The 56,492-nt window shown below is 63.6% G+C and carries 52 protein-coding genes, 8 tRNA genes and 1 pseudogene (2 of these 61 only partly in view); 26 read left to right on the top strand and 35 right to left on the bottom strand.

Features of this window, described 5'->3' with window-relative positions:
- The 9 genes from ACFOEV_RS13900 to tkt form a co-directional block, all read left to right on the top strand.
- Positions 1-277, top strand: the final stretch of a protein-coding gene (locus tag ACFOEV_RS13900; RefSeq protein ID WP_386774909.1) for an SDR family oxidoreductase. It extends 452 nt beyond the left edge of the window; the window shows 277 of its 729 coding nt (coding positions 453-729); its start codon lies beyond the left edge, outside the window; its stop codon occupies positions 275-277.
- A gap of 271 nt (positions 278-548) precedes the next feature.
- Positions 549-1,487, top strand: a complete 939-nt coding sequence (locus tag ACFOEV_RS13895) for an ABC transporter substrate-binding protein (RefSeq protein WP_386774907.1) — start codon at positions 549-551, stop codon at positions 1,485-1,487.
- Between the two features lie 53 nt (positions 1,488-1,540).
- Positions 1,541-3,043, top strand: a complete 1,503-nt coding sequence (locus ACFOEV_RS13890; protein WP_386774905.1) for a sugar ABC transporter ATP-binding protein — start codon at positions 1,541-1,543, stop codon at positions 3,041-3,043.
- Positions 3,040-4,020, top strand: coding sequence for an ABC transporter permease (locus ACFOEV_RS13885; RefSeq protein ID WP_386774903.1), 981 nt, complete (start codon positions 3,040-3,042; stop codon positions 4,018-4,020). Before ACFOEV_RS13890 ends, ACFOEV_RS13885 begins: the two co-directional genes overlap by 4 nt.
- A 47-nt stretch (positions 4,021-4,067) precedes the next feature.
- Positions 4,068-5,609, top strand: a complete 1,542-nt coding sequence (locus ACFOEV_RS13880) for an FGGY-family carbohydrate kinase (RefSeq protein WP_386774901.1) — start codon at positions 4,068-4,070, stop codon at positions 5,607-5,609.
- 9 nt (positions 5,610-5,618) lie between these two features.
- Complete coding sequence (locus tag ACFOEV_RS13875; RefSeq protein ID WP_386774899.1) at positions 5,619-6,350, top strand: SDR family oxidoreductase; 732 nt, start codon at positions 5,619-5,621, stop codon at positions 6,348-6,350.
- 38 nt (positions 6,351-6,388) lie between these two features.
- Positions 6,389-7,867, top strand: a complete 1,479-nt coding sequence (gene xylB / locus ACFOEV_RS13870; protein ID WP_386774897.1) for a xylulokinase — start codon at positions 6,389-6,391, stop codon at positions 7,865-7,867.
- 33 nt (positions 7,868-7,900) lie between these two features.
- Entirely contained in the window at positions 7,901-8,860 is a 960-nt protein-coding gene (tal, locus tag ACFOEV_RS13865; RefSeq protein WP_386774895.1) for a transaldolase, read from the top strand.
- 47 nt (positions 8,861-8,907) lie between these two features.
- On the top strand, positions 8,908-10,932 hold the full coding sequence (tkt, locus tag ACFOEV_RS13860; RefSeq protein WP_386774893.1) for a transketolase: 2,025 nt from the start codon (positions 8,908-8,910) through the stop codon (positions 10,930-10,932).
- Positions 10,933-10,956: 24 nt separating this feature from the next.
- Here tkt and ACFOEV_RS13855 read toward each other — a convergent pair whose 3' ends face one another.
- The 4 genes from ACFOEV_RS13855 to phaR form a co-directional block, all read right to left on the bottom strand.
- A complete protein-coding gene (locus ACFOEV_RS13855) occupies positions 10,957-11,955 on the bottom strand; it encodes a LacI family DNA-binding transcriptional regulator (RefSeq protein WP_386774891.1) in 999 nt (332 codons plus the stop codon).
- Positions 11,956-11,981: 26 nt separating this feature from the next.
- On the bottom strand, positions 11,982-12,854 hold the full coding sequence (locus ACFOEV_RS13850; protein ID WP_386774889.1) for a phosphoribulokinase: 873 nt from the start codon (positions 12,852-12,854) through the stop codon (positions 11,982-11,984).
- A 59-nt stretch (positions 12,855-12,913) separates the two neighbouring features.
- Positions 12,914-14,200: a phosphoribosylamine--glycine ligase gene (gene purD, locus ACFOEV_RS13845; RefSeq protein ID WP_386774887.1), complete on the bottom strand. Its 1,287-nt coding sequence runs from the start codon at positions 14,198-14,200 to the stop codon at positions 12,914-12,916.
- 84 nt (positions 14,201-14,284) lie between these two features.
- Positions 14,285-14,734, bottom strand: coding sequence for a polyhydroxyalkanoate synthesis repressor PhaR (gene phaR / locus ACFOEV_RS13840; RefSeq protein WP_386774885.1), 450 nt, complete (start codon positions 14,732-14,734; stop codon positions 14,285-14,287).
- A gap of 80 nt (positions 14,735-14,814) precedes the next feature.
- Between phaR and ACFOEV_RS13835 the strand changes: the two genes are divergently transcribed.
- Entirely contained in the window at positions 14,815-15,528 is a 714-nt protein-coding gene (locus ACFOEV_RS13835; protein WP_386774883.1) for a 16S rRNA (uracil(1498)-N(3))-methyltransferase, read from the top strand.
- On the opposite strand, the gene ACFOEV_RS13830 is transcribed toward ACFOEV_RS13835, so the two are convergent.
- Positions 15,514-16,806: a lytic murein transglycosylase gene (locus ACFOEV_RS13830; RefSeq protein ID WP_386774881.1), complete on the bottom strand. Its 1,293-nt coding sequence runs from the start codon at positions 16,804-16,806 to the stop codon at positions 15,514-15,516. The two genes, ACFOEV_RS13835 and ACFOEV_RS13830, sit on opposite strands and share 15 nt — an antisense overlap.
- A gap of 500 nt (positions 16,807-17,306) precedes the next feature.
- Here ACFOEV_RS13830 and ACFOEV_RS13825 point away from each other — a divergent pair, with 500 nt between their 5' ends.
- Genes ACFOEV_RS13825 through ACFOEV_RS13800 form a run of 6 tightly spaced genes read left to right on the top strand, consistent with a single transcriptional unit; the run spans position 17,307 to position 23,253 of the window.
- Entirely contained in the window at positions 17,307-20,222 is a 2,916-nt protein-coding gene (locus ACFOEV_RS13825; protein ID WP_386774879.1) for a monovalent cation/H+ antiporter subunit A, read from the top strand.
- Positions 20,222-20,569: a Na+/H+ antiporter subunit C gene (locus ACFOEV_RS13820; protein WP_386774877.1), complete on the top strand. Its 348-nt coding sequence runs from the start codon at positions 20,222-20,224 to the stop codon at positions 20,567-20,569. The genes ACFOEV_RS13825 and ACFOEV_RS13820 overlap by 1 nt, the downstream gene beginning before the upstream one ends.
- Positions 20,566-22,083, top strand: a complete 1,518-nt coding sequence (locus ACFOEV_RS13815; RefSeq protein WP_386774875.1) for a monovalent cation/H+ antiporter subunit D — start codon at positions 20,566-20,568, stop codon at positions 22,081-22,083. The genes ACFOEV_RS13820 and ACFOEV_RS13815 overlap by 4 nt, the downstream gene beginning before the upstream one ends.
- Positions 22,080-22,577, top strand: a complete 498-nt coding sequence (locus ACFOEV_RS13810) for a Na+/H+ antiporter subunit E (protein WP_386774873.1) — start codon at positions 22,080-22,082, stop codon at positions 22,575-22,577. Before ACFOEV_RS13815 ends, ACFOEV_RS13810 begins: the two co-directional genes overlap by 4 nt.
- On the top strand, positions 22,571-22,840 hold the full coding sequence (locus ACFOEV_RS13805; protein ID WP_386774871.1) for a K+/H+ antiporter subunit F: 270 nt from the start codon (positions 22,571-22,573) through the stop codon (positions 22,838-22,840). The genes ACFOEV_RS13810 and ACFOEV_RS13805 overlap by 7 nt, the downstream gene beginning before the upstream one ends.
- A 20-nt stretch (positions 22,841-22,860) precedes the next feature.
- On the top strand, positions 22,861-23,253 hold the full coding sequence (locus tag ACFOEV_RS13800) for a Na+/H+ antiporter subunit G (RefSeq protein WP_386774869.1): 393 nt from the start codon (positions 22,861-22,863) through the stop codon (positions 23,251-23,253).
- 150 nt (positions 23,254-23,403) lie between these two features.
- On the opposite strand, the gene hemH is transcribed toward ACFOEV_RS13800, so the two are convergent.
- The 16 genes from hemH to rnr all read right to left on the bottom strand — a co-directional run bounded on the left by hemH (position 23,404) and on the right by rnr (position 38,616).
- Positions 23,404-24,393: a ferrochelatase gene (gene hemH, locus ACFOEV_RS13795; protein ID WP_386774867.1), complete on the bottom strand. Its 990-nt coding sequence runs from the start codon at positions 24,391-24,393 to the stop codon at positions 23,404-23,406.
- A gap of 179 nt (positions 24,394-24,572) precedes the next feature.
- Positions 24,573-24,875 carry a DUF6482 family protein gene (locus ACFOEV_RS13790; RefSeq protein WP_386774865.1) on the bottom strand — a complete coding sequence of 101 codons (303 nt, stop codon included), beginning with the start codon at positions 24,873-24,875 and terminating at the stop codon, positions 24,573-24,575.
- Positions 24,876-25,013: 138 nt separating this feature from the next.
- Positions 25,014-25,301, bottom strand: coding sequence for a hypothetical protein (locus ACFOEV_RS13785; RefSeq protein ID WP_386774864.1), 288 nt, complete (start codon positions 25,299-25,301; stop codon positions 25,014-25,016).
- Between the two features lie 93 nt (positions 25,302-25,394).
- Complete coding sequence (gene dnaB, locus ACFOEV_RS13780; protein ID WP_386774862.1) at positions 25,395-26,783, bottom strand: replicative DNA helicase; 1,389 nt, start codon at positions 26,781-26,783, stop codon at positions 25,395-25,397.
- Positions 26,784-26,979: 196 nt separating this feature from the next.
- Positions 26,980-28,473: a carbohydrate porin gene (locus ACFOEV_RS13775; protein WP_386774860.1), complete on the bottom strand. Its 1,494-nt coding sequence runs from the start codon at positions 28,471-28,473 to the stop codon at positions 26,980-26,982.
- 249 nt (positions 28,474-28,722) lie between these two features.
- Positions 28,723-29,601 carry an SMP-30/gluconolactonase/LRE family protein gene (locus tag ACFOEV_RS13770; RefSeq protein WP_386774858.1) on the bottom strand — a complete coding sequence of 293 codons (879 nt, stop codon included), beginning with the start codon at positions 29,599-29,601 and terminating at the stop codon, positions 28,723-28,725.
- Complete coding sequence (locus tag ACFOEV_RS13765) at positions 29,598-30,209, bottom strand: 2-dehydro-3-deoxy-6-phosphogalactonate aldolase (protein ID WP_386774856.1); 612 nt, start codon at positions 30,207-30,209, stop codon at positions 29,598-29,600. The genes ACFOEV_RS13770 and ACFOEV_RS13765 overlap by 4 nt, the downstream gene beginning before the upstream one ends.
- A gap of 11 nt (positions 30,210-30,220) precedes the next feature.
- The gene (locus ACFOEV_RS13760) at positions 30,221-31,186 is read right to left on the bottom strand and encodes a 2-dehydro-3-deoxygalactonokinase (protein ID WP_386774854.1); all 966 of its coding nucleotides are present in this window, start codon (positions 31,184-31,186) and stop codon (positions 30,221-30,223) included.
- Positions 31,187-31,197: 11 nt separating this feature from the next.
- Positions 31,198-32,346: a galactonate dehydratase gene (gene dgoD / locus ACFOEV_RS13755; RefSeq protein ID WP_386774852.1), complete on the bottom strand. Its 1,149-nt coding sequence runs from the start codon at positions 32,344-32,346 to the stop codon at positions 31,198-31,200.
- Positions 32,346-33,143 carry a FadR/GntR family transcriptional regulator gene (locus ACFOEV_RS13750; RefSeq protein WP_386774850.1) on the bottom strand — a complete coding sequence of 266 codons (798 nt, stop codon included), beginning with the start codon at positions 33,141-33,143 and terminating at the stop codon, positions 32,346-32,348. Before ACFOEV_RS13750 ends, dgoD begins: the two co-directional genes overlap by 1 nt.
- A 134-nt stretch (positions 33,144-33,277) precedes the next feature.
- Positions 33,278-33,724, bottom strand: a complete 447-nt coding sequence (gene rplI, locus ACFOEV_RS13745; protein ID WP_386774848.1) for a 50S ribosomal protein L9 — start codon at positions 33,722-33,724, stop codon at positions 33,278-33,280.
- Positions 33,725-33,739: 15 nt separating this feature from the next.
- Entirely contained in the window at positions 33,740-34,591 is an 852-nt protein-coding gene (locus ACFOEV_RS13740; protein ID WP_386775135.1) for a hypothetical protein, read from the bottom strand.
- A 12-nt stretch (positions 34,592-34,603) separates the two neighbouring features.
- Complete coding sequence (gene rpsR / locus ACFOEV_RS13735) at positions 34,604-34,831, bottom strand: 30S ribosomal protein S18 (protein ID WP_016415881.1); 228 nt, start codon at positions 34,829-34,831, stop codon at positions 34,604-34,606.
- Between the two features lie 24 nt (positions 34,832-34,855).
- A complete protein-coding gene (gene rpsF / locus ACFOEV_RS13730; protein ID WP_386774845.1) occupies positions 34,856-35,245 on the bottom strand; it encodes a 30S ribosomal protein S6 in 390 nt (129 codons plus the stop codon).
- Between the two features lie 129 nt (positions 35,246-35,374).
- Entirely contained in the window at positions 35,375-36,172 is a 798-nt protein-coding gene (gene rlmB, locus ACFOEV_RS13725) for a 23S rRNA (guanosine(2251)-2'-O)-methyltransferase RlmB (RefSeq protein ID WP_386774843.1), read from the bottom strand.
- 2 nt (positions 36,173-36,174) lie between these two features.
- Entirely contained in the window at positions 36,175-38,616 is a 2,442-nt protein-coding gene (rnr, locus tag ACFOEV_RS13720; RefSeq protein WP_386774841.1) for a ribonuclease R, read from the bottom strand.
- A gap of 223 nt (positions 38,617-38,839) precedes the next feature.
- On the opposite strand from rnr, the gene ACFOEV_RS13715 reads away from it, so the two are divergent.
- The 3 genes from ACFOEV_RS13715 to ACFOEV_RS13705 all read left to right on the top strand — a co-directional run bounded on the left by ACFOEV_RS13715 (position 38,840) and on the right by ACFOEV_RS13705 (position 39,210).
- A tRNA-Leu gene (locus tag ACFOEV_RS13715) sits at positions 38,840-38,926 on the top strand.
- 75 nt (positions 38,927-39,001) lie between these two features.
- Positions 39,002-39,088: transfer RNA gene (locus tag ACFOEV_RS13710), tRNA-Leu, on the top strand.
- Between the two features lie 35 nt (positions 39,089-39,123).
- Positions 39,124-39,210, top strand: a tRNA-Leu gene (locus ACFOEV_RS13705).
- Between the two features lie 116 nt (positions 39,211-39,326).
- Here the strand turns inward: ACFOEV_RS13705 and ACFOEV_RS13700 are convergent.
- From ACFOEV_RS13700 to ACFOEV_RS13690, 3 genes are all read right to left on the bottom strand, one after another.
- Entirely contained in the window at positions 39,327-40,184 is an 858-nt protein-coding gene (locus tag ACFOEV_RS13700) for a DNA/RNA non-specific endonuclease (protein ID WP_386774839.1), read from the bottom strand.
- A gap of 88 nt (positions 40,185-40,272) precedes the next feature.
- Positions 40,273-40,548, bottom strand: a complete 276-nt coding sequence (locus ACFOEV_RS13695) for an Lrp/AsnC family transcriptional regulator (protein ID WP_386774837.1) — start codon at positions 40,546-40,548, stop codon at positions 40,273-40,275.
- Between the two features lie 118 nt (positions 40,549-40,666).
- Positions 40,667-41,134: a methylated-DNA--[protein]-cysteine S-methyltransferase gene (locus tag ACFOEV_RS13690; RefSeq protein ID WP_386774835.1), complete on the bottom strand. Its 468-nt coding sequence runs from the start codon at positions 41,132-41,134 to the stop codon at positions 40,667-40,669.
- Between the two features lie 328 nt (positions 41,135-41,462).
- On the opposite strand from ACFOEV_RS13690, the gene ACFOEV_RS13685 reads away from it, so the two are divergent.
- Complete coding sequence (locus ACFOEV_RS13685; protein ID WP_386774833.1) at positions 41,463-41,780, top strand: high-potential iron-sulfur protein; 318 nt, start codon at positions 41,463-41,465, stop codon at positions 41,778-41,780.
- Positions 41,781-41,850: 70 nt separating this feature from the next.
- Here the strand turns inward: ACFOEV_RS13685 and ACFOEV_RS13680 are convergent, their stop codons facing one another.
- The 11 genes and pseudogenes from ACFOEV_RS13680 to ACFOEV_RS13630 all read right to left on the bottom strand — a co-directional run bounded on the left by ACFOEV_RS13680 (position 41,851) and on the right by ACFOEV_RS13630 (position 51,444).
- A complete protein-coding gene (locus ACFOEV_RS13680) occupies positions 41,851-43,401 on the bottom strand; it encodes a SpoVR family protein (protein ID WP_386774831.1) in 1,551 nt (516 codons plus the stop codon).
- Between the two features lie 24 nt (positions 43,402-43,425).
- Positions 43,426-44,709, bottom strand: coding sequence for a YeaH/YhbH family protein (locus ACFOEV_RS13675; protein WP_386774829.1), 1,284 nt, complete (start codon positions 44,707-44,709; stop codon positions 43,426-43,428).
- 38 nt (positions 44,710-44,747) lie between these two features.
- A complete protein-coding gene (locus tag ACFOEV_RS13670; protein ID WP_386774827.1) occupies positions 44,748-46,670 on the bottom strand; it encodes a PrkA family serine protein kinase in 1,923 nt (640 codons plus the stop codon).
- 251 nt (positions 46,671-46,921) lie between these two features.
- Positions 46,922-47,682: pseudogene (locus ACFOEV_RS13665) on the bottom strand (threonine aldolase family protein); the annotation flags it as partial.
- 83 nt (positions 47,683-47,765) lie between these two features.
- Positions 47,766-49,823: an FAD-dependent oxidoreductase gene (locus tag ACFOEV_RS13660; RefSeq protein WP_386774825.1), complete on the bottom strand. Its 2,058-nt coding sequence runs from the start codon at positions 49,821-49,823 to the stop codon at positions 47,766-47,768.
- 203 nt (positions 49,824-50,026) lie between these two features.
- Positions 50,027-50,103 (bottom strand) — tRNA-Asp (locus ACFOEV_RS13655).
- Between the two features lie 3 nt (positions 50,104-50,106).
- Positions 50,107-50,183 (bottom strand) — tRNA-Val (locus ACFOEV_RS13650).
- Between the two features lie 57 nt (positions 50,184-50,240).
- Positions 50,241-50,317 (bottom strand) — tRNA-Asp (locus ACFOEV_RS13645).
- Positions 50,318-50,400: 83 nt separating this feature from the next.
- Positions 50,401-50,477, bottom strand: a tRNA-Asp gene (locus ACFOEV_RS13640).
- Between the two features lie 38 nt (positions 50,478-50,515).
- Positions 50,516-50,591, bottom strand: a tRNA-Val gene (locus tag ACFOEV_RS13635).
- Positions 50,592-50,721: 130 nt separating this feature from the next.
- Complete coding sequence (locus tag ACFOEV_RS13630; RefSeq protein ID WP_386774823.1) at positions 50,722-51,444, bottom strand: alpha/beta family hydrolase; 723 nt, start codon at positions 51,442-51,444, stop codon at positions 50,722-50,724.
- A gap of 174 nt (positions 51,445-51,618) precedes the next feature.
- On the opposite strand from ACFOEV_RS13630, the gene ccoN reads away from it, so the two are divergent.
- From ccoN to ACFOEV_RS13600, 6 genes are all read left to right on the top strand, one after another.
- Complete coding sequence (ccoN, locus tag ACFOEV_RS13625; protein ID WP_386774821.1) at positions 51,619-53,043, top strand: cytochrome-c oxidase, cbb3-type subunit I; 1,425 nt, start codon at positions 51,619-51,621, stop codon at positions 53,041-53,043.
- A gap of 22 nt (positions 53,044-53,065) precedes the next feature.
- Positions 53,066-53,674 (top strand): cytochrome-c oxidase, cbb3-type subunit II, encoded by a 609-nt coding sequence (gene ccoO, locus ACFOEV_RS13620; RefSeq protein ID WP_386774819.1) that lies wholly within the window; start codon positions 53,066-53,068, stop codon positions 53,672-53,674.
- A 2-nt stretch (positions 53,675-53,676) separates the two neighbouring features.
- A complete protein-coding gene (locus tag ACFOEV_RS13615) occupies positions 53,677-53,892 on the top strand; it encodes a cbb3-type cytochrome oxidase subunit 3 (RefSeq protein ID WP_386774817.1) in 216 nt (71 codons plus the stop codon).
- Positions 53,889-54,818 (top strand): cytochrome-c oxidase, cbb3-type subunit III, encoded by a 930-nt coding sequence (gene ccoP / locus ACFOEV_RS13610; protein WP_386774815.1) that lies wholly within the window; start codon positions 53,889-53,891, stop codon positions 54,816-54,818. The genes ACFOEV_RS13615 and ccoP overlap by 4 nt, the downstream gene beginning before the upstream one ends.
- 104 nt (positions 54,819-54,922) lie before the next feature.
- The gene (gene ccoG, locus ACFOEV_RS13605; RefSeq protein WP_386774813.1) at positions 54,923-56,368 is read left to right on the top strand and encodes a cytochrome c oxidase accessory protein CcoG; all 1,446 of its coding nucleotides are present in this window, start codon (positions 54,923-54,925) and stop codon (positions 56,366-56,368) included.
- A protein-coding gene (locus ACFOEV_RS13600; RefSeq protein ID WP_386774811.1) for a FixH family protein crosses the window boundary here: on the top strand, positions 56,365-56,492 show its beginning. The gene runs 394 nt beyond the window's last position; only the first 128 of its 522 coding nucleotides appear in the window; the start codon lies at positions 56,365-56,367; the stop codon falls past the right edge of the window. The genes ccoG and ACFOEV_RS13600 overlap by 4 nt, the downstream gene beginning before the upstream one ends.

Raw genomic sequence — 56,492 nt, 5'->3', positions numbered from 1 at the left:
GGTTTACGCCTCCTCCAAGTGGGCCATGACCAGTTTCGTGCAGACCGTGCGCCGTCAGGTCCTGAAACACGGCATCCGAGTCGCCTCGGTCTCCCCCGGCCCGGTCAACAGTGCCTTGCTCGCCGACTGGCCGGAGGAGAACCTGCGCAAGGCCAAGGAATCCGGCAGCATTATCGAACCGACCGAGGTGGCCGATGCCATCATGTACATGCTGACCCGCCCCCGCAATGTGACCATTCGCGACATGGTGGTCCTGCCCAGCAATTTCGATATGTAAGAAGGACATCCGATACCGTAACGGCAAGAATGACTCTTTCGATTCGGCGATCATCCGGAACTATAAGTTTCCGTAGATTCTGAACTTACAGATCCGGTGGATCCGCCAGCCGTCGACTGACAAGGAATACTGAAGGAGCTAGACATTGGTCGAAGGCCCGTTGACCCGTCAGACAGAGCCTTCTAGCCTTCGAAATGTTGACGTTAACATAAAATCAGTGTCAGCCCCCCTTTCACCTTACAACGTGACAAGAACAAGCCTGGAGCCAACCATGAAAATCAGCGAGATCACAGCACACGTCCGCAAGACCGCTCTCGTCACCGCCTGCGGGACCGCCCTGGCCACGGGCACCGCAGTGGCAGATGACCACACCCTGACTATCGGCATGTCCTTCCAGGAGCTCAACAACGAGTACTTCGTGACCATGCAGGAGGCGCTCGAGAGCGCCGCCGACAGCCTGGGGGCCGAGGTGATCATCACCGATGCCCGCCACGACGTCGCCAAGCAGGTCAGCGATGTCGAGGACATGATCCAGCGGGGCATCGACATCCTGCTGCTCAACCCCGCCGACTCAGTAGGTGTCGAGACGGCGGTGCTGGCCGCCAAGGAAGCCGGCGTCACCACGGTCGCGATCGATGCCCAGGCCAACGGCCCGGTGGACGGCTTCGTGGGCTCCAAGAACTACGACGCCGGCTACCTGGCCTGCGACTACCTGGCCCAGCAGCTCGACGGCGAGGGACAGGTGGCCTTGCTGGACGGCATTCCGGTCGTGCCGATCCTGCAGCGCATCGATGGCTGCACCGCCGCCCTCGACGAGTACGACAGCATCGAAATCGTTACCAAGCAGAACGGCCGCCAGGAGCGGACCCATGCCATGACGGTGACCGAGAACATTATCCAGGCCCACCCGGATCTCGACGGCCTGTTCAGCGTCAACGACATCGGCTCCTTGGGCGCCCTGATCGCCATCGAGGCCAGTGGCCAGGACATCAAGCTGGTCAGCGTCGACGGTCATCCCGAAGCCATCGAGGCCATCCAGCGCCCGGACTCGGCCTTCATCGCCACCTCGGCCCAGTATCCCCGCGACATGGTGCGCGTGGGGCTCGGCCTGGGCCTGGCCAAGCACTGGGGCGCCAGCACCGCTCCCGCGGAAATCCCCATCGACGTGGAGCTGATCGACCGCGACAAGGCCGCCGACTTCAGCTGGTAACCCCTAGACGCTGACAACGTGTGCCGCCCAAGGCGGCACACGAGGATATCCCCATGACTCCATTACTTTCCCTGAGGCACATCTCAAAGTCGTTTCCCGGGGTGAAGGCCCTGCAGGATGTGTCGCTCGATGTCCACGCCGGCGAGGTGCATGCCCTGCTCGGCGAGAACGGGGCCGGCAAGTCGACGCTGATGAAGATCCTCTGCGGCATCTACCGCCAGGACGAGGGGGACATCGTCATCGATGGCAAGGCGTGCGACTTCCACGGTTATCAGGACGCCCTCGACGCCGGGGTCGGCATCATCTTCCAGGAATTCAGCCTGATTCCGGACCTGGATGCCGTGGATAACATCTTCCTGGGCCGCGAACGGCGTAACCGGCTCGGGCTGCGAGACCGACCCGCCATGATCCGCGAGGCACAACGCCTGTTCGACCGCCTCAAGGTCTCGATTCCCCTGGACTGTCCCATCGCCGAACTGAGCGTCGCCGACCAGCAGTTCATCGAGATCGCCAAGGCACTGTCGCTGGATGCCCGCATCCTGGTCCTCGACGAGCCGACCGCGACCCTGACGCCCAACGAAGCCGACCACCTGTTCACCATCATGCGCGAACTGCGCGAGCAACAGGTCGGCATGGTGTTCATCTCGCACCACATGGAGGAGATCTTCACCATCTGCGATCGCGTCACCGTGATGCGCGATGGCGAGAAGGTCGACGACTGCGACATCACCTCGACCACCCCCGACGACCTGATCGAGAAGATGGTCGGCCGACGCGTCGAGAATATCTTCCCCGAACAGCGTTGCGATGCCGACTACCACGATGTGGTGCTGGACATCGAGGCCCTGCGCCTCGACACCGATGGCCCCGAGCACTCGCTGAAGCTCCACCGTGGCGAGATCCTCGGCTTCGCCGGTCTGGTGGGGTCCGGTCGCACGGAACTGGCCATGGGGCTGATCGGCGCGACGCGCCCCGTTCATGCCAAGGTCAGCATGGAGGGGAAGCCGGTCAAGCTTCGGCACCCCGCCACCGCCCTGAAGCAGGGGATAGGCCTGCTGCCGGAAAGCCGCAAGACCCAGGGGCTGATCCTGCCGTTCTCGTGTCGCGACAACATCTCCTTGAACAACCTGACACAATTCCAGGGAGCGCTGCCGCTGATCCGGCGCGGCCAGGAGTCCCGCACCGCCGCCGAGCTGATGGCGTCGGTACGCGTCAAGGCCCCCAGCCCCGAGACCCCGGTCGGTGACCTCAGCGGCGGCAACCAGCAGAAGGTGGTCATCGCCCGTTGGCTGGGCCACCAGTGCAAGGTACTGATCTTCGATGAGCCCACCCGCGGCATCGACGTCGGCGCCAAGTCGGAGATCTACGCCCTGATGAAGGAGCTCACCGCCCAGGGGGTGTCGATCATCATGATCTCCTCGGAACTGCCCGAAGTGCTCGGCCTGTGCGACCGCGCCGCGGTCTTCTACCACGGCCGGATCGCCGCCGAACTCCAGGGCGAAGACCTCAACTCACAATCCATCATGCATCATGCCACGGGGGGACTCAGCTCATGAGCCAGCTCGCCTCTACTCCCGGTACCGCCCGTCAGTCGTTCAAAACGCGACTGGCCAGCTGGCGCCGCACCCCGGTCTTCTACCCGCTGATCGGTTTCATCGTCGTCTTCATCGCCATGGCGTTGATCAATGACAACTTCCTGACCGCGAGCAACATGGTCAACCTGGCTCGCCAGGCGTCGATCATCGCGATCATCGCCGCGGGGATGAGCCTGGCCATCCTCACCGGCGGTATCGATCTCTCGGTCGGCCCGGTGATGGCCCTGTCGGGGACGGTCATGGCCGGCCTGATGGTCGCCGGCGTCCCGCCGGCGCTGGCCATCGTGCTCGGGCTGCTGGTGGGGGCCGCCTTCGGCGCCTTCAATGGCGTCTTCGTGGCCTTCGCCGGCATGCCACCGATCATCGTGACCCTGGCGACCATGGGCATCGCCCGCGGGCTCGGCCTGATCTACACCGGTGGCTACCCCATTTCCGGCCTGCCTCAGGAGTTCGCCTTCTTCGGGCGCGGCAGCCTGGCCGGCATCGAGATGCCCATCCTGATCATGATCGGCGTCTATGCCATCGGCTATGTGCTGCTCAGCCACACCGCCACCGGTCGCTACCTGTATGCCATCGGCGGCAACGAGGAGGCCACCCGACTGTCCGGCATTCGCGTCTCGCGCTACAAGCTACTCGTCTACACCCTGAGCGGCACCGCCGCGGCCATCGCCGGACTGATCCTGACCTCGCGCCTGATGAGCGGCCAGCCCAACGCCGGGGTCGGCTTCGAGCTCGACGCCATCGCCGCCGTAGTCCTGGGGGGCGCCGCCATCACCGGCGGCCGCGGCATGATCCTCGGCACCCTGGTCGGCGCCCTGTTGCTCGGCGTCCTCAACAACGGCCTCAACCTGATGGGCGTGTCGCCCTACCTCCAGAACGTCATCAAGGGTCTCATCATCCTGCTGGCGATCTACATCAGCCGCAAGCGCACGCCCTGATCACCGACTCGATCAAGGTCATCTTCAAGCCGTAAGGGGGAACCATCATGGACACCGTCATCGGTATCGATATCGGGACCCAGAGCACCAAGGCCCTGGTGATCGATCACCAGGGCCGGATCCTGGCCGAGCATAGCCATGGCTACCGCGTCGACACCCCTCGCCCACTCTGGGCCGAGCAGTGGCCGGACGTATGGTGGGAAGCCGTGCTCACCTGCCTCCGCGCCTGCCTGTCAGCCCCCGGGGTCGACCCCCGGGGCGTCAAGGGGCTGTGTGTCAGCAGTCTCTACGGCGGCTCGGGCATCCCGGTCGACGCCGAGATGCGGCCTCTGCATCCCTGCCTGATCTGGATGGATCGCCGGGCCGACGCGCAGGTCCAGTGGGTGAAGGAGCATATCGATCTGGTCCGACTGGGAGACATCACCGGCAACGGGGTGGACAGCTACTACGGCTTCACCAAGATGATGTGGCTCAAGGCCGAGCGCCCGGAAGTCTGGGAGCGGACCCGCTACCTGCTGCCGCCCAACAGCTACATCAACTATCGCCTGAGTGGCGAGATCGCCATCGACCACAGTTCGGCCGGCAATATCGGTGGCATCTACGACCTGGAGGAACGCGACTGGTCGACGGAAATGCTCGACGCCCTGGGACTCGATGGAGACAAGCTGCCGACCCGAGTGGTGGACTCGGGCACCCCGGTCGGCGGCCTGCTGCCGTCGCTGGCCGAGTCGCTGGGCCTGTGCGCCGATATCCCCGTGGTCGCCGGTGGCGTCGATGCCGCGATGGCCACGCTGGCGGCGGGGGCGACGCGACCCGGCAATCACGTCGCCATGATAGGCACCAGCATGTGCTGGGGGGTGATCAACCAGCGCGTCGATGCCAGCCAGGGGCTGATCAGCATGCCGCATGTGCTGAACAGCGATCGGGACCTCTATACCTTCGGCGGCGCCCTGACCGCCGGGGCCTCGGTCAGCTGGTTCGTCGACACCTTCTGCGGCGAGGACCGGGTCGCCGCCGGGGAGCATGACAGCGCCTATGATCAGCTCGAGCCGCCCGCCCGTGAGCTTTCCCCAGGCGCCGATGGCCTGCTCTTCCTGCCCTACCTGATGGGAGAGCGCAGCCCGGTATGGGACGCCCAGGCCAGCGCCGGCTTCATCGGCTTGAGTCTCTATCATCGCCGCCACCACCTGTATCGCGCCGTACTGGAAGGCGTGACCTTCGCCCTGCGGCACAACATGGAGGCAGGCAGCCGACAGGGGGTGACCCTCGACTCCCGCCTGATCGTGGTCGGCGGCGCCACCCGGTCGAATCTGTGGATGCAGATCATCGCCGACGTGACCCGCATGCCGGTCTATACCTTCCGCGAGAACGTGGAGGCGGCCCTGGGATCCGCCCTGCTGGCCGGGCAGGCCACCGGCCTGCTCGACCTCGACCAGCCCCTGCGGCACGGCACCCTGAGCGAGCGCGCCGAGCCATCCGAGGCGGCAGCGCGTCGCTACGACGACCTCTTCGACCTGTATTGCCGGCTCTATCCGACGCTCAAGCCGATCATGCATCGGCTCAATGCCAACGACACACTGTGCGAGTGACATCACACCATGGATTTCGAACTCCAGCACCAACGTATCCTAGTCACGGGGGCGACCAGCGGCATCGGTCTCGACATCGCCCGGTCCCTCGCCGAGCTCGGCGCCGACCTGGTGCTGTTTGGTCGCAACCGGGACAGGCTCGCCGACCTCGAGCGAGAACTGGGGGCACGTACCCTGGCCGTCGACATTACCGACGAGGCGGCGGTCACCGAGGCCTTTGTCGGGATGCCTGGCCTCGATGGTCTGGTCAACTGTGCCGGCATCTCGATCCTCGACGACGCCCTGGACGTCAAGGCGGAGGACCTCGAGCGGATCATGACCACCAACGTCACTGCCAGTGCCGTGATGGCGCGGGAAGCGGCACGCCACATGATCGGGCACGGCCGCCAGGGCAGTATCGTCAACGTCTCCAGCCAGGCGGCCATGGCCGCCCTGCCAGGCCATTTGGGCTATTGCGCGTCCAAGGCGGCCATGGATGCCATGACCCGCGTGCTGTGCCTCGAGCTTGGCCCCAAGGGCATCCGCGTCAACAGCGTTAATCCGACGGTGACCCTGACCCCCATGGCCGAACGCGCCTGGGCGGATCCCGCCAAGCGCGAGCCGATGCTGGCCGCCATTCCATTGGGACGCTTCGCCACTCCCCGGGAAGTCGCCCTGCCGGTGGCCTTCCTGCTGAGCCCGGCCGCATCGATGATCAGCGGCGCCTGCCTGCCGATCGATGGGGGCTTCACGTCTCACTAGTCCCGCGTTCGACGTTCTACAAGGAGAAGGAGCCTGACATGTACATCGGTGTGGACTGCGGCACCCAGAGTACCAAGGTAGTGGTGGTCGATGTCGATGCAGGGCGCATCCTCGGCGAGGCGAGCCGGCCGCACCGTCTGGACGCGGGAGATGGGGGGCGCCGCGAACAGGCCCCTGCCGACTGGATCGCGGCCTTCCGCGGCGCCTTCCGCGAGGCGGTGGAACGGGCCGGCATCGACGCTCGCGCGATCCGCGCCATCGGCGTCTCCGGCCAGCAGCACGGCCTGGTGGCCCTGGACGCCACGGGCGAGCCGGTCCACCCGGCCAAGCTGTGGTGCGACACCGAGACGGCGGACCACAACGCTGCCCTGGTCGAGCGGCTGGGCGGTGAGGCCGGTTGCCTCGACAGGCTGGGCCTGGTACTGCAGACCGGTTACACCGCCTCCAAGCTGGCCTGGCTGCGCGACACCCGGCCCGAGGCCTACCGGCGCATCGACAGCCTGCTGTTGCCCCACGACTACCTCAACTTCTGGCTCACCGGCGAGCGGGTCGCCGAGGCCGGCGACGCCTCTGGCACCGGCTACTTCGACACCCGCACGCGGCGCTGGCGCGAGGACGTCCTCGCCGAGATTGCCCCCGAACTCGACCCGCCCCGCGTGCTGCCGCGGCTGATCGAGGCCCACGAGCCGGCCGGGACGGTGCGACCAGAGCTGGCCGCCGATCTGGGGCTCGCCGAGGACGTGGTGGTTTCGAGCGGTGGTGGCGACAATATGATGGGGGCCATCGGCACCGGCAACATTGCCCCGGGGCTGGTGACCCTGAGCCTGGGGACCTCGGGCACGGTGTGCGCCTACTCCCCCGAACCGGTGATCGCCGACGACGCCCAGGTCGCCAACTTCTGCGCCAGCCACGGCGGCTGGCTGCCATTGATCTGCACCATGAACGTGACCTCGGCCACCACCCGGGTGCGCGAGCTGTTCGGCCTCGACCTGGCGGCCTTCGGTGAACAGGTCGCCAGCGCGCCTATCGGCGCCGAGGGGGTCACCGTGCTGCCGTTCTTCAACGGTGAGCGGGTCCCGACGCTGCCCCAGGCCACCGGCAGCTTCCTGGGCCTGACCAGCGTCAACACCACCCAGGCCAACCTGTGCCGGGCGGTGGTCGAAAGCGCCACCTTCGGCCTGCGCTACGGCCTCGAGCGGCTCGGCGACCTGGCCGCGGGCGCCAGCCAGATCCGACTGATCGGCGGCGGAGCGAAGAGTCCGGTGTGGCGCCAGATGGTCGCCGACATCACCGGCACCCCGGTGATCTGCCCCGAGGTCACCGATGCCGCTGCCCTGGGCGCGGCCCTGCAGGCGGCCTGGTGCGAGCGTTACCCCGACACCCCTCTCGAGGACCTCTGCGCACGGCTGGTCCACCTCGACGAGGGTACCCACACCGAGCCCGAACCCGACCGCATCACCGCCTATCACGGGGCCTATGGTCGTTATCGCCAGGCCCTGGCCGATCACTACACCTAACCGGACCGATCATTCACTTGAGGAAGATACTCCATGACCCATCAACTCGAGGCACTTCGTCAGTACTCCGTGGTGGTCGCCGACACCGGCGACCTGGAAGCCATCAAGCGCTACCAGCCCCACGACGCCACCACCAACCCCTCGCTGCTGCTCAAGGCCTTCGACATGCCGGGCTACCAGGCGCTGATCGACGCAGAGCTGGCGGCGATCCGGGCCGAGGGCGGCGACCGCCAGGCCCAGGTCGAACACGCGGTGGAGCGACTCGCGGTGGCCATGGGCAGCGAGATCGCCAAGCTGGTGCCCGGCCGGGTCTCCACCGAGGTGGCCGCCAGGCTGTCCTTCGACACCCAGGCCAGCATCCGCAAGGCCCACGAACTGATCGAGCTGTATGAGCGGCGCGGCGTCTCGCGGGATCGCGTGCTGATCAAGCTGGCCTCGACCTGGGAGAGCATCCGCGCCGCCGAGGTGCTGGAGAAGGAAGGCATCAACTGCAACCTGACCCTGCTGTTCAGCGAGGCCCAGGCCCAGGCCTGCTTCGATGCCGGCGTGTACCTGGTGTCGCCGTTCGTCGGCCGGGTCACCGACTGGTACCAGCAGGCGACCGGCCAGGACTTCCCCCCCGACACCGACCCCGGGGTGCAGTTCGTACGCGGCGTCTGCCAACGGGTCAACCAGGGCGGCTACGACACCGTGGTGATGGGCGCCAGCTTCCGCAACACCGGCCAGGTACTGGCGCTGGCCGGTTGCCCGCGACTGACCATCTCGCCGGCACTGCTCGAGGAACTGGCGACCACACCGGGCGAGGTGAAGCCCAGGGTGCTCATGGCACGCAGCGGCGGTCCCCGGCCGACCCCGCTCACCGAGCCTACCTTCCGCTGGGGCCACAACCAGGACGCCATGGCCAACGACAAGCTGGCCGAGGGTATCCGCCGCTTCGCCGAGGATCAGGAACGCCTCGAGGAACAGATCGCCGACCGTCTGGCGATCCTCTGACCCCTCGATCGTCTGAACCGCCAACCCGCTACCGATTAGGAATCCCCATGCCGACCCGTTTCGAACTGGCCAATGCCATTCGCGCCCTCTCCATGGACGCCGTCCAGAAGGCCAAGTCCGGCCACCCCGGCGCCCCCATGGGCATGGCCGACATCGCCGAGGTGCTGTGGAACGACTACCTCCAGCACAACCCGGACGATCCCCAGTGGGCCGACCGCGACCGCTTCGTGCTCTCCAACGGGCACGGCTCCATGCTGCTCTACTCCCTGCTCCACCTGACCGGCTACGACCTCGACCTGGAGCAGCTGCAGAACTTCCGCCAGCTGCACTCCAAGACCCCCGGCCACCCCGAGTACGGCTACGCCCCGGGCATCGAGACCACCACCGGCCCGCTGGGCCAGGGCCTGGCCAACGCCGTGGGCATGGCCATCGCCGAGAAGACCCTGGCCGCCCAGTTCAACCGCCCGGGCCACACCATCGTCGACCACTACACCTACTGCTTCGTCGGCGACGGCTGCCTGATGGAGGGCATCTCCCACGAGGTCAGCTCGCTGGCCGGTACCCAGCGGCTCGGCAAGCTGATCGTCTTCTACGATGACAACGGCATCTCCATCGACGGCGAGGTCGAGGGCTGGTTCACCGACGACACCGCCAAGCGCTTCGAGGCCTACGGCTGGCACGTGGTGCCCCAGATCGACGGCCACGACCCCGAGGCGGTCAAGGCGGCCATCGAGCTGGCCCGCCAGGACGACGACCGGCCGAGCCTGATCGTGTGCAAGACCATCATCGGCTTCGGCGCCCCCAACAAGCAGGGCAAGGAGGAGTGCCACGGCGCGCCCCTGGGCGAGGACGAGGTCGCCGCGGCCCGGGCACGGCTCGACTGGCCGCATGCGCCCTTCCACGTGCCCGAGCCGATCTACCAGGCCTGGGACGCCCGCGAGCAGGGCCAGGCCGCCCAGGCCGAGTGGCAGGCACGCTTCGACCGCTACGCCGAGGCCCACCCGGCGCTGGCCCGCGAGTTCCAGCGCCGCATCCAATGCCAGCTGCCCGCCGAGTTCACCGGCGAGGCCATGATCCAGCGCGCCCAGGAGCAGGGCGAGTCCCTCGCCACCCGCAAGGCCTCGCTCAGCTGCCTCAACGAGCTGGGCCCGCAACTCCCCGAACTGCTCGGCGGCAGCGCCGACCTGGCGCCCTCCAACCTGACCTTCTGGAAGGGCGCCAAGGCCATCTCCCCCGGCTCTTCTACCACCCCAGTTGAGGGCTCTCCAGACGGCAACTACCTGCATTACGGGGTGCGCGAGTTCGGCATGGGCGCGATCATGAACGGCATCGTGCTGCATGGCGGCTTTATCCCCTACGGCGCCACCTTCCTGATCTTCATGGAGTACATGCGCAATGCCGTGCGCATGGCGGCACTGATGGGCCAGCGCGCCATCTACGTCTTCACCCACGACTCCATCGGCCTGGGCGAGGACGGCCCCACCCACCAGCCGATCGAGCAGCTCACCAGCCTGCGCACGACCCCCAACCTGGCCACCTGGCGGCCCTGTGACGCCGTGGAGACCGCCGCGGCCTGGAACGCGGCGCTCAAGCGCCAGTCCGGCCCCACCGCCCTGGTGCTGTCCCGCCAGAACTTGCCGCACCAGGCTCGCGATAAGCAGCAGCTGGCCGACATCGCCCGCGGCGGCTACGTGCTGAAGGACTGCGAGGGCATCCCCGAGGCGATCCTGATTGCCACCGGTTCCGAGGTGGCCCTGGCCATGGACGCCGCCGCCCAGTTGGAACAGGACGGCCGCCGGGTGCGGGTGGTCTCCATGCCGTCCTGCGACGCCTTCGACGCCCAGGACGCCGACTACCGCCAGTCAGTGCTGCCGGCGGAGGTCACCGCCCGGGTCGCCGTCGAGGCCGCCCATGCCGACTACTGGCACAAGTACGTGGGTCTGGAGGGCCGTGTCGTCGGCATGCGCACCTTCGGCGAGTCCGGCAAGGCGGAAGACCTGTTCCACCACTTCGGCTTCACCGTGAATCAGGTGGTTGCCGAGGTCGAAGGGGTGGTGGACGCCGCACTCTGACGACCGTAAGCACTCCCGTCTTCCTTACTGGATCAGCGTGGCGGAGATCACGACCTCACAGCCGGCGGCCGTGGGGTCCTTGATCTGTTCGAAGAGCAAGCGAAACGCCTCATGTCCCGCCTGGTAGGTGTCATGCAAGGCACAGGGTACCGAGACATCGAAGATATCGGCGTAGGGCAGGCGGTCGACTCCCACCACCATCACCTCGTCCCGGGACACACGGGCGTCATGCAGGGCGCGCATGGCCCCCAGGGTAATCAGCTGGTTGAAGCCAAAGACGGCCTGGGGGAGTGCGCTTTGGCGCAGATAATCGGCCATGTCGCGGTAAGCCGGCTGAAGGGTGTAGTCACCCGGTCGCTGTTCCAGCGTCAAGGTCACATCAGCAGCGTCATAAGCCCCCTTGAGGCCAGCCAGGCGCTGTTGCGTTATCCGCGAGCCACGCGGTCCGGTCAATGCCAGCACCTGCTGGATACCTTGCTTCACCAGCTGCTCGCCGAGCAATCTTCCAGCACGATGATTGTCCAGCACCACACGGCTGAAATCCGGCACATTCAAAGTGCGATCCAGCATTACCACCGGCAAGTGGGTAGCACGTAAGCGATCGAGATAGGCGGGGCGATAGCCGGCAGCGTCGGAGACCGGCGAAAGGATGATACCGGCCACCTGATAACTGAGCAGGGTCTCGATCGCCACTTCCTCGAGCTCCGGCGAGCCATCGGTATCGATCAGCATGATGGTGTAGTCATGCTCCTTGGCCGCACGGGAAATTGCCTTGATGACCTCGCTGTAGAAGGGATTATCCACGCTGGCCGTGACCAGGCCGATCAAGCGGTTCTTGCGACTTCGGAGATGGCTGGCGAAGGCATTCGGGACATAGCCCAGCTTCTGCGCCGCGGCGAGGATCTTTTCTCGCGTCTCCGGCTTGACCTTGTCGGGCTTGTTCAAGGCACGCGACACCGTCATGTTGGTCATGCCCACATGCTTGGCGATATCAGTGATGGTCACCTTGCTACTTCTTGACATCTCTCACTCGGAAATATCGGAGCCACTTAGCGAAAACGCCGCTGGGCCAGCAGGTAGCGTACCAGTGGGGCAAGAATCAGCTCCATGGCCAAGGGCATGCGCGAGCCGGGAACCACCAGCGTATGCGGGCGGCTCATGAAGGAATCCTGGATCATCGCCAGCAGGTAGGGGAAGTCCACCGTGGAGGGGTCGCGGAAGCGGATCACCACGAAGGACTCGGCATCGGTAGGAATGTCCTGGACTTCAAAGGGGTTGGAAGTATCCACCGTGGGCACACGCTGGAAATTGATGTGTGTGCGCGAGAACTGCGGCTGGATGTAGCGTACATAGTCATGCATGCGGCCCAGGATGGTGTCGATCACCGCTTCCTGGGAATAACCGCGCAGCTTGGTATCGCGATCGATCTTCTGGATCCACTCCAGGTTCATGGTGGGGGCCACCCCGATCAGGAGGTCGACATGACGCGCGATATCCTGCTCGGCGGTGACCAGGCCGCCGTGCAGCCCCTCGTAGAACAAGAGGTCGGTGCCACCGGGCAACGGTTGCCAGTCGGTAAAGGTGCCGACCTGATGGCCACACTCGATCATGCGCTTGTCTTCGGCATGGATATAGTGGCGATAGGTGCCGGTGCCGTGCTCGCCGTATTCCTGAAACAACGCCTCGAGGCGGTCGAGAAGGTTGGCCTCCACAGCGAAGTGGGACAACTCGTCGGTGCGCTCGGGTTCCTCGCGGAAGATCCGCGCCAACTCCTCCTTGGTGTAACGGTGGAAGGCATCGCCGTCGACCATGGCGGCATGTACGTCCTCACGGGCGAACATGCGCTCGAAGGTACGCCGCACCGTGGTGGTGCCGGCTCCCGACGAGCCGGTCACGGCGATGACCGGATATTCCCGTGACATCAGTCACCACCCCAACGAGTCAACATCACGCGTACACATTCCATTCTAGCTCCCCTTTCTCAGGACTCGCGGGCGATGGCCCGATGGGCGATGTCGCGGCGATACTGCACGCCGGGCCAGTGGATGGTCGCCACCCCCCGGTACGCCTTGTCGCGAGCATGAGACACGCTGTCACCCAAAGCAGACACACATAGCACGCGCCCACCACTGGTGACGACTCGACCTTGGTCGTCATGGGCGGTACCGGCATGGAACACCTTGCAGTCCAGGGATTCGGCCGCAGCCAGCCCCTCGATGGCATCGCCCTTGCGGTAGTCCCCGGGGTAGCCACCGGCGGCCATGACCACGCCCACCGCCGGACGAGGGTCCCAGTCGCAGCTTTCCCCGCTCAGGCGCCCCTCGGCCCCGGCCAGACACAGCGTCGCCAGGTCCGAGGTCAGGCGCTGCAGGATCGGCTGGGTTTCCGGATCCCCGAAACGGCAGTTGTATTCGATGACCTTGGGGGTGCCATCGGCGTCGATCATCAGCCCGGCATACAGGAAGCCGGTGTAGGGATGCCCCTCGGCGGCCATACCACGCACGGTGGGCAGAATGACCTCGTCCATGATGCGCTGATGGACCTCGGGCGTGACCACCGGTGCCGGGGAATAGGCGCCCATGCCCCCGGTGTTGGGGCCGGTGTCGCCGTCGAGAGCACGCTTGTGATCCTGGCTGGTGGCCATGGGCAGCACGGTCTGGCCGTCGACCATGACGATGAAGCTGGCCTCTTCCCCTTCGAGAAACTCCTCGATCACCACCCGCGCTCCGGCATCGCCGAAGGCGTTGGCCTCGAGCATATCGCGCACGGCGGCTTCGGCCTCGGCCTGGGTCATGGCCACGATCACGCCCTTGCCGGCGGCCAAGCCGTCGGCCTTGATGACGATTGGGGCCCCCTTCTCGGCCAGATAGGCCAGCGCCGACTCGATCGCGGTAAAGGTGGCATACTCGGCGGTGGGGATCGCATGACGGGCCAGAAAGTCCTTGGTGAAGGACTTGGAGCCCTCGAGCTGGGCCGCGGCCCGGCTCGGGCCGAAGATGGCCAGGCCGGCAGCCTGGAAGCGATCGACCACCCCCGCGACCAGTGGCGCCTCGGGGCCGACGATGGTCAGGTCGATGCCCTCCTCCCGAGCGAAGGCTTCCAGGCCGTCCAGGTCGCTGGCGGCGATCGCCACATTGGTCAAGCCGGGCTCTGACGCCGTACCGGCATTGCCCGGTGCGACGTAAACGCCTGCCACACGGGCAGACTGGGCGACCTTCCAGGCCAGGGCATGTTCGCGGCCACCGCCGCCGATGATCAGAACCTTCATCTGGGAAACCTTGCTCGAAGAGTGGAAAATCGGCGCATTATGCCAGAAAGGGCCCGACGCTTCCCGTGCCGAGCCCAATCGTGGTCAATCGTCGTCGTCGCCCCTGCGCGACGTCTGGTTGATGGTCTGCTGCCAGAAGCGCATGTTCTCCTCGGCCAGCTCGCGCATCAGCTCCATGGGCGAATGGCGCATGGCCTGCTGCCATTGATCCTGCATGTGCTGCTGTTGCTCCAGCATCAGACGCGTGCCCTGCTCCAGGTAACGTGCCAGGGGCAAGGGCTGGGACATGGCATAGACCCGGATCAGCTGTTCCAGCAGATCGTTGGAAAACACCTCGGCATCACCATCGGCCTGTTCCTGCTCGATGATGATCGACAACAGGATGGTGCGGGTCAGGTCTTCCCCGGTCTTGGCATCCTCGACGCGAAACGGCACTTCGTCGAGAATCAGGCCCCGCAGATCCTCGAGGGTCACATAGCGGCTCTGCTCGGTGTCGTAGAGCCGACGGTTGGCATACTTGCGAATCACGCGCACGGCGCTGCTCCTATTGTCGTCTTTGCTGCTATTGTGCACCGCGCTAAGCTTTCAAGCCAATCCGCGCGCACCGAGACTCCATGAATCTGATCCTGCTAGCCCCCCACGACCTGCAAGACGACCATCACGCCGTGGTTCGGGACCCCCGGCGCCTGCGCCACTTGCTTGACGTGCACCACGCCAAGGTCGGCGATGAGCTGACGCTGGGCGTGGCCGGCGGCAAGCTCGGCCGGGGACGGCTGACCCATCTCGACGCCGAACAGGCGCTTTTCCGGATCGACAGACTCGATCAGCCACCGCCTGCGGCATTGCCGGTGCATCTGGTACTCGCCCTGCCGCGACCGCGCATGCTGGCGCGCTCGCTGGAACATGTCACGGCACTGGGCGTGAAGCACATCACGCTGCTGCATACCCGGCGGGTGGAAAAGAGCTACTGGCAGTCTCCGGAGCTCAGGCCCGAGAAGATCCACCAGCACCTGGTGCTGGGCCTCGAGCAGGCCCGCGACACTCGGCTGCCCGAAGTCGACCTGGAGACCCGCTTCAAACCCTTCGTGGAGGATCGCCTGCCCGGCCTGCTCGAAGAACGTCGCGGCCTGCTGGCCCACCCCGGGATGCCCCATGCCTGTCCACGCGGCATCGACGAACCGGCATTGCTGATCATCGGCCCCGAGGGCGGCTTCATTCCTTACGAGGTCGAGCGTCTGCTCCAAGCTGGTTGTGAGGGCATCCACCTGGGAGAGCGCATCCTGCGCGTCGAGACCGCGGTGACCGCCCTGTTGTCACGACTGTTCTGATTCTAGTCGCTCCAGCAGGCGCTGGGTGGCGAAGCCATCCGGTATCTGGTCGATGCTGCGCTGAAATTCCCGCAGTCCTCGGCGAGTATTGGGTCCCATCACCCCGTCCGGGGTGCCGGTATCGAAGCCCCGTGCATTGAGGCGTTGCTGCATCTCGCGCACCTGGCTGCGCGATAGGGGGCGTTCGTGACGCGGCCAGGTCTGCTCGATGCCGCCACGACCAGCGATGCGATCGGCCAGAGCTCCCACCGCCAGGGCATAACTGGTGGCGTTGTTGTAGCGCAGAATGGCACGGTAATTGGGGCCCACCAGAAATGCCGGCCCCCTGGCACCGGCTGGCGCGATCACCGACGCTGAAGCGAATGCCGGTAACTCGTCATCCCCCGCGGGGCGTACTCCCTGCGCGGCCCATTCACCGCTGGACAGGCGGGTGGAGAGCTCGGTCTGAGAGTAATCGAAGCCATTCGGCAGCACCACTTCCACGCCCCACGGCTGGCCGGATTGCCAACCGGCTTCGGCGAGATAGTTGGCGGTGGAGGCCATCACATCGGGAATGCTGCCCCAGATATCGCGACGTCCGTCACCATCGCCATCCACGGCATAGGTCTCGAAGCTGGAGGGCAGAAACTGGGTATGCCCCATGGCGCCGGCCCACGAGCCCTGCATGCGCGCGCGGCTGATATCACCGCGCTGCAGGATACGCAGTGCCGTCATCAATTCACTGGCGGCGAACGCCGGGCGGCGCCCATCATAGCCCAGAGTGGCCAGGGCATCGATGGTCGAGAAACTGCCGAAGTTATCGCCATAGTTGCTTTCGACCCCCCAGATTGCTGCGACGATCTCCTCGGGGACGCCATAGCGTTGCGCCATCTGCCGCGCCGTCTCGCGATGCTCCTTGAGCTTGATACGCCCCTGGTCGACCCGTGTCGCCGACACAGCGCTATCCAGGTATTCCCAGATCGGGCGCACGAACTCCGGCTGGGAACGGTCCAGCTCGATGACCCGCGGCTGATAGCGCACATCATCGAAGGCCGCTGCCAGCGTGACGGGATCGATGCCCTCGGCACGAGCCCGCTGCCGGAAAGCCGCCACCCAATCATCGAAGTTGGCGGGCACGGGGCTGGCGGCTTCGACTCCCTCGGCCTCGGCTGCCGATGGCTGAGCCGCGACGGCGGCTCCGTCAACATCGTTCGCGGCAGCAGTCGGGACACCAGCGGAATTTGCCTGGCAGCCGGCCAGGGCAGTAACAAACAGGGAGCTGAATACGAACTTGCGCATGGTCGTCCTTGTCAGCGTGAAGTGGGCAATCATCGCCCAGATGGGTACCGGATCGCTACCCGGATCAAGCGCCCCCGAGAGGCGATCATCAACGCTTGACACCGGGTTTCAGGGCATGTCGATGTCCTGGTACGGCCCTTGGTCTCGGTTCCCTGGCACTCTTCCACTCGTGAATCATAGGATCATACCGGGAGATACGGGGATCAATGAAATAGCCGGCACGCCCCAGTTTCAGGCGACGGGAGAAAGTGCCTGGACACCGTTCGCAGCGGCGCTACGCCCTTTGCAAACGTGATTAGACTCTAGCAATGCGATTGACAACAAGCACCAACTGGATCGGAAAGCCTGCGTATCCGCCCTCTTTGCGATAGAGTATGGCGGCGTCGATGGCCCCAATTTGGGTGATACCAGGGTCCCTTATGGCTTGACGGCCCCTTGCCCTGGCGCGTGACAACGGGTATCACCCCTATTTTCATGGACCCGAGCAGGACGATCGATCGATGATATTGCTATGGATTCCCTTGCTGATTCTGCTGGGCGTGCTGGTCCCCGCATTCACCGCCAGACGCGGACGCGGTTTCTGCACGCTGGCCACGGCAACACCACCGGCCCTGGCCCTGCTCCTCACCCTGAGTCAGGTGCCCGCACTGCTCGGCGGCGAACTCCCCCGCATCGCCCTCACCTGGATGCCCAGCCTGGGGCTCGACCTGGCCTTTCGCCTGGATGGACTGTCGCTACTGTTCGCCACTTTGATTCTCGGCATCGGCTTGCTGATCATCCTCTATACCCATTTCTATCTCTCGGCAGAAGAGCCTTACGGTCGCTTCTATGCCTACCTCATACTGTTCATGCTGTCGATGCTCGGCATCGTGATGGCCGACAATCTCCTGCTGCTATGGTTCTTCTGGGAATTGACCAGCCTCTCGTCCTTCCTGCTGATCGGCTACTGGTCGTACCGCACGGATGCCCGCAAGGGGGCTCGCATGGCCATGACGGTAACCGGCGCGGGGGGGCTGGCGCTACTGGCAGGCTTCCTGCTGCTGGGCGACATGGTCGGCAGCTTCGATCTGGGCGTGGTGCTATCCAATGCCGATGTCATTCTCGCCGACCCACGCTATCCCATCATGCTGGTGCTGGTGCTGCTCGGTGCCTTCACCAAGTCGGCGCAGTTTCCCTTCCAGTTCTGGCTGCCGCACGCCATGGCCGCACCGACGCCGGTCTCGGCCTATCTACACTCGGCGACCATGGTCAAGGCCGGCATCTTCCTGATGGCACGCCTGCATCCTGCGCTGGGCGGCAGTGAGCTATGGGGGTGGCTGGTCACCCTGACCGGCATGGCCACCTTCCTGTACGGCGCCTGGTTCGCCCTGCTCAAGACCGACCTCAAGGCCATCCTGGCTTTCTCCACCGTCAGCCATCTGGGACTGATCACGGCACTGCTGGGCATCGGTAGCCCCATGGCGATCCTCGCCGCCCTCTTCCACATCCTCAATCACGCCACTTTCAAGGGCGCGTTGTTCATGAGCGCCGGCATCATCGACCATGAGACCGGCGCCCGTGAACTCGGCAAGCTGGGTGGCTTGCGCCGCGCCATGCCGATCACCGCCTTGCTGACCTGCATCACTGCGGCGTCCATGGCCGGGGTGCCGTTGCTCAACGGCTTCCTGTCCAAGGAGATGTTCTTCGCCGAGACGCTGAATGCGGAGCTGCTGGGTGGCCTGGGCTGGCTGCTGCCGGTCCTGGCGACGCTTGGCGGTCTCCTTTCGGTGGCCTATTCCCTGCGCCTGGTACACGGCGTCTTCTTCAAACCCGCCAAGGAGCCACCGCCCAAGTCTCCCCATGAGCCGCCACGTCTGATGCGCGCCCCAGTGGAACTGCTGGCGGCGTTGTGCGTCGCCGTGGGGCTGTTCCCCGCCATCATGGCCACCGGGATACTCGACCTGGCCACACGCGCGGTACTGCGCGAGCCGCTCGAGTTCCACCTGGCCATCTGGCACGGCGTCAATCTGCCGCTGGCGATGAGCCTCGTCGCACTGACCGCCGGGGTCGTCACCTATGGGCTGCACTCGCACCTCAGGCGCTTTACCCGCCAGTTCGCCCCCGTGGATGCTCGTCTGGTGTTCGAGGGCAGCATCCAACGCCTGGTGACCAGTACCGAGGTGCTGACCCGGCAGTTGGAAAACGGCTCGCTGCAACGCTACATGAGCCTGCTACTGGGAACGGCACTATTGCTGGCCACGCTGGGGCTGGTCCAGCTCCCCGAACTCGCCGGCGGCAAGGCGCCTCAGCCGCTCGACACCGTTCTGGTGCTGGGAGCGGCCTTGATGATCTTCGGCGCCATGGGCACCGTGATCACCCATCGCTACCGCCTGATCTCGCTGTTGATGCTGTCGGTGGTAGGGCTGGTGGTGTCATTGACCTTCGCGCGCTTCTCCGCCCCCGACCTGGCACTGACCCAACTGTCGGTGGAGGTGGTGACCATGATCCTGCTGATGCTGGCGCTGTTCTTCCTGCCCCAGAAGACGCCTAAGGAATCCTCGGCCAGCCGCAATATCCGCGACCTGGCCCTGGCCGGTACGTTGGGCATGGTAGTCGCGAGTCTCAACTATGCCGTGCTGACCCGCGAGATCGACAGCATCTCTGGCTTCTTCATCGCCAACAGTGTCCCAGGTGGTGGTGGCCACAACGTGGTCAACGTGATTCTGGTCGACTTCCGTGGCTTCGATACGCTGGGTGAGATCACCGTGCTGGCACTGGCTGGCCTGGCGATCTTCAAGATGTTGAACCGCCTTCGCCTGTTCATGCCTCACAGCGATGGCGAGGGCCGACTATGGTCGCCGGATCGCTATCCGATGATCCTCACCACCGTCTCCCGGGTACTGTTACCCCTGGCATTACTCGTCTCGGCCTTCATTTTCCTGCGTGGCCACAACCAGCCGGGTGGAGGCTTCATCGCCGGCCTGATCACGGCGGTGGCATTGATTCTGATATATATGGCACGTGGCGTGGAATGGACCCAGGCTCGGCTCGACTTCCAGTACCAGCCGGTAGCGATCGCCGGGCTGGCTACCGCCACACTGACCGGGCTGGGAAGTTGGCTGTTCGGCTACCCTTTCCTGACCTCCTCGTATGGCCATTTCCATATCCCGCTGATCGGCGATATCGAGCTGGCCACTGCCATACTATTCGACCTGGGCGTCTACCTGACGGTGGTTGGCGCGACCCTCATGATCCTCGCCAACCTGGGCAAGCTCACGACACCGCATCGCCCAGTCAAGGAAGCTCCAGCCCCCCACAGCAAGGAAGCATCGGCCGCCGCCGACAAGAAAACACCGCCTCCCCCTCCCGCCGGCAAGGAAACTCCGGCAACCCACGGCGAGGCAACGCCAACAACCCCCGGCCAGGAGAGAGTCTGATGGAAAGCCTCTATGCCATTACCACCGGCGCCCTCACTGCCTGCGGGCTGTACCTGACCCTGCGCGGGCGTACCTTTCCGGTAGTCGTCGGCCTGACACTGTTGTCCTACGCGGTCAACCTCTTCCTGTTTTCCATGGGCGGGCTGACCACCGACGGTGCGGTGATCATCGACGGCCCCAACGACTATGCCGACCCCCTGCCCCAAGCCCTGGTGCTCACCGCCATCGTCATCGGCTTTTCCATGACCGCCTTCGTGGTCATCCTGTCGATGCGCGCACGCGGCGACCTGGGCAACGACCATGTCGACGGCGGCGAGCTCGAGGAATCCCGGGAGGATCGTCAATGATCCAGCATTTGATCGTCCTGCCCATCGTGCTGCCCCTGGTGGTCGGTGTCTTCCTGCTGCGCAGCCGACACGGTGCCTCCCGCTACAAGCGTGTGATCGGCGTCGGTGCCACCACAGCGCTGCTGGTGGTGGCCATCTCTCTGGTGGCCAAGGCATCGAGCGGCGAGGTGAGCTACTATGCCCTCGGCGACTGGCAGCCCCCCTTCGGCATCATCATGGTTCTCGATCGTCTCTCGGCGCTGATGGTATTGATCACCTCGGTGCTGGCACTGGGTTGCGTGGTATTCGCCTGCGCCGGTGACGACGAGCAAGGCAGCAACTTCCACGGCCTCTTCCAGTTGCAGCTGATGGGCATCAACGGCGCCTTCCTCACCGGCGACCTGTTCAACCTCTTCGTGTTCTTCGAGGTGCTGCTGCTGGCTTCCTACGCCTTATTGATGCACGGAGGCGGCAAGGCACGCATCCAGGCCGGCCTGCACTATGTCGTACTCAACCTGGCCGGTTCGTCGCTGTTTCTGATCGCCGTCGGAGTGCTCTATGGTGCCACCGGCACCCTCAACATGACCGATATGGCCGTACGCCTTACCGAGCTGGATCCCGAGCGCGCCGGTCTGGTCAGTGCCGGCGCCCTGCTGCTGCTGGTGGTGTTCGGTCTCAAGGGCGCCATCCTGCCACTCTACTTCTGGCTGCCACGTGCCTATGCGGCGGCACCAGCACCGGTGGCGGCACTGTTCGCGATCATGACCAAGGTGGGGATCTACGCCATCCTGCGGGTCTATCACCTGGTGTTCGGTGAGCATGCCGGTGAGCTCGCGGCCCTGGAACAGCCCTGGGTGTGGTGGCTGTCGCTGGCGACACTGGTGGCCTCGGCCATCGGTGTGCTGGCGGCACGCGACCTGCGTTTGCTGGTCTCTTATCTGATACTGGTGTCGGTGGGCACCCTCTTGGCCGGAATCGGCATGCGCACGCCCCAGGCCACATCCGCTCTGCTTTTCTACCTCATCCATACCACCCTGGTCACAGGAGGCTTGTTCCTGCTGGCCGAACTGATCGGCTTGCAGCGTGGCAAGGCCAGCACGCGCCTGGTCAAGGGGCGGCCCCTGCAGAATGCTGGCCTGCTGGCGTTGCTGTTCTTCGTCGGTGCCATCGCCGTGATCGGGCTGCCACCGCTATCCGGCGCCATCGGCAAGGTACTGCTGCTCAAGTCCGCATCGCCCGCTCAACAGCTCTGGCTGTGGCCTATCCTGCTGGGTGCGAGCTTGTGTGCGCTGGTCGCCCTGTCGCGTGCCGGTTCGACGCTGTTCTGGCGCAGTCACGAAGGTGAACCCAACCGTACCCCTTTGACACGACGCCAGTTGTTCGGCGTGCTATGGCTGCTTGGCGCCTCGCCGATACTGATGGTTCTCGCCGGTCCAGTCAGTGACTACACTCAAGCCACGGCCGAGCAGCTGTCCAGCCCCGCCCCGCACATTCGGGCAATACTGCCAGAAGCCGCTGCCGGAGGTGATGCATGATCACGCCGCGTTCCTGGTTGCCTACACCGTTATTGTCGATACTGCTGCTGATCGTTTGGCTGTTGCTGGTACACAGCCTGGCCTTTGGCCATATCCTTCTCGGCACCGCTCTGGGCATCGCCATCCCTCTGGTGACCCAACGCTTCTGGGACGAGCAGCCGCTGGTCAAAAGGCCCTGGCTGCTACTGCGTTTCATACTGCGGGCACTGCTCGACATCATCATCGCCAACCTCCAGGTCTCGTGGCTCATCATCAAGCCCTGGCGACGCACCCGCCCGGCCTTTGTCGAATACCCGCTCATGCTGAAACACAGCTTCCCGATCACGCTGCTGGCCAATACCATCAGCCTCACGCCCGGCACCGTCTCTGCCAACCTGCGCCTGGATGGCAAGACCCTGCTGATCCACGTCCTGGACATGGACGATGAAAAGGCCCTGATTGAGAGAATTCGCGAACGCTACGAGCGGCCGCTCCAGGAGATCTACGAATGCTAGATACGGCACTGAATATCAGTCTGGCGCTGATCCTGATGGCTCTGGCCTTGAACGCCTACCGCCTCGCCGTCGGCCCGAGCATGCCCGATCGCCTGCTGGCACTGGACACCATGTATGTCACCTCCATTGCCCTGATCGTGCTGATGGGGCTATGGCTCACTACCAAAACCTATTTCGAGGCGGCATTGCTGATCGCCATGCTCGGTTTCATCAGTACCGTGGCGGTGTGCAAGTATCTGCTGCGCGGCGACATCATCGAATAAGCCAAGGAGAGGAACACTACATGACCCATTACGTGATCCTGGAAGGCGTGGTCTCCTTTTTCCTGGTCGCCGGCGGGGCCTTCACCTTCATCGGCTCGCTGGGCATGGTCCGCCTGCGCGATTTCTACATGCGCCTGCACGGCCCTACCAAGGCCTCCACCCTAGGGATCGGCTGCATGCTGATCGCCTCGATGCTGTATTTCTGGGTGATTCAAAGTCAGCCCGTCGTCCAGGAAATGCTGATCACCCTGTTCCTGTTCATCACCGCTCCGGTGACGGCGCACCTGCTGGCCAAGACCGGGCTACACCTGCAACTCAAACATGCCGAAGAGACCCATTGCGAGCGGTCGGAATTGCTCGAGCAGGATGCCGGCGAGAAGCCGGTGCCACACCCCGACAGGGGGCATGGCTGAGGGAAGAAGGAAGAAGCAGTGTATTCAAAGGCAAGTTGTAGCTCGTAGCTCGTAGCTCGTAGCTCGTAGCTCGTAGCTCGTAGCTCGTAGCTCGTAGCTCGTAGCTCGTAGCTCGTAGCTCGTAGCCATTGGACGTTCGCGCCATGCCCCTTACCAGCCTTGGGTATGCTGCCCGACGAGCTGTGCCAGCAGGTCGATATGGTCGGCGCGGTCGTTGAGAGCCGGGATATAACGATAGGTCTTGCCGCCGGCTTGAACGAAGTTTTCGCGATTCTCTTCCTCCAGCTCCTCCAGGGTCTCGAGACAGTCGGCCGCGAAGGCCGGGCTGATGATATCGACGCGCTCGCCCCCTTCCCGCGCCCAGGCCTTGAGCGTCTCGTCGGTGTAGGGCTTGAGCCACTCCTCGCGACCGAAGCGCGACTGGTAAGTCATCTGCCACTCGTCGTCGCCAAGCCCCAAGGCCTCGGCCACCAGTCGACTGGTGGTTTCGCAATGACGTGGATAGGGGTCGCCCTGCTCGGCATAGCGTTGGGGAATGCCGTGGTAGGAGAGCATCAGCTTGCCACGTTCACCACCCTGTGCCTGCCAATGGTCGCGAATGCTCGCTGCCAATGCCTGAACGTAGGCCGGATGGTCGTGGTAATCGCGCACGAAACGCAGTTCCGGCAGGTGCGGACATGCCGAGAGGGCTCGCGCCAGGCGATCGAACACTGCAGCGGTGGTGGAGCGCGAGAACTGTGGGTATAGCGGCAGTACCAGAATGCGTTCGACACCGGCATCGCGCAGCTTGAGGCCGGCCTCCTCCATGCTTGGCTTGCCATAGGTCATGGCCAGCTCTACCGGGATCGCCTCACCGTGCCGGCGCTCCAGCGCCGCAGCCAGCGAGCGTTGCTGGCGTCGGCCGATCACCAGCAACGGTGATCCCTCCGCCATCCATACCGATTGGTAGGCCCTGGCCACCTTGCGCGGGCGAAAGCGCAGGATCACCCCATGCAGGATCAGCCACCACAGTGGACGCGGGGTGTCGACGACGCGCTTGTCCCACAGGAACTCGCCCAGATAGCGCCGTACCGCCTCGGGAGTCGGGGCATCGGGGGTTCCCAGGTTGACCAGCAGTACGCCGAATCGAGGGGTGGGCATGGGTGGAGCTCCTTGCGTAGTCATCAAGGAGCGAAGTGTACCAGCCTGGAGGCAAATCGATGGAATCAAGTTATACTATCGCTGCCATTTGTATAACTTCTGAGCAAGGAACGATCGCCACCGCGTTCGCCATGCACACGAACCGGCGGCCTGGGAAGTGTGGTCGCGATGGGTAACGATCAGAACACCAGCGGCATACGCGAGGTCAGCGGATCCCGATAGTGGGTTGCTCGCCCGATCATCTCGTCGTGGGCATCGTACTGCACGAGATAGGCACGATGGATGCCGCTGCGCTTGAGCTCCAGGTAGACGTCATCCAGCGAACGGAATAGCATCGGCTTGCCACGCCGGGTCAGCATATGGCGGTTGCCTTCCACGTCTTCCATCTCGATCTGGTAAAAGCGGCTGCTGGCATGAGTGATTACGCGAATCTCGAAGTTGTCCTGATGGCCGACGAAGGCCTTTAAGTCACTTAGTTCCATGGATCCTTCCCCTTGATTGGCCAAACCGACTGGCGATCACCGTATATAAATAGGGCACAGCATGGCTGCGCCCTATGACAATGTCATGTCCATACGATGTTGGGTATGTGACCCTATCCCACCCATCAGGTTCCCGGGCTACTGATAGCTGGAGGGATCGATGGCCTTGCCAAGGGAATTGCGGTCGACCCACTTTCCGGCCTTGGTCTCCTTGTAGCGGAACACCACCCGGTCACCGACCTGTACCGGAATCTCGGCCTCTTCGGTCTGGTAACTGTAGGTTTCGCCGTCCACTACCAAGCGATAGCGATAGAGATCCGGCATGCCCAGCCACTCCTTGAAGGGACCTTCACGCTCGATCTCCTGCAGTTCGCCGCGCGCTTCCAGCTTGGGGGTGCGCTTGCCACGCCGAAATCCGCCTGCCATATCCTCTCGTCTCCATGCCTGTAGTGAGGGGCGGCATTATAAGCCTCATACCCACGGGCTCAAGTCTCTGGCTCCTGAGATCGGGGATACCCCTCACTCGCCGAAATGCTGCCCATAGCTGTCGGGGGCCAGATCCTCGAAGCGCGTGTACTTGCCAATGAACGCCATATGCACGGTGCCAATGGGACCGTTACGCTGCTTGCCGATGATCAGCTCCGCCAGGCCCTGGTTGTCGGGGTTATCCGGATTATAGACCTCGTCGCGATAGACGAAGGCAATGACATCGGCATCCTGCTCGATGGCGCCGGACTCGCGCAGATCCGACATCACCGGGCGCTTGTTGGGCCGCTGCTCGAGGGAGCGGTTGAGCTGCGACAGGGCGATGACCGGACATCCGAACTCCTTGGCCAGCCCCTTCAGCGAGCGCGAGATCTCCGAGATCTCGCCGGTGCGGTTCTCGGAAAAGCCAGGGATCTGCATCAACTGCAGATAGTCGATCATGATCAGGCCGATATTGCCGTGCTCGCGCACCAGGCGGCGAATCCGTGAACGCATCTCGTTGGGCGACAGCGCCGCGGTATCGTCGATGAACAGCTGCTTGTCCTTGAGCAGGTTGACCGCCGAGGTCAGCCGCGGCCAGTCCTCGTCCTCGAGCTGACCGGTGCGTACGCGAGTCTGGTCGATACGCCCCAGTGACGACAGCATACGCAGCATCAGGGCATCGGCGGGCATCTCCATGGAGAACACCATCACCGGCTTGTCGCTGGAGATGACCGCATGCTCGACCAGGTTCATGGCAAAGGTGGTCTTGCCCATCGAGGGGCGCCCGGCGATGATCACCAGGTCCGAGGGCTGCAGACCCGAGGTCATATCATCCAGATCGCGGAAGCCGGTGGATAGCCCGGTCATCTGGCCCTGCATGTTGAACAGCTCGTCGATGCGATCCACCGCCTTGGCCAACAACTCGCTCATGCCGATGGGACCACCGGACTTGGGGCGCTCTTCGCTGATCTGGAACACCAGTCGCTCGGCCTCGTTGACCAGCTCATCGGCAGGCCGGCCCTGGGGACTGAAGGCGCTTTCGGCGACCTGGTTGGCGGCCTGGATCAGCTTGCGCAGCGTGGCCCGTTCGCGAACGATATCGGTATAGGCGCGGATATTGCTCGCCGAAGGCGTATTGCGGGCCAACTCGGCCAGGTAGGCCAGCCCCCCCACGGTATCGAGCTGGTCGCGATTCTCCAGTGCCTCGGACAGGGTCACCACATCCAGCGGGTGCCCACCCTCGGCCAGCGACTGCATGGCATTGAACACCAGACGATGCTCATAGCGGTAGAAATCCCCTGCCACCAGGCGTTCGGAAACGGTATCCCAGGCCTGATTGTCGAGCATCAGGCCACCCAATACCGACTGCTCGGCCTCCAGCGAATGCGGTGGCACCTTCAGCGCGGCAGTTTCCTGATCGAGCTCGACAGATTCATTCATGGCGGGCAAGGACCTTCGGCAATACGGGAAGCGGGCTCATTCTACCCCATCACCGCGCCACACCCTATGCTCCGCAAGCCACGCCGACAGGAAAATCCCCGTGGGCATCGCTGCCCACGGGGAAAGATCGAAACAGAGACTCGGCCGTCGCGACACGACCGGGTCGCCGTTACCTGTAGTATGGTCCGAATCTTGATTAGAACCAGGTCTCCATCTGCACCCCGAAGGTCCACTGGCCGCCGGTGAACTCTTCGCTGCCGAAGGCGTCGCTGTCGCTGAAATCGTTGAGTTCCTCGTCCCAGTCGCTCCAAGAGGCGAACAGGCGGATTTCCGGTCGTTGCCAGAAGCCACCTATCTGAGGCTTGAAGGTCGGCGCAATGGTCAGCTTGGTGTAGTCGCCCTTGGCGGCGTTACCGCCCGCTCCCTGGTCGAGATCCATGTACTGGTAGCTGGCCTCGTACTGCATCTCGAAATTCTGGGTGATCTCGTTGGCGAGGCGAGTGTTGAAAGTGAACCACTGGAACTCATCGTCCTCGGCGTAGCGGTCCTTGCTGGTTTCGGCCAGGATCGCCGGGGCGATGCGCCAGCGCGGCGCAAGGTAGGTGGTACCGTACAGGCCGAGGCGTGTCGCGGTGGCGTCCTCGGTGAGGTTGCCATCGCTGCCGATGCCCTTGACCTGGGCACCTAGCCCCTGACCGTGCAACAAGGCGACCTTGAAATTGCCCTCGCTGATGCCGAAGAAGCTGTCGCCATGATAGGCCACCATGGTGTGCACGCCGGTATCCGCGGCCGACTCGCCACTGTCGAGTACCCGCTCGTCGTTGTCGGCCGCCGACATGCCGTTGATCATCCACTGCCAGTTACCGAAGTAGTTGTTGGTGGTGAGAATCAGGTTGTCGGTATCGTCCGTAAGGCCGGGGGTTTCCCTGCTGACGGGGAATTCGCTGAAGCTGCGGCCGTAGAGCGAGAAGTTCGACTTCCAGTTGTCGGCGAACTGCATGTCGTAGATCCCCGCCCCGGTCCCGGCCAGGAACACGAAATCGCTGTCGAGCCAATGGATATCGAAGTTATCGCGATCGAAGCGTTTGCCGGCCCAGATCGAGGCGTTCTCGAAGGCCCCGGTAAAGCTCGGCAACTGGCTGAACTCGGCATAGACCTGGCGCACGTTGAGGTTGGAGTCGTCGTTCCAGTCATTGCTGGTGGTGGTGCCATCGGCCAGCATGGTGGTGTACTTGGCCTTGGCGCCGTTATCGTAAGTCTGACGGTAATTGAGAATGGCTTCGGCATAGGTATCGGGTTCGTTACCCAGGCGCCCCACGGCGCCGCCCAGGCCACCGGCCGGGGTCAGGTAGGGACCGCCCTCCGCGCTCTTGCCATCTTCACCGATCAACAGGCCGGAACGGGCATACGCATTGAAGGAGAATCCCTCCTCGCCGCTGGCCTGGCGCTCGACCTTGGCCAAGCGCTCCTCGACCTCTGCGTCGCTGAGGCGTGACTCGGCCTGCTGCTCGGCCAATTCAGCACGCTGTTCAGCGACCTCGGCACGCTGCTCGGCAGCAGCGATGCGGGCCTCAAGCTCGGCCAGGCGCTGCTCCAGGCTGGCATCATCCGCGGTGGCAACGCCACTCACCCCCAGGCTGACGGCAGCAATGGCGACAACGAGTGGGGTTCTGAGCATAGCTGCATTCATTGAAGCGAATCCTTTTATGGTTGTTTTCTCAACGGGAGCGCCGAACCCAGGAAACTTAATCGTTTAAGACAAAAGTCGAACGACAACCGCTTCCCTGTGTCCCTCCCCCTCCTCTTCGAGGATGTGACGTGATCGAATCAAGCTCGTGGCGATCACTCATGGAAACTTAATCGTTTAAGGAGCAAGTCGCAAAAGGAAAAACGTAATATTACTACCAATGTCTAAAGGATTTGTTCGAACGAACGCGGCCTACCCAAGCCGCAACAATGGCTCTGCCAGACCCGGCGTCTTCAGGGCGGCGACGAACAGGTCGCCGGCCTGGAGCTCGCGCTGGCGCTGCGCTTCGCCCATACCTTCGCGAGCGGTGGTGATATACAGCCGATCGAGGCGCCCACCGCCGAAGGCGGGACAGGAGGGCTGCGAGGTGGGCACGCGAATCTCATCGATGATCCGAGCGTCCGGCGACAAGCGCACGACCTTGCCGGCCCCCCACAGGGCCAGCCACATGGCGCCCTCGCTGTCGACTACCGCACCGTCGGGGGCACCCTCGCGTGCCGCGCTATCGAACCAGGGCACTGGCTCGCCAAGTGGCCAGCCCTGCGGATCGAGCGCCCAGGTGAAGACCATCCCGCGCGCCGTATCGGCGAAATAGGCCCGTTTGCCATCGGGCGAAAAACTGATGGCATTGGGGATGGTGATGCCGCTACGCAGCCGCACCAGTTCACCACGATGCAGGCGATACAGGCTGCCGGCGCCAGGCTCGGCGGCCTTGCCCATGCTGGAGAGCCACAGGTAGCCGTGACGATCGACACGGCCATCGTTGGGACGGGTCAGGGGATTGTCGGCCTCGAAGTCCATCAGCGCCTCTCGCTGCCCCGTGGCGGGCTCGAAGCGTTCCAGGCGGTTCTCGCCGGCCACCATCATCCCGCCACCTTCCAGTGGCACCGCCAGGGAGATATAGCGGCCGAAGTCTGCCCAGTCCGACTCGCCGCTGGCCGGGTCCAGCCAGTGCAACCGGCCGGCGAGGATATCGCACCAATAGAGACGGCTGTCAGCGGCATGCCACAGCGGCCCTTCCCCCAGCTCACAGCCACAGGCTAGCACCTGCCTCGCTTCGTGCCCGTTCATGTCGCCCTCCCGGCGGCCTGCCAGGCGGCCACCAGGGTGCGGGCCCGTGCACCTACCTCGGCCGCGCTGAACCCTGGCCGGTAGAGTGCGCTGCCCAGCCCGGCGCCATCCACGCCGGCGGCGCGCCAGGCGGCGAAGTTATCGGCACCGATGCCACCGACGGCGTAGAGTTCGGTCCCCGCTGGCAGCACGGTGCGCACCGCTTGCATGCCTTCGATGCCCACCTGCACTGCGGGAAACAGCTTGAGGCCACTGGCGCCGGCGTCCAGGGCATCGAACGCCTCCGAGGGGGTGACGATACCAGGCAGCGAACGCATGCCCAGGTGCACGGTCTCCTCGATCACGGCCGGGCGGCAGTTGGGCGATACGATCAGGCGCCCTCCAGCAGCATGCACCTCGCGCACCTCGGTGCGGGTCAACACGGTACCGGCGCCGATCAGGGCGCGCTCGTCGAAGCGATCGACCAACAGGCGGATGCTCTCCAGGGGATCGGGGGAGTTGAGCGGCACCTCGATGCGGGTGATCCCGGCGTCCAGCAACGCTTCGCCGATCTCCACGGCGTCATCGGGGGTGATACCGCGGAGAATGCCTACCAAGGGAAATGACATGCGGCCTCCGTTCAGGTTGCGTCGAGGGCGCGCCTGGCCTGACCCAAGCCGGCCAGCACCGCTCGTTCGCTATCGATGATGCGACTCTGGATTTCCAGGGTCTCCAGTGCCAATGCATAACGCCGACATAGCGCCTCGGCTCCGACCAGGCTCACCGGCTCGCCGGGCGGCAACTCCACGCCGATCGCGGCCAGCTCGAGGCCGATCGCAAGACCGGAAAGGCGTGCCGCGAGAATGGCAGCACGCGCGTCGCCCCTCGGCAGGTTCGCGTCGAGCAGATCGCTGGCGCGAATGCCGAACAGCCGCTGGCTGAAACGGGCGGGCTGGGCGACGCTCTCGCCTACCGCCGTCACGAACGCCTCGCGGCATGACGTATCGTCCAGGTCATCCTCGCCCAGCGAGTGATGCAGGACCGAGCGCGCGGCCAGCAACCGATAGAGTTCGCCGGTCAGAAACGTCTGGAAGCGCGCCAGCTCGCCTTGGAAAAGATACGCCCACTTGGCGTGGGTACCGGGCAAGCATGCCCAGCCCGTGAACCCCATGTCGAGTGCGACCAACCCCGCGAGCTGCGTCTCCTCACCGCGCATCACGTCGAACTCACGCCCGGAAGCGTCGCGCTGTTGGCAAAGCCCCGGCAGCAGGCAAACCCGCAGACGGGAATCCTCCACGTCGGGCATCACGGCACCATCGAGCAGCGCCTCCAGGCGAGTGGGCACTTCGCGATAGGCGGCTTCCCGCCAGCCCTGCCGGGCCCCGGCCATGCCACAGACGACCACGTCGACGACACCGCTCTCCGGCAGCCAGTCGGACACCGCGCCCAGCAGCGCCGCCTCGTAGTGCTCCGGCTTCAGGGCCAGCATGCCCTGGTCGGAGCCGCCCTGGGCCAGTACCTCGCCGGCATCGCTCATTGCCCAGGCGCGCAGATTGCTCGACCCCCAATCCACGGCAATCCAGCCAAGCCGCTCACGGCTAACCATGCTCACCTCCCTTACCATTCGGCGACCGAGCCGTCTTCATGCGTCCACACCGGATTGCGCCAGCGGTGCCCCACCTTGGCACGTTCCTCGACGAAGCCTTCGTCGATCTCCACACCTAGCCCCGGGCCTTGAGGGATAGCACAGAAACCGTCCTCGATCTTGAGCGCCGACTTGTCGACCAGATAGTCGAGCACGTCGTTGTCCTGGTTGTAGTGAATCCCCATGCTCTGCTCCTGGATGAAGGCGTTATGGCACACCGCATCCAGTTGCAGCGAGGCGGCCAGGGTCAACGGGCCCAGGGGACAGTGCGGCGCCAAGGCCACGTCATATGCCGAGGCCAAGGCGGCGATCTTCAGCCCCTCGCTGATGCCACCGCAATGCGACAGATCCGGCTGCACCACGTCGACCATGCCATCGGCGAGCAGGTCGCGGAATTCGAAGCGGGTATGCAGCCGTTCGCCGGTGGCGATGGGGTAACCGAGCCCGCCGGCGATCTGCTTGAGGCATGGCAGGTGCTCGGGTGCCACCGGCTCCTCGACGAACATCGGGTGGAACGGCTCCAACTCGCGCAGCAGCGCCTTGGCCATGGGCCGGTGCACGCGGCCATGGAAGTCGATGCCGATCCCCACGTCCGGCCCCACTGCCTCGCGCGCTTCGGCCACGCGAGCTACCGCCTCGTCGATCTTGCGGTGCGAGTCCACGATCTGCAGTTCCGGGGTGCCGTTCATCTTGAAGGCGGTGAAGCCCTGTTCGACCAACTCCCTGGCGCCGGCGCCCACATCGCTGGGTCGGTCGCCGCCGGTCCAGGCGTACATGCGCATCCTGTCGCGCACCGCGCCGCCCAGCAACTGGTGGACGGGTACGCCGAGATCGCGCCCCTTGAGATCCCACAAGGCCTGGTCGATGCCGGCAATGGCCGACATCAGGATCGGCCCACCGCGGTAGAAACCCGCACGATAAAGGGTATTCCACAGGTGTTCGATACGGTGCGGATCCTGACCGACCAGGTAGTCGGCCAGCTCGTGCACCGCGGCCTCGACAGTGGCCGCCCGCCCCTCGATTACCGGCTCGCCCCAACCATAACAGCCCTCGTCGGTTTCGATCTTGAGAAACAGCCAGCGCGGAGGCACCTGCCAGGTCTTGAGTCGCGTGATTTTCATCAGGAAGCTCCTTGTAGTTGAGGAACGGAGGACGTCGCTGCGGCTACCTCGGTGGCGGTATCGCTCGTCGTCAGCCCCAGGTCGCTGGCGGTACGCTCGAGAACCTGGCGGGCCGCCTGGTGCGCCGCCCGCGGCTGGCGCAGGCGAATCGCCTCCATCACCCGCCAGTGGCGCTCCAGACTGTCATCCAGGGAACCGGCCTGGTGGTGGGAGTGCTGGATCAAGGCGACGATGGAGGGACGCAGCAAATGCCCCATCTGGCGCCATACCAGGTTATGGCTGGCACGGTAGATGGCTGCATGGAAGGCCACATCGTGCTCGGCATGCTCAGCGCGTCGCTCAGGCGTGTCGGCACTATCGCGCATGCCGAGATAGGCACCCTCGAGTCGCGCCAGGTCCTGAGCGTCCGCGGCACTGGCCGCCAGCTCGGCGACATGCGGCTCGGCCGACAGGCGGAAGGCGAAGATCTCGCGTACCAGTTGCGGATGCGGCGCCGCAAGGCCGGTCATCCAGTCGCTCATCTGCGGATCGAGCAGGTGCCAGTCGCCGATCTCGCGGACTCGCGTGCCGCGGCCGGCGGTGCGCTCCACGAGCCCGGTGCTGGCCAGGCTGACCAGCGCATTACGGACGCGGTTGCGACTGACGGCGAGGTGACGGCCTAGCTCCAGCTCCGTGGGAAAATCGTCCCCCGGTGACCAGAGCCCCGAGAGAATGGCATGGGCCAGGGTCCTGGCCAGCGCCTCGGCATCGCCATCGTACGGGGCCGGGGCAAGCCGGGAGAGACGGGAATCGGGCATGACGGCTGGCCTCCTCGTCACTGCGAAAACTATAATCAGACAAATCATAGAAAATGTCTGACAATTAAACAAGCGCAAAAAAGGGCGCGCGGAAAACTCCGCGCGCCCCTTGGCGTCAGGTGACGATCAGCGGCTTACTCGGCCACGACCACCACGCGAACGCTGGCACTGACTTCGGCGTGCAACTGCAGCGCGATGTCGTATTCACCGGTCTGGCGAATCGGACCTTCCGGCATGCGCACTTCGCTCTTGGCGATATCGATGCCGGCCTGCGCAATGGCCTCGGCCAGATCACGCGGCCCGATGGAACCGAACAGCTTGCCTTCGTCGCCGGCCTTGGCGACCAGCGACAACTCGATTTCGGCGAGCTGGGCAGCACGAGCCTCGGCTTCAGCCTTGCGCTCGGCGGCCTGAGCTTCGAGCTCGGCGCGCTGGGCCTCGAAGGCTGCCACGTTTTCCTTGGTGGCCGGCACAGCCAAGCCATAAGGCACCAGGTAGTTGCGACCATAGCCAGGCTTGACGGTGACCTTGTCACCCAGGGCACCCAGCTTGCCAATCTTGTCGAGCAGAATGACTTCCATCTCGTTAACCTCTTGTCAGTCGCTGCGGGCCACGCGCACGCGGAAATCCGCGAGCGTATCGATGAAGGCCAACAGCAGCACTATCAGAATCATGGGCCAGGTGGTAATCAGCAGCACATAGAAAGCCACCAGCCAGAGCCCGTTCATCCCCTTGATACCAATAATACCGTGTATCAGCGCGATACCCGCCACCAGTAGCGGCACCCAGGCGAACATGGCCAGCGCCGGGAGCCCCAGCACCATGCTGATCACGCCCAGCACCACCAGCGTCACCAATTCCCTGGGCGCCAGACGCAGCGTATGAAACTCGCTGCGAAAACCGCCCGGGTTATAGAGCCCGGCCTGCCAACTCCGTGCCAGGGCCAGACAGGCCACGGCCGCCAGCAGCACGATCAGGCCGGTGATGCCACCGATCAGCAGTGCCGCTATCTGTTCCGTGGCGATCCCCTGGTCGGCGAACTCCGTGAGCATGCGCTCGACCTCCGGCGATCCCTGACGCACCTGTTCGAGCAGGGCACCAGCACCGCCGGGGGGCAGGAAGATGCCCAGCTGCACCATACCGGCAGCGACCAGGGCGCCGGCGATCAGCGCCTCACTCCAGCGCATGCGCGAACGCAGCACCACGGCCATCAGCGTCACCAGCAGGACACTGGCCAACGGAATGGCATCCCCTTGCATCCACCACCAGCCGGACGGCAGGGCGGCGCCAAGGATCACCGGCATGGCGGGTCCCAGTCCGCGGCGCAGGGTCACCAAGGCGGCAACGGAAGCGCTCAACCAGAACAGCCAGGGCACCACTGCCGCCAGGGCCGCGGCCCCCGCCGCATGGGGGGTGCCGCGCATCAGCCAGCGGGCGATCGGAAGCATCACGCGATGGGCTTACTGGTGGCTATCGGTGTACGGCAACAGCGCCAGGTAACGTGCCCGCTTGATGGCGGTGGACAGTTGACGCTGATAACGCGCCCGCGTGCCGGTGATACGGCTCGGGACGATCTTGCCGGTCTCGGTGATGTAGGCCTTGAGCGTATCGATATCCTTGTAATCGATCTGCTTCACGCCTTCAGCGGTGAAACGGCAGAACTTGCGGCGACGGAAAAAACGTGCCATTGAAAGTCTCCTCTACGTGCGGAATCAGTGGGCTTCTTCAGCGGTTTCGGTGGAGCGCTCGCGCGGCCGGTCTTCGCGACGCGGACGCTTCTCTTCCGCCGGCTTCATCATCGGAGAGGCTTCGGTGATGGCTTCCTTGCAGCGCACGACCAGGCTGCGAATGATGGCGTCGTTGAAGCGGAAGATGTTCTCGATTTCATCGAGTGTCTCGCCGCGGCATTCGACGTTCATCAGCACGTAGTGAGCCTTGTGGATCTTGTTGATCGGGTAGGCCAGATGGCGGCGCCCCCAATCTTCCAGGCGATGTACGGTACCCCCGCTCTCGGTGACGAGGCTGGTATAACGCTCGACCATCGCCGGAACCTGTTCGCTCTGGTCCGGGTGGACCATGAACACGATTTCGTAATGACGCATGATATCTCCTTACGGTTTGGCAGCTTCCAGAGGGACCGTGAGCACGATGCCAGGGGAAGCAAGGAGTGATTTTCGGGTGTGAATACCCAACCGAGCACTCGGATGGGCCGCGTAATTGTAGTGATCGCCTTACGCCGTTGCAAGCCGACGCTGACGCACCGCCTCAAACAGGCAGATGCCGGTGGCCACCGACACATTGAGGCTGGATACCTGGCCGGCCATGGGCAGCTTGACCAGCCCGTCGCATGCCTCACGGGTCAGACGCCGCAGCCCCTTGCCTTCGGCGCCCATCACCAGCGCACAAGGACCAGTATAATCACCGTCGTAGACACTGGCCTCGGCCTCCCCGGCGGTCCCCGTGATCCACACTCCCAGTTGCTTGAGACGCGCCATGGCTCGTGCCAGATTGGTGACCTGATAGACCGGTACCGTTTCAGCCGCACCACAGGCGACCTTGCGCACCGTGGCATTGAGCGGGGCCGCCTTGTCCTTGGGCACGATCACCCCGTGCACGCCAGCGGCATCGGCGCTACGCAGGCAGGCGCCAAAGTTGTGCACGTCGGTGACGCCATCGAGGATCAGCAGCAGCGGCGGTTCTTCCCGCGGCCAGGCGCCGAGCTTGAGCCACAACGATTCCTCGCCCTCCGCGGCCAGCGGCGGGCAGAAGGCCACTATGCCCTGGTGGGCCGCCCCCTGGGACAGGTCATCGAGGGCCTCGCGGGACTGGGCGACGACACGCGCACCACGCGAGCGGGCGCACTCGATCAGTTCCGAGAGGCGCGCGGCGGCGCCACCTTCCTGGATCCATAACTCGCGCGGCGCCTCGCCGCGATCGAGCAGTGCGCGCACGGCATGCACGCCATGCACCGCATCGAAGTTGCCAGGCGCCTGTGGGCCACGACGGCCGGAGCGTCGTTTCTTGATCACCACTAACGTTTCCCGCCCCGTGATTTGCGCGGCCCGCGACGAGGACCCTTGGCGTCTTCTCCCTCGCCGCCGCGGGGCTTGCGACGCCGCGAGCGGGACTTGCCGGCCGGCTTGTCGGCGGCCGATTTGTCACTGGCGGTGGCGCCCGGCGCCCCCTGATCGAGCCCTGGCTTGCGGCGAGGAGCGCGTTTGTGCCGCGGCTTGTCGTCGACCAGGTCGAAGTCGATCTTGCGTTCATCCAGATCGACCCGCGCCACCAGCACCGTGACACCGTCACCGAGGCGATAGGCGATACCGGAGCGCTCCCCCTTCAAGCGGTGCTTCTCCGGCTCGTAGTGGTAATAATCGGAGGGCAACGAGGTGACATGCACCAGACCTTCGACAAAGACCTCGTCGAGACGCACGAAGATACCGAATTGGGTCACCGAGGCGATAGTGCCCTCGAACACCTCACCGACCTTGTCGGACATGAACTCGCACTTCAGCCAGTCTTCCACATCGCGGGTGGCATCGTCGGCACGGCGTTCGGTCATCGAGCAGTGCTCGCCGAGTTCGACCATCTGCTCGAAGGTGTAGGGACACCACTTGCTTGGCGGATCTACCGGCGCTCCCTCGGCGCGCAGTACGGTGGCGGTCTGGCGCGGCCCGCGGATCACCGAGCGGATGGCACGATGCACCAGCAGGTCCGGATAGCGACGGATCGGCGAGGTGAAATGGGCGTAGGCCGGATAGGCCAGGCCGAAATGGCCCTCGTTGTGCGGCGAATACACCGCCTGGTTCATCGAACGCAGCATCACCGTCTGGATGATGTCGGCATCGGGGCGATCCTTGATCACCTCGCGTAGCGCCTGATAGTCCTGCGGCGTGGGATCGTCGCCCCCGCCCAGCGACAGCCCCAATTCGTTGAGGAACAGCCGCAGCCTGTCGAGACGCTCCGGAGGCGGCGGCTCGTGGACGCGATACAATGCCGGCAGGTCGTGCTTGTCGAGGAAACGGGCGGTGGCCACGTTGGCCGCCAGCATGCACTCCTCGATGATCTTGTGAGCATCGTTGCGCTGCCGCGGCACGATGGTCTCGATCTTGCGCTCTTCATTGAAGATGATCGCCGTTTCGGTGGTCTCGAAGTCGATGGCACCCCGTTCGATGCGCGCCCCGCGCAGCAGCTTGTAGAGGGCGTGCAGATTCTCCAGCGACGGAACCAGTTCACGATACTGCTCACGCAGTTCACGCCCTTCGGCAGTGTCAGACTCCTGGAGTATCTTGCCGACCTTGTTATAGGTCAGGCGCGCATGAGACCGGAAGACGGCTTCATAGAAGCGGTAGCGGCTGATCGTGCCGGTTTTCGAGATGTTCAACTCACACACCAGGGTCAGACGATCGACGGCGGGATTCAGCGAACACAAGCCGTTGGACAGCAGCTCCGGCAGCATCGGCACCACCTGGCCCGGGAAGTACACCGAGTTGCCGCGCGTGTGGGCTTCCCGATCGAGGGCACTGCCGGGACGCACATAGTGGGAGACATCGGCGATGGCCACCACCAGCTTCCAGCTCCCCGACTTGGTCTTCCAGGCGCACACGGCATCGTCGAAGTCCTTGGCCGTCTCGTCGTCGATCGTCACCAGCGGCAGGTGGCGCAGATCGATGCGGTGCGCCTTGTCCTGCTCGAGGACTTCGGCGGACATGCCGGCGATCTGTTCGTCGACGTCCGGGGGAAAGTCCGCGGGGATATCGTGACTGCGAATGGCAATATCGATTTCCATGCCGGGGTCCATGCGCTCGCCGAGCACTTCGACCACCTCGCCTACCGGCTGTACCCGGGTCTCGGGCTGCTGGACGATACGCGCCGAGACGACCTGCCCATCCTTGGCGCCACCACAGGCGCTATGGGGAATGATCACCTCCAGGGGAATACGCGTATTCTCGGGGATCAGCACCCCGAACTCGGCATTGTTCTGGCGATAGACGCCAACGATGGTCTGGGTATTGCGGGCGATGATCTCGGCGATGGTGGCCTCATCGCGGCCACGGCGGTCACGACCACTGACGCGTACCAGCACGTGGTCGCCATGGAAGACCCGACGCATCTGCCGTGGTGGCAGCACCAGGTCGGGCTTCTTGCCATCGTCGCGAATCAAAAAGCCGAAACCGTCGCGGTGTCCCAGCACCTTGCCCTTGATCAGGTCGAGCTTGTCGATCAAGGCGTAGGCGCCACGCCGATTGCGCAGCACTTGGCCATCGCGCTCCATGGCCGCCAGGCGCCGGCGCACGGCCTCCATCTGCTCCTCGTCCTCGAGGCCCAGCATGCGGCTCATGTTCTCATGCGTGATGGGTTTGCCGTACTCTTCGAGCCGGGCGAGCAAATACTCGCGGCTGGGCACGGGGCTATCGTACTTGTGGGCTTCACGTTCCGCGTGGGGGTCGTCGCTGAGCGTCCAATGAGTCATGCGGTAAACGTCCTTGAAAAAGAATAAGCGAGACAACGCGGGCGTGAGGCAATACAACGGGGATTCATGATCATGGCAGCAGTATAGCGCCGCGAAAGGCGTGACCCAACCATCCACTGTTTTCTTGTGTCGGACCGGCCCTCGATGAGGGGCCAAAAAGTCCTCCGCGCACGCTGCCAGAGGCTTGCATTGTTCGAGGGAATCGGTATCATACGCGCCACTTGCCCAGGTGGCGGAATTGGTAGACGCGCTAGCTTCAGGTGCTAGTGTCCGTAAGGACGTGGAGGTTCAAGTCCTCTCCTGGGCACCATCGATATCCGGGCGTCATGTGGATATCGCGGGATGAAGATCCCACCGCTCTTCAAAGCTCGATAGGCTTGTGTTCGCCCAGGTGGCGGAATTGGTAGACGCGCTAGCTTCAGGTGCTAGTGTCCGTAAGGACGTGGAGGTTCAAGTCCTCTCCTGGGCACCATCGGCCCAGCCAAGCGAACACAGCCGACATGACACGCCCAGGTGGCGGAATTGGTAGACGCGCTAGCTTCAGGTGCTAGTGTCCGTAAGGACGTGGAGGTTCAAGTCCTCTCCTGGGCACCATCCCCGGTGCTCCCATCGTGTCATGATCGTTTCCCGACTTTTTCTTTGCCATGTTTTTTCCGAATAGCGACGTCTCGCAACAAGCGCGAGGTTTTCGTCTGCCCGGCACGGGGACGCTATTCGTAACGTCCCGGCAGGCGTGCCACCTTCTCCAGAGCCCACCCCTGAGTATGTATTCGCCCTTCCAGCAACGTAGCCGTCTCTTGCGGCAGGTTGGGAAAGAAATTCAAGCCGGTGCGCGCCTCGACCTCATCGATACTCACCACATAGCGATCCAGAGGCTCATTTCCCCTGACCGTCTGGGGCATGATGAAAGCCAGCGCCAGCGGCTCCTTGGCGGGCACCACGATGATCTTGTAGAAAGCCGCGGGGACTTCCACCAGCCCCACACGATTAAGCGCATTCTCGAAGAACCGCTCGGGAAACACCGGTCCGGTGATCACCTGCAGTGTGCCGAAACGCGGAACGAAATGATCGATTACCACTTCTTCCAACCGTTGCCATAGTCGACGATTGAGATCGGGACGCTGCGGCGAAATGTTGCTCATCAGGAAGGTATCCTGCTGGGCGGCGCGGCCATGCACGGCAGCGATGGCATAGTTGGGCGCCAGATGGCCGCGATCGTAACCGCTACCGAAATAGCTATCGGCGGCGATCGGCCACAGGGCACGCCAGTCGCGCTGGAAATCCGGACGCGATCCGGCACGCGGGTTCTCCACGGCGCGCAGATAATAGCTCACCCATAGCGGGTTGACGCGCACGTCCGACCACCCCACCAGAAAGCCATCGTTGCGCAACACACGATGCACATTGGTTGGCGTCAGGGCGTCCCAGGTGGGCACCCCCATCCAGCTCAGTCGATCGCGATAGTCCTGCTCCTGGGTGTACCACAGCCCGGTGGCGACCAGGACGAATACCAGGCTGATACCGAGATTGCGCGCCTGACGGCGCCACAGGGAAGTCCGTTTTCTCATTGAGCGACCACTTACTTACATCAGACACGCCGGCACTGGTTGCCGACACCCGCGAGCGGCCACGATCCATCACCACTCCAGCAAGGACTTACCAACCCACCGAGAACATGGTCTCCAGGTCATGGCGGGAGTGCACCTGCATGGCGTTGAGGGTCTCGGTGTCGCGAATGCCCTCGACCCGATTGAGGTGTTCGGTGACCAGTTGAGCCAGGCTCTCGAAATCACGGGTACGGGCGATGGCCACCAGGTCATAGCGGCCACAGGTGGAGTAGACTTCGCTGATGCCCTCGACATCGGCCAGACGCTCGGCGACGGCCCTGACCTGGCCCTTCTCGGTATTGATCAGAATTACGGCATTCTGCATGATCATTCCTCCTAACTGGCTGCCAACCTGCTGGTGTCGGCAACAATAGCGGTGGCGCGAGTATAACAGTGCCCCCGCTTCGACAGAATCGGCATCATCGCGGCAGCGTCTTGGGTGCCTATAGGGCTTCCTCCAGAGCCAGCAGGCGCTTCTTCAGTGCCTGCCCTCCGCTATAGCCACCCAGGCTATCGACAGCCACCACCCGGTGACAGGGGATCAACAAGGGCAAGGGATTGGCACCACTGGCTGCGCCAATCGCACGCGCCGCCTTGTCGCGCCCCAGGCGCCGGGCCAGGTCGCCATAGGTGCGCGTCTCGCCATAGGGAATGCGCAGCAGCGCCGCCCAGACCGCGCGCTGGAAATCACTGCCTTGGGGCGCCAGCTCGAGACTGAAGGTATGCCGGCGCCCTTCGAGATAGCCCAGCACCTGGTCGCGGGCCTCTCGAAAGCGCTCATCATCACGCTGCCAGTCATCCGGAACCGTCAATGCACCGTCGCCCTCCATGAAAACCAGATGACTCAGTCCCGACTCCTGCCCGGCGATCAAGATCTCGCCCATTGGCGATGGAAAGCGACAGTAATACATGCTCACTCCTTGATAATTCATCGGTGCACAGGCGTCCGCGACCGATTGCCGCATCGCCATGGCGGAATTCGCGCCCCCCAAGGCCTTTCGTCTAGGATGAAAAGACGAACTCCGGATCACCGCATCTGTCGGAGCTCAGGCGATAACAAAGTTGTAGAACGGCCAGCATCAAATGGCCAGCTACCTGTCCCGTGTCCACCGACGTCGGAACAGGCAGAGGCGGAGCTTGCCAGCGCTAGCCAACCGCCCGGTAACCGTGACGTGGAGCACCTCACTGCCCCTGGCAAGGCAGTGCCGGTACTCATTAAAGGATGATAAAGGAGAGACCATGGCAAATCAGAGTCGTCGTGACTTCATGCGCCACAGCCTGCTGGGCCTCGCCGCCCTGCCACTGGGTGTCGGCGTACTGTCCAGGACCGCTTTCGCACAGGATCTGCCACGCCTGGATCCGAATTCCCCGGATGCTCAAGCCCTCAACTATGTGGAAAATGCCAGTGATGCCAGCGATCATCCGGCCTACGAGGAAGGCGAAACCTGTTCCAACTGCATGTTCTTCCAGCCAGATAGCGAAGGCTGCCAGCTCTTTCCCAACAACAGTGTCGAACCAGGTGGCTGGTGCCAATCCTGGACGGCACGTAGTGGCTAAAGGACGCTCTTTCTTCCCCTGAATGTCAATGCGCCGCTGGCCTGGTCAGCGGCGCATTGGCGTTGAGGTGTCAATCGCGAAGGTCGTCATCGGGCAAGGGCCACTGGTAACGACGCACCACTTCGTCGTCTTGGATCGACTCCAGCTTGACCGGGAATCCCCACAGTTGATACAGATGGCGCATTACCGGGTAGACGCTCTTGGCCAGCGGCCGACGACGATCCTGGACATGGCGCAAGGTCAGCGAACGATCGCCACGGATATCGGCCGAATAGATCTGGATATTGGGTTCCCGCACGGATAACGCATACTGCGTCGACAGCTCCTCACGGATGCGTTGATAGCCGCGCTCGTTGTGGATGGCGCTGACGGTCAACATTTCATCCTGATCGTCATCGACCACGGTGAATAGCTTGAGATCGCGAATCACCTTGGGCGACAGGAACTGCTGGATAAAGGACTCGTCCTTGAAGTTGCGCATGGCGAAATGCAAGGTTTCCAGCCAGTCGCTGCCGGCGATGTTCGGGAACCAGTGGCGGTCCTCGTCGGTGGGTTCCTGACAGATGCGCTTGATGTCGCTGAACATCGCGAACCCCAGGGCATAGGGGTTGATGCCATTGTAATACGGGCTGTCGAAACCCGGCTGGTTGACCACCGCGGTGTGCGACTGCAGGAACTCGAGCATGATTCCCTCGTCGACCAAGCCCTCGTCGAACATGCGGTGCATCAGGGTATAGTGCCAGAAGGTCGCCCAGCCCTCGTTCATCACCTGGGTCTGGCGCTGGGGGTAGAAATACTGTGCCAGCTTGCGCACGATACGCACGATCTCGCGCTGCCAGGGCGCCAGCAACGGTGCGTTCTTTTCGATGAAGTAGAGCAGGTTCTCCTGGGGCTCCGGTGGATAGCGACCACTCAGGTGCAGGCCAAGCGGATCTTCCTCGTCGAACTCGTCCTCATGATTTTCGCCACGCTGGCGGTCGGGAATGGTGCGCCATAGCATGTTGACCTGTGACTGCAGGTAGGCCTCGCGTTCCGCTTGACGCTGAGCCTCTTCCTCAGGGGAGATCGGCGAGGGTCGCTTGTAGCGGTCGACGCCATAATTCTGCAAGGCATGACAGGCATCGAGAAGTTGCTCCACCGCCGTCACGCCATGACGCTCCTCACACTCGTCGACGTACTTGCGGGCAAATACCAGGTAGTCGATGATCGACCCGGCATCGGTCCAGGTCCGAAACAGATAGTTGCCCTTGAAGAAGGAGTTGTGCCCATAGCAGGCATGCGCCATCACCAGCACCTGCATCATCAGGGTGTTCTCTTCCATCAGGTAGGCGATGCAGGGGTCGGAGTTGATCACCAGTTCGTAGGCCAGGCCCATTTGCCCGCGGCGATAGGCCTGCTCCACGGCCAGGAACTGCTTGCCGAAGGACCAGTGGTGATAGCCTACCGGCATGCCCACACTGGCATAGGCATCCATCATCTGCTCCGAGGTGATCACCTCGATCTGGTTGGGGTAGGTATCGAGACGATACTCATCGGCCAGTCGGGCGATCTCCTGCTCGAAGTCGTGCAGGATATCGAAATTCCAGTCGGAACCGGTGGCGATGGGAGTGCGTCGGGTCATACATCCTCCTGGAGGCGGACCAGTTCAGGCTTCGGCGCGACGACGGAACAGTTCGCGGAATACCGGATAGATGTCCCCCCCTTCGACGATCTGGCGCATGGCGAAACGTGACGGGAACTCGGCCGCCACCGTCTCGTACTCCTCCCAGAGCGCCTGATGGGCGTGGGGAGTGATCTCGACGTAGGTGAAGTACTGCAGTCGCGGCATCAAGGACTTCAGCAACAGCTCGCGGCAGGTAGTGGAGTCGTCGTCCCAGTTGTCGCCATCCGAAGCCTGCGCCACGTACAGGTTCCACTGCGAAGGCGGATAGCGATCGGTGACGATCTCGTCGACCAGGGACAAGGCACTGGACACGATGGTTCCGCCGGTTTCCCGGGAATAGAAGAATTCCTCTTCATCGACCTCCTTGGCCGCCGTATGGTGGCGCACGAAGACCAGCTCGACCTTCTCGTAGTTGCGTTCCAGGAACAGGTACAACAACAGGAAGAAACGTTTGGCGATGTCCTTGTGTGACTGGGTCATGGACCCGGAAACGTCCATCACACAGAACATCACTGCCTTGTTGGACGGTTGCGGTTGATTGATGAGGTTGTTGTAGCGCAGGTCGTAAGTGTCGATGAAGGGCACCGCTTCGAGACGCTTCTCGAGGCGCTCGATCTCGGCCTTGAGTTCGGCGATCCGCGATGGGTTTCGCAATACCGAGTCCTTGCGTTCTTCGGCCTCCAGCGCTGCGCGAGCTTCGCGCAGCGCACGGCGAATCGGCGCGCGCATGGCAATACGCCGCGCCTGGGCTTCTCGCATGGAGCGCACGATATTGATACGTGCCGGCACGCCATCGCGCGAGATTCCCGCGCGCACTGGACGCACCTCCTCGAGATCCAGCAGCTGCTTGCGCTCCAGGTGTGGCAACTCCAGGCCATCGAAGACGAAGTCGAGAAATTCCTCGCGCGTCAGGCTGAAGGCGAACTCGTCCATGCCTTCGCCCTGGTTCGAGGCGCCGCCTTCCCCGGCGCCACCGCCGCCACCGCCGCCACTGGGTCGACGCAGGCGATCGCCTTCGACGAACTCCTTGTTGCCAGGACTGACGATACTGCGCTTCCCGCCGGGGCCATGCTGGAATACCGGCTCGGAGATGTCCCGGGTCGGGATCGACACCTTCTCGCCGCGCTCCATGTCGGTGATCGAACGGCGGTTGACCGCCTCCTCCACGGAGCGCTTGATATGCGTCCGATAGCGGTCAAGAAAGCGCTGCCGGTTGACCGCACTCTTGTTCTTGGCGTTGGCTCGTCGATCGATGAAATAGCTCATACTGACCTCCACGGCGGTCGGCCTGCCTGCGGCTCACCTCATTGCGACTTGCGCACGCGCAGGTACCACTCGGACAGTAGCCGCACCTGCTTCTCGGTGTAGCCGCGATCGACCATGCGCGCCACGAAATCCTCGTGCTTCTTCTGATCCGCCGCCGTCGCCTTGGCGTTGAACGAGATCACCGGCAGCAGCTCCTCGGTGTTGGCGAACATCTTGTGCTCGATCACCCCCCGGAGCTTCTCGTAGGACTGCCAGCTCGGGTTCATGCCATTGTTCTGAGCCCGCGCCCGCAGCACGAAGTTGACGACTTCGTGTCGGAAGTCCTTGGGATTGGAGATACCGGCCGGCTTCTCGATCTTCTCCAGCTCCTCGTTGAGGGCCTGACGGTTGAACAGCTCGCCGGTCTCGGGGTCGCGATACTCCTGGTCCTGGATCCAGAAATCGGCATAGGTGACGTAACGGTCGAAGATGTTCTGACCGTATTCGGAATAGGATTCGAGGTAAGCCGTCTGGATCTCCTTGCCGATGAAATCGACATAGCGCGGCGCCAGGAACTCCTTGATGAAGCGCAGGTAGCGCTCGAAGGTCTCCTTGGGCAATTGCTCCTGCTCCAGACGCTGCTCCAGCACGTACAGCAGATGCACCGGGTTGGCGGCGATCTCATGGTTGTCGAAGTTGAACACCTTGGACAGGATCTTGAAGGCGAAGCGTGTCGACAGTCCCTGCATCCCTTCGTCGACACCGGCGGCATCGCGGTATTCCTGGATCGACTTGGCCTTGGGATCGGTGTCCTTGAGATTCTCGCCGTCATAGACGCGCATCTTGGAATAGATGCTCGAGTTCTCGGGTTCCTTGAGTCGCGAAAGCACCGAGAACTGCGCCAGCATGCGCAGGGTATCCGGTGCACAGGGTGCCTCGGAAAGCGAGGAGTGCTCGAGCAGCTTCTTGTAGATGTTGATTTCTTCGGTGACCCGCAGGCAATACGGCACCTTGACGATATAGACACGGTCAAGGAAGGCCTCATTGTTGCGGTTGTTACGGAACGTCTGCCACTCGCTCTCGTTGGAGTGGGCCAGCACGATACCGTCGAACGGGATCGCCCCCATCCCCTCGGTCGGGTTGTAGTTGCCTTCCTGGGTCGCGGTCAACAGCGGATGCAGCACCTTGATCGGCGCCTTGAACATCTCGATGAATTCCATCAGCCCCTGGTTGGCCTTGCACAGCCCCCCGGAGAAGCTGTAGGCATCGGGGTCGTCCTGGGCGTACATCTCGAGCTGACGGATGTCGACCTTGCCCACCAGCGAGGAGATATCCTGGTTGTTCTCGTCACCCGGCTCGGTCTTGGAGATGGCGATCTGGTTGAGACGCGAGGGAAACAGACGCGCCACCCGGAACTGGGAGATGTCGCCACCGTACTCCTGGAGCCGCTTGGCAGCCCAGGGTGACATGACGCTCTTCAGGTGACGACGCGGGATGTTGTACTCCTTCTCCAGCAGTTCACCGTCCTCCTCCGGCGAGAACAGACCGAGCGGCGACTCGAAGACCGGCGAGCCCTTGATGGCATAGAAGGGCACCCGCTCCATCAACAGCTTGAGACGTTCGGCCAGCGACGACTTGCCGCCCCCCACCGGCCCCAGCAGGTAGAGAATCTGCTTTCTCTCTTCCAGGCCCTGGGCCGCATGGCGGAAGTAGGCAACGATCTGCTCGATGGCTTCTTCCATGCCGTAGAACTCGGAAAACGCCGGGTAACGACGGATCACCTTGTTGGAGAAGATCCGCGAGAGTCTCGAATCCTTGGCGGTATCGATCACCTCAGGCTCACCAATCGCCATCAGAATGCGCTCGGCGGCCGAGGCATAGGCCGTTGGATCGCTGCGACACAGCTCCAGATACTCCTGCAGACTCATCTCTTCCTGCTGAACCCGTTCGTAGCGATTCTGCACATGATCGAAGATGCTCATTGAAGCCTCCTTAAAGCGCAATTCCCCGGCCTGAGAACGAACCTCAAGACTGCCGAGGCGGCGTATCTATCAGCTTAGACAGATTTAGTTGCGGACGGTCCACGAAGCCATTCAACGCAACGCACGAATGCACGCCAGCTACCCATGAGAGCGATACGGCGTCACAAGGTTCGTTGAATCTCTTCAGGAATTTTGAACGCAACCCCGAACGGCATCGCACCGACCATGCCGTTCGGAGCGATGCCGTCGTGTCACAGTGAAGCCAGCGACTCGCGAATATCGGCCAGCGGGGCGTCGAGCAACTCGGTCGTGGTGTTCCAGGCGCAGACGAAGCGCACGCCCCCGGCCCCGATAAAGGTATAGAATGTCCAGCCGCGTTCACGCAACCGCCCGATGGCCGTCGGTGGCAGGCTGACGAAGACACTGTTGGCCTGGGCGGGGAACATCGCCTCCACCCCCGGCAGAGAAGCCAGCCCCTCGGCCAGATAACGGGCCATGGCGTTGGCGTGCTCGGCATTGGTGCGCCAGACGCCACTTTCCAGCAACCCCAACCAGGGGACTGCAATGAAACGCATCTTCGAAGCCAGTTGGCAGGCCTGCTTGCAGCGCCAGGCGAAGTCCTCGGCCAGATCGCGATTGAAAAACAGAATCGCCTCGCCCATGGCCAGGCCATTCTTGGTTCCTGAAAAGCATAGTGCATCGACGCCCACCTGCCAGGTCAGTTCCGCCGGTGTGGCATCCAAGGCGGCACAGGCATTGGCAAAACGCGCCCCTTCCATGTGCAGGCGCAAGTCGTGTTTGTCAGCCATGGTACGAATGGCCAGCAATTCCTCTCTTAAGTAGACGGTGCCAACCTCAGTGCCCTGCGTCAATGACACCCCACGCGGTTTGGGGTAATGGATGTCGCTGCGCTTGGTGACCAGGGCCTCGATGCCCTCGGGGGTCAGCTTGCCGTGCTCACCGCTGGCAGTGAGCAGTTGGCACTATTGGAAAAAAATTCCGGCCTCCGACAGGGTACCATCGCGAGCCATGAGAAACGGCACAGATCCTGTGCCGTTTCTCAGTCTATCACCGTCTTGCGTCAGGAGGACGAGCTCAAAGTATCGCGGCCAAGCGGGTTCCCTGCTCGATGGCGCGCTTGGCATCGAGTTCCGCCGCTTCATCGGCACCACCAATCACATGCACCGCCACACCGGCCTCCTGCAGGGGGGCGAGCAGGTCGCGCACCGGCTCCTGGCCGGCGCAGATCACGATGCTGTCGACCTCGAGCAGGCGCGGCTCACCCTCGAGTCGAATATGCAGCCCCTCGTCGTCGATGCCCTGATACTCGCAGCCGGCGAGGGTTTCGACCCCGCGGTGCTTGAGCGAGGCGCGATGCACCCAGCCGGTGGTCTTGCCGAGCTCCTTGCCGGGCTTGGAGGTCTTGCGCTGCAACAGGGTTACCTGGCGCGGCGTCTCGGGGCGTGCCGGACGTTTGAGACCGCCGCGTTCACCGACTTCGAGATCCACGCCCCATTCATCGCACCAGGCGCGGGGGTCTTGTGCCGGATGGCCGATATGGGTCAGCAGCTCGGCGACATCGAAGCCTATCCCCCCGGCGCCGATGATCGCCACTCGCCGGCCGACCCGCTCGGGGTGGATGATGGCCGTGGGATAGCGCATCACCTTGGGATGTTCGATGCCCGGCAAGTCCAGCTCCCGCGGCCTCACCCCCGTGGCCAATACCACCGCATCGAAACCCTTGAGGATCTGCACGTCAACATCGATATTCAGGCGTACCGTGACACCGTACTTGTCGAGCATCGCCTTGTAGTAGCGCAGGGTCTCGTCGAACTCCTCCTTGCCGGGAATCTTGCGGGCATAGTTGAACTGTCCGCCCAGTTCGCCCCCACGCTCGAACAGCACCACCCGATGACCGCGACTGGCGGCGGTGACGGCGGTGGCGAGCCCGGCCGGCCCGCCACCGACCACGGCGATGTCGCGAGGCATCTCGACGGGGACGATCTCGAGTTCGGTTTCATGGCAAGCCCGCGGGTTGACCAGACAGGAAGTCAACTTGCCCTCAAAGGTATGATCGAGGCAGGCCTGGTTGCAGGCGATGCAGGTATTGATCTCCCGACCCCGGCCCTCACGCGCCTTGACCACCCACTCGGGATCGGCGAGGAAGGGGCGCGCCATGGACACCATGTCGGCATGCCCGTCGGCCAACACGCGTTCGGCGATCTCGGGCATGTTGATGCGATTGGTAGTGATCAAGGGGATGGACAGCTCGGCCTTCATGCGCCGGGTGACCTCGGTAAAGACGGCACGCGGCACACTGGTGACAATGGTCGGCACCCGCGCTTCGTGCCAGCCGATGCCGGTGTTGATCAGGCTGGCACCGGCCGCCTCGATGGCCCGGCCCAAGGCCACCACTTCCTGCCAGGAACTCCCCTCTTCCACCAGGTCGATCATCGACAGGCGAAAGATCACCAGGAAATCGGGCCCCAGGATCTCTCGGATCCGCTTGACGATCTCCACCGGGAAGCGGATGCGGTTCTCGAACTCACCCCCCCAGGCATCGCTGCGCCGGTTGGTGCGTGTGCAAATGAACTGATTGATCAGATAGCCTTCCGAGCCCATCACCTCGACACCGTCGTAGCCGGCTTCACGAGCGAGCTGGGCGCAGCGCACGTAGTCCTCGATCTGGCGTTCGACGTCCTCGGCGGTGAGTTCCCGCGGCACGACAGGGTTGATCGGTGCGCGAATCGCCGAGGGTGCCACCGGCTCGGCAGAATAGGCATAGCGGCCGGCATGCAGGATTTGCAGGCAGATCAGCCCCGCTTCGGCGTGCACGGCCTCAGTGACCTGGCGATGCTGTGCGGCCTCCTCGGCAGAGGTCAGCTTGGCCGCGCCCTCGAAGACCGCTCCCTCGGGGTTGGGCGCAATGCCGCCGGTGACGATCAATCCCACCCCCGCCCGGGCACGTTCGGCATAGAACGCCGCCAGGCGCGCAAAACCATCGGGAGCCTCTTCCAGATTGGTGTGCATGGAGCCCATCAGGATCCGGTTCGGTAGCGTCACGGCCCCCAGTTCCAGCGGTCGGAACAGATGCGGATAATCGGTCACGGTCGATGCCTCGCTCGCGGCAAAATTCAAACAACTGTATGACATTGTGGCTACAGAGTGTAGCCGAGCCATTCCAGGACGCAATCCCGACCATGGATTAAGCGCTATTCAGACACGCCCTGTGCGATCGAGTTTCATGGCGGGCGTTCACCGCCCAGGCCGACGCAGCCACGTGCCGAGGTGGGGTGTTTCCGCAACGCAAAACCCCGAGTCGGACGACTCGGGGTTAGGGAATTCGATATCGATAGTGGCGGACCGGACGGGACTCGAACCCGCGACCTCCGGCGTGACAGGCCGGCATTCTAACCGACTGAACTACCGGTCCGCATGGTGGGTGATACTGGACTCGAACCAGTGACCCCCAGCATGTGAAGCTGGTGCTCTAACCAACTGAGCTAATCACCCTATCGATCGGGCAGGGCAGGGCAGAAAGTATCGAGGATACTCGACGTCAGCGCAAGATGGCGGACCGGACGGGACTCGAACCCGCGACCTCCGGCGTGACAGGCCGGCATTCTAACCGACTGAACTACCGGTCCATATCGCGAAGCTGACCCGAGGGCCGACGACGCGGATCCTGGCATCTGACAGTGACAGCGGCCTTGCGCTGTCGAGCGGAAAGTGGCGGACCGGACGGGACTCGAACCCGCGACCTCCGGCGTGACAGGCCGGCATTCTAACCGACTGAACTACCGGTCCGCATATTTTCCAGCGTGAACGAGATCATCGCCAGGCGATGGTGGGTGGTACAGGGTTCGAACCTGTGACCCCCAGCTTGTAAGGCTGGTGCTCTCCCAGCTGAGCTAACCACCCTCGGTCACGTGGCGCTGCATTCTACAGGGGCGACCGCCAATGTCAATGCTTTTCGACTCCCCGAGCCAGGCATCCATGGCACTCGGATTTTTCATCGCTTTCATCGACTTGCTTTGCCCGGCATGGCCCTTCAGTGATGGGCAGACATGTGTCCGCCGATGGCCCGCGCCGCCTCATCGATGAGCGAGTCCTGCGTATGGCCGGACACCTTGCGCGGCTTCCAGTCGTGCTCGCCATCCTCGAGAAAATGAACCCGAGCCTGAGTAGGCAGGTCATAGCCTTCGATGTCGTCACGCCCCCCGAAAGGGTCGCGGGTCCCCTGCACCACGAGGATCGGACACGCCAGCAGCGGCCAATGTGCCAGACGGGTCTTCTCCGGCTTGCCGGGCGGATGAAAGGGATAGCCACACAGCACCAGTCCGGCGGCGCCATCGCGGGCCGCGAGCAGACTGGCCGCGCGACCTCCCATCGACTTGCCACCCAACCAGGGTGCCGGCAGATGAGGATGTGACACGATGTCGCACCATGACGCCAGCTCATCGACCAACCGGTCGATCCGCGGCGGCGGCCGGCGGCGCCCTTCCTCGCGCATGCGCTGCATATACTCGAACTCGATGGCCAGGCTCTGCACACCCTGTTCGGACAGGGCCGCGCGCAAGCGCTGCATGAAGGTCGAATCCTGGCCAGCCCCCGCACCATGGGCCATCAGCACGCGTCCATGGCGAGCCTCGCCCATCGCCTCCAACGGCCCGTGTCCGGCGACGCGGAGACGCCCCAGAAACCCCTCGCCGAGGCGTTCGGCGACCGCCTCGGCGGTCAAATGGTTGCGGTCCTGACGTTGCCCTATCGGCACGTGATTCTCCTATCGGTGACTTCGCTTTAAGCTGCACTGCTTGTTCAGCTTACGCTCAGGCTGCGCTAGAATCGGCGCCCTGAATCTTGATCTACATCATCATGCGGGCGGTCGCGCCCTGGCACACTAGCGCCCGGGACGTCTCCCCAACACCGCGTTCGATGGGAACCTGACATGAGCACAGCACTTGAGCACCCGACCTACAACTACAAGGTCGTCCAGCAGTTCGCGATCATGACGGTAGTGTGGGGCATCGTGGGTATGGCCCTCGGTGTCCTCATCGCTGCCCAGCTGGTCTGGCCGGAACTGAACCTTGGCCTCCCCTGGACCAGCTTCGGCCGCCTGCGCCCCCTGCATACCAATGCGGTGATCTTTGCCTTCGGTGGCTCGGCGCTGTTCGCCACTTCCTATTACGTCGTGCAACGTACCTGTCAGACCCGTCTGGTTTCCGACAAGCTCGCCGCCTTCACGTTCTGGGGCTGGCAGGCGGTGATCCTGCTGGCGATCGTGACTCTGCCCATGGGCTATACCAGCTCCAAGGAGTACGCCGAGCTGGAGTGGCCGATCGATATCCTGCTCGCGGTAGTGTGGATCAGCTATGCCATCGTCTTCCTGGGCACCATCAAGATTCGCAAGACCCCGCACATCTACGTCGCCAACTGGTTCTATGCGGCCTTCATCCTGACCGTCGCCGTGTTGCACATCGTCAACAGCGCCGCGATTCCGGTCGGCGCCCTCAAGGCCTATTCCATTTACCCCGGCGCCATCGACGCCATGGTGCAATGGTGGTGGGGGCACAACGCCGTCGGCTTCTTCCTGACCGCCGGCTTTCTGGGCATGATGTACTACTTCGTGCCCAAGCAGGCCGAGCGCCCGATCTACTCCTATCGCCTATCGATCGTTCACTTCTGGGCCCTGATCACCACCTACATGTGGGCCGGTGCCCACCACCTGCACTACACCGCGCTGCCTGACTGGGCCCAGTCACTGGGCATGATCATGTCGATCATTCTGCTGGCCCCCTCCTGGGGCGGCATGATCAATGGCATGATGACCCTCTCTGGGGCCTGGCACAAGCTGCGCACCGATCCGACCCTGCGCTTCCTGGTGGTGGCTCTATCGTTCTACGGCATGTCGACCTTCGAAGGCCCGATGATGGCGGTGAAGACCGTCAACGCCCTGTCCCACTACACCGACTGGACCATCGGCCACGTTCACGCGGGGGCATTGGGCTGGGTGGCCATGATCACCATCGGCTCCATCTACCACCTGCTGCCGCGCTTGTACGGCCGGACCGAGATGTTCTCGGTCAAGCTGATCGCCGTGCACTTCTGGCTGGCCACCATCGGCACCGTACTGTACATCGCCGCCATGTGGGTCAATGGCATCCTGCAAGGCCTGATGTGGCGCGCGGTCAACGCCGACGGCACCCTGATGTACACCTTCGTCGAAGCGCTCGAGGCCAGTCATCCCGGCTATGTCGTACGCTGGATCGGTGGCGTGTTCTGGCTGACCGGCATGCTGATCATGGCCTACAACGTGTACGTGACGGTCAAGCGCAGCGCTACCGCCTACCAGCCGATTCCACAGTCCGCCTGATTAACCGGGGAACCTGACACCGATGAGACACGAGATTGTCGAAAAAAACGTTGGCCTGCTCGCCGTGCTGGTCCTGGTGGTGATCAGCTTCGGCGGCCTGGCCGAGATCGTGCCGCTGTTCTTCCAGAAGGAAACCACGCAGCCGGTCGAGGGACTGGAGCCGCTCTCGGCGATGGAGCTGGAAGGCCGCGACATCTACATCCGCGAGGGCTGCGTGGGCTGTCACTCGCAGATGATTCGCCCGTTCCGCGCCGAAACCGAGCGCTATGGCCACTACAGCGTGGCCGGCGAGTTCGTCTACGACCACCCCTTCCTGTGGGGCTCCAAGCGTACCGGCCCTGACCTGGCTCGGGTCGGCGGGCGCTACAGCGACGACTGGCACCGCGCGCATCTCTACAATCCGCGCGACGTGGTACCGGAGTCCAAGATGCCGGCCTATCCCTGGCTGTTCGAGAACACCCTCGACGGCGAGGGCATCGAAGGCAAGATGCGCACCCTGCGCCGCATGGGGGTGCCCTATAGCGACGAGCAGATCGCGGGCGCTCGCGCGGAGGTGCGCGGCGAGCAGGAGATCACCGCGCTGGTCGCCTACCTTCAGCAACTGGGCACCGTGCTCAAGGACACGCGCTGATCATGGATATGGGCACCTTCCGCGGGATCACGACCCTGCTGATCATGATCGCCTTCCTCGGCGTCGTGGCATGGGCCTATTCGAAGCGCCGCAAGCGGGACTTCGACGAGGCCGCCAACCTGCCCTTCGCCGATGAGGAAGAACCATTGCACCGTGACAATCGCGCCGCGACCGGCGAGAGCCAATCCCGACATGACAAGGGAGACCAGAACACATGAATAACCTATGGGGCGACTCTCTCTCCGGCTTCTGGAGCGCCTGGATCATCGCCATCACGCTCGGCACCATCGCCTTCTGTGCCTGGGTGCTGCTCGCCAACCGGCGTACCGACAAGGTACCCGATGTCGAAGGCAACGTGGATACCACCGGCCACACCGCCGATGGCATCGAGGAGTATGACAACCCCCTGCCGCGTTGGTGGTTCATGCTGTTCGTCGCCACCATCGTCTTCGCCCTGGGGTACTTGGCACTCTACCCCGGCCTCGGCAACTTCTCGGGCCTGTTGGGCTGGACCCAGGAGAGCCAATGGGAGCAGGAAGTGGAGCGTGCCAATGAGCGTTATGCGCCGATCTTCGCCCAGTACCAGGACGTGCCGATTCCCGAGTTGGCCCAGAACGGCGAAGCCATGCGTGTCGCCGAACGCATCTTCCTCAACAACTGCGCCGTCTGTCATGGCTCCAACGCCCAGGGTGGCTATGGCTTTCCCAACCTGACGGATGATGCCTGGCTCTACGGTGGCGAACCGGAGAACATCGTGGCCACCATCACCAACGGGCGTAACGGCCTGATGCCTTCCTGGCAGCAGCTCGGCGCGCAGAACATCGAGAACGTGGCGCAATACGTGCTGTCGCTGTCGGGCCTCGACCACGATGCACAGGCCGCCGACCAGGGCCAGGCGATCTTCGCTGCCTCCTGCGTGGCCTGTCACGGTCCCGACGGCACCGGCAATCAGGCCTTGGGCGCCCCCAACCTGACCGACGACGCCTGGCTCTATCGCCAGCCCGGCCAGGACATCGCCGACGCCGTGCGCCAGACCCTGCGCAACGGGCGTAACGGCCATATGCCATCCCAGGCCGCCTATATCGGCGAGGAACGCGTCCACCTGGTTGCTGCCTATGTCTACAGTCTGAGCCACCAGAACTGAGTGACGACGGGTGCGGCCTGGAGTCGCACCCGCTCTTTTCCTTCCCCTCCAACCGCTAGAATGACCGCATCCTCACGCCCGCAGGCCTCCGCCGTGGTAATAGCATGCCCGACAAGATCCCGACCCGTGATGTAACGCCCGCCCCTGCCGTCGGCCAGCACGACCCCGGCCAGGCCGTGCAGCAGGAGATGTATGCCAAGCGTCGTCACATCTATGTCCGCGAGATCAAGGGTCTCTTCCAGCGCATTCGCCGCAGCGCCAACTGGGTGTTGATGGCACTGTTCTTCGGTATCCCGTGGGTCACGCTCGGCGACCGACCGGCGGTGCTTTTCGATCTGCCGGCCCGGGAGTTCCATATCCTCGGCGGCACCTTCTATCCCCAGGAGTTCATTCTGCTGTCGTGGCTGTTGATCATCTGCGCCTTCGGCCTGTTCCTGATCACGGTCTTCGCCGGCCGCGTGTGGTGCGGCTACACCTGCCCACAGAGCGTCTGGACCTTCCTGTATATCTGGGTCGAGCACAGGTTGGAGGGCCCACGCCACCGCCGCATCAAACTCGACAAGCAGCCGATGGATGCCGACAAGGCCTGGCGCAAGACGGTCAAGCATATCATCTGGCTGGCGATCGCCTTTGCCACCGGCGCGACCTTCGTCGGCTACTTCACGCCGATTCGCGAACTGGCCGTGGATATCGCCACCTTCGGCGTCGGCGGCTGGGCGATCTTCTGGATCGGCTTCTTTACCGTCTTCACCTATCTCAACGCCGGCTGGCTACGCGAGCAGGTATGCATCTACATGTGTCCCTATGCCCGCTTCCAGTCGGTGATGTTCGACAAGGACACCCTGATCGTGTCCTACGATGCGGCTCGCGGTGAGCCGCGCGGCCCGCGCAAGAAGCGCCTCAGTTACGAGCAGGCCCGGGCGGCCGGCCATGGTGACTGCATCGACTGCGACCTCTGCGTCCAGGTCTGCCCCACCGGCATCGACATCCGCGAGGGATTGCAATACGAATGCATCACCTGCGCGGCCTGTATCGATGCCTGCGACAGCGTGATGGACCGCATGGGCTATCCTCGCGGCCTGATTCGCTATACCACCGAGCATGCTCTGGAAGGCGGCAAGACACACATCGTGCGCCCCCGCCTGCTCGGCTATCTGGCAGCATTGCTGGTGATGCTGGGTCTGTTCGCGTGGGCGATCGCCGGGCGAACCCCACTGGAGTTCGACGTCGAACGTGACCGCCACCAGCTCTATCAGATGACCCAGGACGGTCGCATCAGCAACGTCTATACCATCAACATCCGCAATCTCGACGACCGCGACCACACCTATCGCTTCAGCGTGGAGGGCCTGCCCGGCCTGACTCTGGTAGGCAACGACCGGGTCACGGTCGGCGCCGGTGAGAGCCGCCGACATACCTTCGAAGTCATCGTCGACAGCGAGGTCATCGACCGGCCCAGCCATGAGCTGCAAGTCACCCTCCAGGCCATCGAGGATGACGACATCCGCCAGCAGCACGAAACGCGCTTTATCGGAGAAATCAGAAGATGACCGTGGAATCCAAGCGTATCCCGCCCTGGTACAAGCAGTTCTGGCCCTGGTTCCTGCTTGGTCTGCTGCTGTCCTCGATAGCCGTCAGCACCACCTATCTGGTGCTGTCGATCACCACTTTCGA

Source organism: Litchfieldella rifensis, from assembly GCF_042646605.1.
Classification (GTDB): Bacteria; Pseudomonadota; Gammaproteobacteria; order Pseudomonadales; family Halomonadaceae; genus Litchfieldella; species Litchfieldella rifensis.
Note: the sequence above shows the minus strand (reverse complement) of the source record. Positions and strands in the feature narration are given on the sequence as shown.

Excerpts from the sequence above, each read along its gene's own strand:
- ACFOEV_RS13805 (WP_386774871.1), top strand. The coding sequence starts at position 22,571 with ATGCTAGATACGGCACTGAATATCAGTCTGGCGCTGATCCTGATGGCT.
- ccoP (WP_386774815.1), top strand. The coding sequence starts at position 53,889 with ATGAATAACCTATGGGGCGACTCTCTCTCCGGCTTCTGGAGCGCCTGG.
- purD (WP_386774887.1), bottom strand. The coding sequence starts at position 14,200 with ATGAAGGTTCTGATCATCGGCGGCGGTGGCCGCGAACATGCCCTGGCC.
- ACFOEV_RS13660 (WP_386774825.1), bottom strand. The coding sequence starts at position 49,823 with ATGTCATACAGTTGTTTGAATTTTGCCGCGAGCGAGGCATCGACCGTG.
- ACFOEV_RS13765 (WP_386774856.1), bottom strand. The coding sequence starts at position 30,209 with ATGTCATTTCCCTTGGTAGGCATTCTCCGCGGTATCACCCCCGATGAC.
- ACFOEV_RS13830 (WP_386774881.1), bottom strand. The coding sequence starts at position 16,806 with ATGCGCAAGTTCGTATTCAGCTCCCTGTTTGTTACTGCCCTGGCCGGC.
- xylB (WP_386774897.1), top strand. The coding sequence starts at position 6,389 with ATGTACATCGGTGTGGACTGCGGCACCCAGAGTACCAAGGTAGTGGTG.
- ACFOEV_RS13760 (WP_386774854.1), bottom strand. The coding sequence starts at position 31,186 with ATGGTTAGCCGTGAGCGGCTTGGCTGGATTGCCGTGGATTGGGGGTCG.
- ccoN (WP_386774821.1), top strand. The coding sequence starts at position 51,619 with ATGAGCACAGCACTTGAGCACCCGACCTACAACTACAAGGTCGTCCAG.
- ccoO (WP_386774819.1), top strand. The coding sequence starts at position 53,066 with ATGAGACACGAGATTGTCGAAAAAAACGTTGGCCTGCTCGCCGTGCTG.
- rplI (WP_386774848.1), bottom strand. The coding sequence starts at position 33,724 with ATGGAAGTCATTCTGCTCGACAAGATTGGCAAGCTGGGTGCCCTGGGT.
- ACFOEV_RS13895 (WP_386774907.1), top strand. The coding sequence starts at position 549 with ATGAAAATCAGCGAGATCACAGCACACGTCCGCAAGACCGCTCTCGTC.
- ACFOEV_RS13835 (WP_386774883.1), top strand. The coding sequence starts at position 14,815 with ATGAATCTGATCCTGCTAGCCCCCCACGACCTGCAAGACGACCATCAC.
- ACFOEV_RS13740 (WP_386775135.1), bottom strand. The coding sequence starts at position 34,591 with ATGCTTCCGATCGCCCGCTGGCTGATGCGCGGCACCCCCCATGCGGCG.
- ACFOEV_RS13675 (WP_386774829.1), bottom strand. The coding sequence starts at position 44,709 with ATGAGCTATTTCATCGATCGACGAGCCAACGCCAAGAACAAGAGTGCG.
- ACFOEV_RS13615 (WP_386774817.1), top strand. The coding sequence starts at position 53,677 with ATGGATATGGGCACCTTCCGCGGGATCACGACCCTGCTGATCATGATC.
- rpsF (WP_386774845.1), bottom strand. The coding sequence starts at position 35,245 with ATGCGTCATTACGAAATCGTGTTCATGGTCCACCCGGACCAGAGCGAA.
- ACFOEV_RS13690 (WP_386774835.1), bottom strand. The coding sequence starts at position 41,134 with ATGTATTACTGTCGCTTTCCATCGCCAATGGGCGAGATCTTGATCGCC.
- rnr (WP_386774841.1), bottom strand. The coding sequence starts at position 38,616 with ATGACTCATTGGACGCTCAGCGACGACCCCCACGCGGAACGTGAAGCC.
- ACFOEV_RS13875 (WP_386774899.1), top strand. The coding sequence starts at position 5,619 with ATGGATTTCGAACTCCAGCACCAACGTATCCTAGTCACGGGGGCGACC.
- ACFOEV_RS13855 (WP_386774891.1), bottom strand. The coding sequence starts at position 11,955 with ATGTCAAGAAGTAGCAAGGTGACCATCACTGATATCGCCAAGCATGTG.
- dgoD (WP_386774852.1), bottom strand. The coding sequence starts at position 32,346 with ATGAAAATCACGCGACTCAAGACCTGGCAGGTGCCTCCGCGCTGGCTG.
- hemH (WP_386774867.1), bottom strand. The coding sequence starts at position 24,393 with ATGCCCACCCCTCGATTCGGCGTACTGCTGGTCAACCTGGGAACCCCC.
- ACFOEV_RS13695 (WP_386774837.1), bottom strand. The coding sequence starts at position 40,548 with ATGCAGAATGCCGTAATTCTGATCAATACCGAGAAGGGCCAGGTCAGG.
- ACFOEV_RS13825 (WP_386774879.1), top strand. The coding sequence starts at position 17,307 with ATGATATTGCTATGGATTCCCTTGCTGATTCTGCTGGGCGTGCTGGTC.
- ACFOEV_RS13820 (WP_386774877.1), top strand. The coding sequence starts at position 20,222 with ATGGAAAGCCTCTATGCCATTACCACCGGCGCCCTCACTGCCTGCGGG.
- ACFOEV_RS13890 (WP_386774905.1), top strand. The coding sequence starts at position 1,541 with ATGACTCCATTACTTTCCCTGAGGCACATCTCAAAGTCGTTTCCCGGG.
- ACFOEV_RS13680 (WP_386774831.1), bottom strand. The coding sequence starts at position 43,401 with ATGACCCGACGCACTCCCATCGCCACCGGTTCCGACTGGAATTTCGAT.
- tal (WP_386774895.1), top strand. The coding sequence starts at position 7,901 with ATGACCCATCAACTCGAGGCACTTCGTCAGTACTCCGTGGTGGTCGCC.
- ACFOEV_RS13885 (WP_386774903.1), top strand. The coding sequence starts at position 3,040 with ATGAGCCAGCTCGCCTCTACTCCCGGTACCGCCCGTCAGTCGTTCAAA.
- ACFOEV_RS13790 (WP_386774865.1), bottom strand. The coding sequence starts at position 24,875 with ATGGAACTAAGTGACTTAAAGGCCTTCGTCGGCCATCAGGACAACTTC.
- ACFOEV_RS13670 (WP_386774827.1), bottom strand. The coding sequence starts at position 46,670 with ATGAGCATCTTCGATCATGTGCAGAATCGCTACGAACGGGTTCAGCAG.
- ACFOEV_RS13810 (WP_386774873.1), top strand. The coding sequence starts at position 22,080 with ATGATCACGCCGCGTTCCTGGTTGCCTACACCGTTATTGTCGATACTG.
- ACFOEV_RS13775 (WP_386774860.1), bottom strand. The coding sequence starts at position 28,473 with ATGAATGCAGCTATGCTCAGAACCCCACTCGTTGTCGCCATTGCTGCC.
- ACFOEV_RS13685 (WP_386774833.1), top strand. The coding sequence starts at position 41,463 with ATGGCAAATCAGAGTCGTCGTGACTTCATGCGCCACAGCCTGCTGGGC.
- ACFOEV_RS13750 (WP_386774850.1), bottom strand. The coding sequence starts at position 33,143 with ATGCCCGATTCCCGTCTCTCCCGGCTTGCCCCGGCCCCGTACGATGGC.
- ACFOEV_RS13800 (WP_386774869.1), top strand. The coding sequence starts at position 22,861 with ATGACCCATTACGTGATCCTGGAAGGCGTGGTCTCCTTTTTCCTGGTC.
- ACFOEV_RS13700 (WP_386774839.1), bottom strand. The coding sequence starts at position 40,184 with ATGAGAAAACGGACTTCCCTGTGGCGCCGTCAGGCGCGCAATCTCGGT.
- ccoG (WP_386774813.1), top strand. The coding sequence starts at position 54,923 with ATGCCCGACAAGATCCCGACCCGTGATGTAACGCCCGCCCCTGCCGTC.
- tkt (WP_386774893.1), top strand. The coding sequence starts at position 8,908 with ATGCCGACCCGTTTCGAACTGGCCAATGCCATTCGCGCCCTCTCCATG.
- ACFOEV_RS13850 (WP_386774889.1), bottom strand. The coding sequence starts at position 12,854 with ATGTCACGGGAATATCCGGTCATCGCCGTGACCGGCTCGTCGGGAGCC.
- ACFOEV_RS13880 (WP_386774901.1), top strand. The coding sequence starts at position 4,068 with ATGGACACCGTCATCGGTATCGATATCGGGACCCAGAGCACCAAGGCC.
- ACFOEV_RS13785 (WP_386774864.1), bottom strand. The coding sequence starts at position 25,301 with ATGGCAGGCGGATTTCGGCGTGGCAAGCGCACCCCCAAGCTGGAAGCG.
- dnaB (WP_386774862.1), bottom strand. The coding sequence starts at position 26,783 with ATGAATGAATCTGTCGAGCTCGATCAGGAAACTGCCGCGCTGAAGGTG.
- rpsR (WP_016415881.1), bottom strand. The coding sequence starts at position 34,831 with ATGGCACGTTTTTTCCGTCGCCGCAAGTTCTGCCGTTTCACCGCTGAA.
- ACFOEV_RS13815 (WP_386774875.1), top strand. The coding sequence starts at position 20,566 with ATGATCCAGCATTTGATCGTCCTGCCCATCGTGCTGCCCCTGGTGGTC.
- ACFOEV_RS13770 (WP_386774858.1), bottom strand. The coding sequence starts at position 29,601 with ATGAACGGGCACGAAGCGAGGCAGGTGCTAGCCTGTGGCTGTGAGCTG.